Source organism: Burkholderia sp. B10, assembly GCF_004368385.1.
Classification (GTDB): domain Bacteria; phylum Pseudomonadota; class Gammaproteobacteria; order Burkholderiales; family Burkholderiaceae; genus Burkholderia; species Burkholderia vietnamiensis.
In genome coordinates this window covers 1-57,065 of sequence record NZ_PQMX01000012.1, presented here as the reverse complement: position 1 = coordinate 57,065, position 57,065 = coordinate 1, and the positions used below count along the sequence as shown (strand labels likewise).

Here is a 57,065-nt window from a genome sequence, read left to right as displayed (position 1 = left end):
GCAGCGCGTTCACGGACGCGGTGTTGACGATCGCGCCGCCGCCTTGCGCCTTCATCAGCTTGCCGGCCTCGACCGACATGAAGAAGTAGCCGCGGATGTTCACGTCGACGGTCTTCTCGTACGCGGCCAGATCGGTGTCGAGGATGTGCCCGAAATACGGATTCGCCGCCGCGTTGTTCACCAGGATGTCGAGCCGGCCGTGCCGGCCGCGGATCGTCTCGAACGTCGCGGCGATGTCCTCCATTCGTCCGACGTGGCAGGCCAGCGCTTCCGCGCGGCCGCCCGCCGCGACGATTGCGTCCGCAACGGCCCGGCAGTCGTCGAGCTTGCGGCTCGACACGATCACGTGCGCGCCCTGCTGCGCGAGCAGCTTCGCGATTTCCTCGCCGATGCCGCGGCTCGCGCCCGTCACCAGCGCGATCTTGCCCGTCAGGTCGAACAGGTTCGTTGCCATGTTGCTGTGCTCCTCCATCGATATGTTGTCGTGCGGCCGCGCGGCCGTGTTTGCGGCGTCAGCGCCGCGCGCCGATCACGTCGACGGCCAGCTCGGCCAGCCGGCCGGCCATCGCGCCGACGCGCAGCGCCTGTTCGCTCGACGCGTTGCCTTGCAGCGCGCGCGCCTTCACGCCCTGCGCGATCGCGGCGAGCCGGAAGAAGCTGAACGCGAGATAGAAATGCCAGTCGCGGATCGGCTCGATCCCGCGCAGCTCGCAGTAGCGCGCGACGATCGCCGCTTCGTCCGGGATGCCGAGTTCGGCGCGATCCTGGCCCGCGAGCCCGCGCACCTGAGTGCCGGCCGGCAGCCGCAGACACATGCAGAAGTACGCGAGGTCGGCGAGCGGATTGCCGAGCGTCGACAGCTCCCAGTCGAGCACGGCCTGCACGCGGTAGTCGTCGCGCGCGAACATCACGTTGTCGATCCGGAAGTCGCCGTGCACGAGCGCCGGGCGCCCCGCGTCGTCGGGGCACGCTTGCGGCAGCCAGTCGATCAGCGTCTCCATCGCGTCGAGGCGCTCCGTCTGCGCCGCACGATACTGCTTCGTCCACACGCCGATCTGGCGCTCGAAGTAGTTGCCGGGGCGACCGTAGTCGGCGAGGCCCACCGCATCGACGTCGACGTCGTGCAGCGCGGCCATCGTGCGAATCAGCGCGTCGTAGCAGGTCGCGCGGTCGGCCTTCGGCAGCTCCGGCAGCGCCGGATCCCAGAAGATGCGGCCGTCCTCGAAGCTCATCACGTAGAACATGCTGCCGATCACGTCGCGGTCTTCGCACAGGTGATACGGACGCGCGACCGGCACCGCAGTGCCCGACAGCGCGCTCAGCACGCGGAATTCGCGGTCGACCGCATGCGCGGACTTCAGCAGTTCGCCGGGCGGCTGGCGGCGCAGCACGTAGCGGCCGCTTTTCGCGTGCAGCAGGTACGTCGGGTTCGACTGGCCGCCGGCAAACTTCTCCAGGTCGAGCGGGCCTTCGAAGCCCGGCACGTGCGCTTCCAGATAGCGCGTCAGGCGGGCTGCGTCGAGGGGCGGGGCAGGATGGGTCATCGTCGCGATCGTTCGTTGGGTCAGCCGTAGGTGCGCCATGCGTGTCGTTCGGGATCGTCGAGATGCGGGATGCCGTTGAACGACGCCAGATGGAACGCGTCGGCGTTGAAGAAAAACTGCGAAAGACTGCTGTTGCGGATCTGCAGGTTCAGCGCGATCGCGCTCGCGGGCGGCGCGGCGAGCACCTGCTGGACGGTCACCGCGATCGGGCCGCCCGAACTCACCGCGAGCACGCGCTGGCTGCCGCCGTCGCGAATCGCCGCGCGCGCGGCGGCGACGCGCTGCTGGAAATGCGCCCAGGTTTCGGGCGCCGTGTCGCCGAGCCGGTCGTCGGCCCACAGATGCAGCACCTGCCGCAGCGCGCGGAAGTGCTCCTTCATCGAGCCGGCCGCGAGCCGCGCGATCTCCGGATAGTCGTGCGCGGCGGCCGCGAACAGCCCGTGGAAGTCATATTCGTTCAGGCCCGGATGGCGGTCGACCGTCACGCGTTCGCCGCCGATCCCGCGCAGGATCGCGTCGACCGTCTGCGCATGCCGGTTCATCGTCCCGCAGATCACCCGGTCGAAGGTCAGGCCCTGGCGCGCGAAATACTCGCCGAGCCAGACGCCCTGCTGCTCGCCGCGCGCGGACAGCCGGTCGTAGTCGTCCGTCCCGAACGACGCCTGCCCGTGCCGTACCAGAAAGAGTTCAGCCATTGCGTATCCATCGAAGCGGTGCCGAAAGACCAGCATAGCGATCGCGTATGCATTTTTGAAATTTATTTTCTGAATCTATCGGCATTCATTGCGTGAATCCCCGGTGCGTGAACACGCCCGTCAACCGTCACGCCGCTCGCCGCGGCACAGGAATTGCGACGCCAGACATCGTCTTTTCCAACAATCTCAGGAGGGATGCGATGCTCGGTACGATCCTTATCATCGTTCTGATTCTGTTGCTCATCGGCGCGTTTCCGGCGTGGCCGCACAGTCGGAGCTGGGGTTACTGGCCGTCCGGTTCGGTTGGCCTGATCGTGGTCATCGTCGTGATACTGGTGCTGCTCGGTCGCATCTGAATGGGAAAGCGCGTGCCGGCCGACCGGCGCGCGCTTTCCCGTTTCCTCGTCATCGCTTCTTTACAAACGCAAGCCATCGACGGCAACGCCGCGGCGGCGAAGTGAACGCTCGCGGCCGTCGCGCCGCCTCAAGGCGTCCAGCGATAGACGGTGATGCTGTTGCCCTTCACGTTGTTCTTCGTCACCACGTATTCGCCGTTCGCGCGGCGGTACGCGCGGACGCTGTACATCGCGTCGATCGCGCTACTCGTATCGACGGTCGCCGGGCTCGCATTGACGAGCGTCGTGTCGAGCCGGCCAGTGTCGAGATTGAACGCGTCGATGTTCGGCCACAGCGGGCCGCTGCTGCTGAACCAGTAACCCACGAACAGATGATTGCCGGCAGCGTCGATCGACTTCGCGCCGCTGTGCGGCAGCGTGATCACCGGGTTCGGCCTCGTCGTGTTGCCCGCGAGCCAGCCGTGATAGACCTCGATGCGCGTGCCGATCGAGGTCCAGTCGGTGCTGCCCGCCACACCCTGGGCGAGCACCATCGTGTCGCTGTCGGCGAGATAGACGATGCGCGTGAGCGGCTGGATGCTGGCGGGAATCGGCGTCGGCACGCCCGCGCCCCATGAAGGCTTGCCGCTCGCGTCGAAGCTCGCGAGCGGATAGTGATAGATCGCGCCGGTGTGGTCGAGGCCGGCCCATACGCCGCCCTTGCTGTCGATGCTGAAGCCGGCCGACACGCGCCGTGTCGTGTCGAATGCCGGGCCCGGAATCGATCCGTCGGGAATCGCGATGTAGCCGTTGGCCGCATCGAAATGGAAGAAGTAATAGACCGGCGGATTCTGCCCGGCCACGACGAGAATCCGGTTCGCGCCGACCGCCGTGAGCAGCCCGAAGTGCTCGTCGCGCTGCGGGTCGTTCATGTTGATGCGCGGGTCGGCCGGATACGCGAACGGATCGACGGTGTTCGCGACGAACGTGCCGCCCGCGGTGCCGCGGTACACGTGCGTGCCGCTGTAGAACAGCGCGCCGTCGGTGACCGGGTCGGGCGCGGAGATGCCCTCGAAGTTCAGCGACTGCAGCGTCCAGCGCAGGCCGCCGGTGCTGCCGTATGCGTGAAGGTCGGTCGCGCCGTTGCGGCCGAGATCCCAGCTGCCGCCCCACGGGTTGTTCAACACGTACAGGTTGCCGCCCGTATCCTTGCCGATGCCCGCGATGCGCGTGAAGCGCTGCGCGCCGACCTGCCCCTTGATGCCGGTGGTCGTGTCGAGATAGCCGCCGCGCACGCCGAACGTGCCGACCAGCGCCGGCCGGCCCGTCACCGCATAGCGCTTGATGTTCATGTCGGGGCCTTCGTCGCCGACCATCAATTGCCCGGCCGCCGCATCGAAATAGAGCGCCGACGGCTGCGACCCGGCCGGCAGCCGGATCGTGTTCAGCAGCGCGCCGGCCGGACTGTATTCGACGATCGTTCCCGCGCGCTTCTGCGCGACCCATACGTTGCCCGCGCCGTCGAGCGCGAGCGCGCCCGGCGCCGCTACGCCGATGTCGCGCTGCCATACGCCGTCGGTCGTGAACACGCGCACGCGGTTGCCGTAGAAATCGCTCGCGTAGAGCAGCGTGCCGGCCGTCGCAAGCCCGGTGACGACGTCGATGCGCGGCTGGTTCGTCGCGGCGGTGACCAGGATCAGCCGGTCGCGGTAATGCGTCGCGCGGTTGTAGCGCCCGACCGCGCCGCTGCCGTATCCGCTGCCCGGCTGCAGCGCGACGAACAACGACGTCGCGTTGCCGGTGATCGCGCTGCCCTGGAATTCGGCATGCGTGCCGATCGAGCCGATGCTTTTGCCGTTCTGGTAGATCGCGACGCCGCCCTCATACTCGTCCCACATCGATGCGGTGTAGATCACGCCTTCGGGCGCGACCCACATCGCCCGTGCGACGTTGCCGACGTGCGCGGCGAGCGTGCCGTAGGTGTTCGCGAGCCAGTCGGTGGTATTGCCCGCGTGGCCGGGCGGCGCGACCGCGGCGATCGACACGGCAAGCAGCACGGCGCGAAGCGATTTTCCGGCAACCATGGCAGACGCTCTCCTGAACGATGGAATCACTCATGTGAAGGGCGCGCCGGACGGTGCGTACCTCGGCGTTGCGTAAATACTTCCGCGGAATCGTCCGGCGCGGTCGGTATTACATCGCGCGTACATCCGATCTTCGACAACGCCGAGAATAGCGGCAGATAAATCGAAAAAAATTGCGGAGGGGGAGTTGCGGGTGGAGCGTGGCTCAACGGGGAGAGCGCGGCTCAATGGCTGGGGATCGATTCGGCAACTGGGGGAAAGTCGCCGGTCGCGGATGCAGTCGCGGCTGTGTCAGCGCGAGCGCCGCCCGACGCACGCGCAGTGCATCGCCTCACGCCACCTCACGCCGCCGGCGGCGCGACGCGCGGCATGAGGCGGCACAGCGCGAGCGGCACCACGACCAGCGCCGCGCCGGCGACGAACGTGGTCGATGCGCCGAAGTGCGTCCACAGCGCGCCGGCGATGCTGCTGGCGAGCAGCATGCAGATCCCGCTGACCAGATTGAATACGCCGAACGCGGTGCCGCGCAGCGCGGCCGGCGATGTTTCCGACACCATCGCGGCGAGGATGCCCTGCGTGAAGCCCATGTGCAGGCCCCATACGGCCACGCCGGCGAACATCGTCGGCATCGACCCGCCGAGACCGAGCAGCAGGTCGGCCGCGATCAGCAGCACCATGCCCGCCGCCAGCAGCATGCGTCGGTCCATCCGGTCCGACAGCACGCCGACCGGCCACGCGGACAGCGCATACGCGATGCTCATCACGACCATCACGCCCGGAATCCACGCGGCGTCGAGGCCCGTCTGCTGCGCGCGCAGCACGAGGAACGCCTCGCTGAAGCGCGCGAGCGTGAACGCCGCGCCGCCCGCGACGACGAACCAGTACGCGCGCGGAAACTCGCGCAACGCGCGCCAGTGCAGCGGCGAACGAAAGCCGCGCTGCGGCGCCGCATGCTCGGGCTCGCGCACGCCGAACACGATCAGGGCGATCGCGAGGAACGCGGGCACGACGGCGAACCACATCACGATCCGGATGTGGTCGGCGAACCCCAGCATCAGCACGATCGCGCACATCGGGCCGAGAAACGCGCCGACGGTGTCCATCGACTGACGCAGGCCGAAACATGCACCGCGGATCTCGGGCGGCGCGACGTCGGCCACCAGCGCATCGCGCGGCGCGCCGCGAATCCCCTTGCCGACGCGATCGAGCAGGCGCGCGACGACGACCACGGCCGGCGTGGACGCCAGCGGAAACAGCGGCTTGGTCAGCGCCGCGAGGCCGTAGCCGACGAGCAGCAGCCCCTTGCGGCGCCCGAGCCAATCGCTGATCGCGCCGGAGAACACCTTGACGATCATCGCGGTCGCTTCGGCGGCGCCTTCGAGCACGCCGAGCGCGACGACGCTCATGCCCATCGTCGTCACCAGATAGATCGGCAACAGCGCATGGATCAGTTCGGACGACAGATCCATGAACAGGCTCACGAGGCCCAGCGCCCAGACGGTACGCGGGATCGGCTGCTTGCGTCGAATCGGTGCGGGCGTGTTCATCGTGCGATCAATCGGGTGTGTCGCGCGCGAGCCTGGCATGCCGCCGCGCGCGGTCGTTGACGATCTGATGACGCCGGTGATCCGTCATCTTCTTCCAGCCGCGCGCTTCGTCGCGGGTGCGCAGGCACGCGACGCAGTAGCCGGTGCGGCCGTCGAACGAGCATACCTCGACGCACGGCGACTTGACTGCCATCGTCATTGCCCTCGCGTCACGGGCACGACTTCGACCGTCACGTGCGACAGGCTGCCGAAGCGTTGCAGCACGCGGTGGTAGTAGCGCGCATCGCGCTGCGGGTCGTCGGTCAGCACCGAGACGACCGCGCTCATGTGCCCCGGCCCGAGCCGCCACACGTGCAGATCGCGGATCCGGTCGCCGGTGCTTTCGAGCGCGGCGCGCACGCTGTCCGCCAGGCGGCGATCCGGATTCATGTCGAGCAGGATGCTGCCCGTGTCGCGCATCAGCCCGTACGACCAGTTCGCGATCACCAGCGCGCCGACGATGCCAGCGAGCGGATCCATCCACAGCCAGCCGAACGCACGCGCGAGCAGCAAGCCGGCGATCGTCAGCACGGACACCGCCGCGTCGGCGAGCACGTGGATGTAGGCCGAGCGGATGTTGTGATCGCGGGCCGCCGCCGAGGCGCCGTGCTCGTGCTCGCTCTCGGCGAACGTCAGCGCGTGCTCGCGGCCGTTCAGCCGGACGATCGCCGTGAACGCATGCGGCTCGGGGATCGTCTCGATGGACTCCAGATAGCCGTCGCGGCTTTGCATCGCGAACGTATGGCGGCTGCCGTCCGGACGCAGCGTCGTGATCGATACGGCGGCCGCGTCGACGAGCGCCGCGTCGTGCGTCGCCGGCGCGATCCGGAACACGGGCGGCACGCCGTCCTCGAACACCGACACGGCGAATGCGTGCTGCCCGTCGACGATCCGGTGCGCTTCCGCGTCGTGGTCGTGCTCATGTTCGTGGTCGTGGTCGTGATGATGTCCGTGGGCATGCCCGTGATGATGGCCATGACCGTGATGATCGCCGCTCAGCAGCCACGCGCTCGCGATGTTCACCACCAGCCCGAGCACGGCGATCGGAATCGCTTCGCCGAAGTGAATCGGCACGGGCGCCAGCATCCGGCTGACCGCCTCGTACGCGATCAGCAGCGCGATCATCGCGAGCACGATCGCGCTCGTGAAGCCGGCGAGATCGCCGAGCTTGCCGGTGCCGAACACGAATCGCGGGTCGCTCGCATGCTTGCGCGCATAGGTATACGCAAAGGCGGCGATCAGCATCGCGCCGGCGTGCGTCGACATGTGCAGCCCGTCCGCGACCAGCGCCAGCGAGCCGAAGATCGACCCGCCGACGATCTCGGCCACCATCATCGCCGCGCACAGCACGATGACGGTCCAGGTCCTGCGCTCGTTCTGCTCGTGCGCGGCGCCGAGAAAAATGTGATCGTGCCCTGCGCCGAAGGCCTCATCGCTGAAACGGCTCATTGCGCCTCCGGTCATTTGAAGTAGCTGTGAACGACTTCGATCAGCTGCTCGCTCGCGCTGCCTTCGTCGTCGTGACCTTCCGCGTCGACCAGATGGCTGCGGATGTGATCTTCCAGCACGACGGCGAGCAGGCCGTTCATCGCGCCGCGTCCGCTCGTGATGAGACGCAGGATCTCGTTGCAGCCGCGCTCGTCTTCCAGCGCGCGTTCGATCGCCTCGACCTGCCCCTTGATCCTGCGGACGCGGTTCAGCAGCTTCTGTTTTTCCTGGATGGTGTGGCTCATGGTGGTCCCTTCATATACCGGGGGGGACTATATATCAAATCGCGGGTTCGGATAGTGGGGAGGGGTATCTCGGCCATTGGTCCGACCAAACGATGCGCGCGCCCCGGAGCGTCAGGACGACATCGCAGCGAGAAACTTGTAGAACTTGCGACACAGAAGTAGCATCCCCTACATGAACTCATTCACCACTTGGTCGCTGCTCGTGCTGACGCTCCCGACCCAGAACGCGACGGCCCGCATGCGGTTCTGGCGCGCCCTGAAGGCGAAGGGCTGCGCGGTGCTGCGCGACGGCGTCTACCTGCTGCCGCACTCGGACGAGCAGCACCGAACGCTGGACGAACTGGCGGACGCGATCGCCGACAGCGGCGGCAGCGCGCATCTGCTGCGCGCGCCGAGCGCCGATGCGGCGCAGGAGCAGGCATTTCGCGCGCTGTTCGACCGCAGCGACGACTACACGGCGTTCATGCGGACGCTCGCGGACGCCCGCAAGACGCTCGCCGGCCAGCCGGCTTCGGAACTCGCGCGTCTGCTGCGGCGCGTGCGCAAGGATTTCGACGCGCTGCGGGCGAGCGACTACTTCCCGGGCGACGCGTCGACGCGCGCCGAAGCCGCGCTGCAGGACTTCGTCGCGCTGGTCGACACCGTGCTGTCGCCCGGCGAGCCGCACGCGGCCGAGCGCCCGATCCGCGTGCTTGCGCTCGGCGAATATCAAGGGCGCACGTGGGCCACCCGGCGGCGCATGTGGGTCGATCGCGTCGCGAGCGCGTGGCTGATCCGCCGCTTCATCGACGCCCGCCCGCGCTTCGTGTGGCTCGCCTCGCCGACGGATTGTCCGGCCGACGCACTGGGCTTCGACTTCGACGGCGCGGCGTTCACGCACGTCGGCGAGCGCGTGACGTTCGAGGTGCTGCTGGCCAGCTTCGGCCTCGACGGCGACCGCGCGCTCGCGCGGCTCGGCGCGATCGTGCATGCGCTCGACGTGGGCGGCCCCGCGGCGCCCGAAGCCGCCGGCCTCGAAGCCGTGATGGCCGGCGCCCGCGAGCGCGCGCAGAACGACGAGCAGTTGCTCGAGCAAATGGTCGTCGTGCTCGACGCCTTTTATGCGCATTTCACGTCGACCGGGACGACCGGGACCGGAGCCGCATCATGACCACCGCCAGCGCCGCAACCGAACCGGCCTACTCGCTCGGCGAGCTGGTCGCCTACATGCTTCGACTCGGCACGTTCGGTTTCGGCGGCCCGGTCGCGCTCGCGGGCTACATGCGGCGCGACCTGGTCGAGCGGCGCGGCTGGATCACCGAAGCCGACTACAAGGAAGGACTCACGCTGGCGCAGCTCGCGCCGGGGCCGATGGCGGCCCAGCTCGCGATCTATCTCGGCTTCGTGCACTACCGCGTGGCCGGTGCGACGCTGGTCGGCTGCGCGTTCGTCTTGCCGTCGTTCCTGATGGTGGTCGCGCTCGGCTTCGCGTATGCACATTTCGGCGGGCTGCCGTGGATGCACGCCGTGTTCTACGGCGTCGGCGCGGTGGTGGTCGGCATCATCGCGATGAGCGCGTACAAGCTCACGACCAAAACCGTCGGCCGCGACAAGCTGCTGTGGGCGATCTTCGCGACGCTTGCCGTCGTGACCTTCGTCACCGAGTCGGAGATCGCGTGGCTGTTCGTCGTCGCGGGCGTGATCGGCTGGCTGTGGCGCGCGCCGCCCCGCTGGTTGCGCGGCGGCGGGCTCGGCGCGGCGGCCGCCGCCAACCTGCCGGCGGCGAGCGGCGCGCTGAGCGGCATCGATCTGCCGCAGCTGGTGCAGCTCGGCGCGTTCTTCATGAAGGCCGGCGCGTTCGTGTTCGGGTCAGGGCTGGCGATCGTGCCGTTCCTGTATGGCGGCGTCGTCACCGAACATCACTGGCTCAACGACAAGCAGTTCGTCGATGCCGTCGCGGTCGCGATGATCACGCCGGGGCCGGTCGTCATCACGGTCGGCTTCATCGGCTATCTGGTCGCCGGCCTGCCCGGTGCGATCGTCGCGGCGCTCGGCACGTTCCTGCCGTGCTATCTGTTCACGGTCGTGCCCGCGCCGTACGTGAAGAAGTACGGCCACCTGCCGGGCGTCAAGGCGTTCGTGGACGGCATCACGGCCGCGGCCGTCGGCGCAATCACCGGCTCGGTGCTGGTGATCGCGAAGCGTTCGATCGTCGACGTGCCGACGGCCGCGCTGGCCGTTGCGACCGTCCTGCTGCTATGGCGCTTCAAGAAGCTGCAGGAGCCGGTAGTGGTCGCGGCGGCCGCGTTGATCGGGCTCGTCGCTTACCCGCTGCTCCATCGTTGAGCGCGCGCCGCTACGGCGCGCATCGCGGCCCACGGCCCATCGGCATGCGGCCGGCCGCGCGGCGTCGAATCGTGCGTTCCCTCGCCGTGCAGCGCATGCCGGCCAAGTCGCGCGAAGCGCTCAGTGATGTTCGTACAGCCCCGACGTATCGTTCGACGCGTACGACACCGCCGCGCGTTGCGCGTCGGATTGCGACGCAACGGCGTGCGACTGCGCAGGCGATGCGTCCGGTCGTTGGGCGGCGACCTTCGCTTCGGCCGCCTGGATGTCGCTGGGGTAGAACGGGTCGTTGCCGATCGGACGGTACCCTGCCCGTTCGACGCGTGCGAGGTCGGCGCGCACTTCGGCACGCGTGACGGGACCGTTCGTGTTTTGCGCAAAGGCGACGACGGGCGCGCTCAATGCGCATGAGATCAGGACGGCGCGGATCAGATTCTTCATGAGGTTCACCTATTGGAGTGGTATGACCGTATCCGGGAGCGGTTTCGGTTCTTCGCTCTCCACCCAGTGCGATGAAGAGTGAGACTCCATTCTCGGTAACGGGCACTTTCGGCAAGGTGAGCCGTCGATTACGAATTCGTTATCTCGCCGGCCGGCGCAGGTTTCGGCATCCGGCCCGACCCGCGCCGCGCACGCGCGACGCACGCAACGGCATCAGCCGATGGGATGGATCTCCGGGATCATCGCCGCCTGACCGCAATGATTGCCGTCCGGGGCCGTGAGTTGCCACACGGTCGCATGCTCGATCCAGAAGCGTGTGCCGGACTTCGTGATGCGGATGCCGCGGTATCCCGACACGAAGCCGTCCCGCGCCACCTGCTCGAGGAAGCGCTGGCGCTCGCTGCGCTCCATCGGCTCCGCCGAGAACCGCGACGGCAACGCCGTCAGTTCGTCCCAGTCGTATCCGAAGATCGCCTGCGCGCGCGCGTTGCCGTAGACGAACACCGGATCTGCCGCGACACCGTGCGCGAGAATCCCGAACGGCGCGGCTTCGTACAGCCATCGCGCGCCTTCGGCGGAGCTCATCCCCGCCGGCACCAGCGGCTTGCCGAGCAGCCGGCCGTAGCTGTCCGACAGGATGCGGAAGAAGGGAACGTCGATGTTCGGCGACATTGCGGGAAGCTCCATGGAAGGCTTGCGAATCGGTACGGGGCGGCGATTTTGCCGTGCGGGATTATAGGGCTGACAGTGGCCGGGCCGCAGCGTAGCGCAGTGCGTCAGTCGTCGAGGCCGTCGTCGTCCGGCACGCAAGGCCGCCTGCCGACAGGTTCATCTCCTCAGACGAATCAATGGTCTGAGGAGAATCCCCGCCGACTGCATTGCCTTTCGTATCAGCACGCCCGCGTCGCGGATGGAACGCGCGCATGCTGCTTGAGAAACGCCAGCGCAGCGTCGATCGTCATCACGTGCTGCTCGCCGCCCCTCATTCGCAGCGACACTTCGCCGGCCAGCGCTTCCTTGCGGCCGGCAATCGCGACGATCGGCGCGGCGAGTTCCGTTGCATCGAAGATCTTGCGGGGCAGCCGCTCGGCGCGGAAATCGCGCAGCACGCGGCAGCCGATGTCTTCGAAAGCGGATGCCGCGTGATCGGCAAATGCGCGATGATCGTCGCCGATGTTCGCGACGACGATCTGGTCGGGTGCCAGCCATGTCGGCAGCCATCCCTCGTAGTGTTCGAGCAGAATGCCGATGAACCGTTCGAGGCTTCCCAGCACGGCGTGGTGCAACATGACGGGCGTCGCTTTCGCGCCGTCCTCGCCGACATACGACGCACCGAGCCGCTCCGGCAACACGAAATCGAGCTGGATCGTCCCGCACTGCCACTTCCGTCCTTGACGGTCGACCAGATGAAATTCGAGCTTCGGGCCGTAGAACGCGCCTTCTCCGGCCAGGATCGCGAATTCCAGCCCGGCCGCCCGCGCGGCCGACGCCAGCATCGCTTCCGAGCGATCCCAGACCGCATCGTTGCCGGCACGCGCCGGCGGCCGCGTCGACAACGCCACGTCGCACTCCCCGAACCCGAAGTCTGCGTAGATCGCCTTCAGCAGCTTGCAGAACCGCGCGACTTCATCTTCGATCTGGTCGGGCAGGCAAAGTACATGAGCGTCGTCCTGCGTAAATGCACGCGCGCGCATGAGGCCGTGCAATGCACCGGACGGTTCGGCGCGATGGACCGCGCCGAATTCGCAATATCGGATCGGTAAATCGCGGTATGAACGGCTGCCCTTCTTGAATATCTGCACGTGGCATGGGCAACTCATCGGCTTGAGACAGTACGGATTACGGTCGCTCTCGAGCGAAAACATGTTCGGCCCGAACTTTTCCCAATGGCCGCTCCGTTCCCACAGATCGCGAGACAGGATCTGCGGCGTCCGCACTTCGGAAAAACCGGCCTGCCGCATTCGGACCCGAATTTATTCCTCGATGACGCGATAAAGAACCATCCCGCGCGGATGCCAAAAGATGCCGCCTGGACTTTCATCTTGCTGATGAAACAGATCCAGTTTGTTGCCTAACACTCGGTGATCGAAATCGTTCATGGTTTCTCCGTCGAACGTGGTGCCGGCCGAACGGAGCGCGAAAAAAAGCCCCGTCCGTTTCCGGCGGGGCTTCGGGATGGTTTGACGCAACGACTTACGACGTGCAACCTCCCCTCGGCCCGCCATTGGCGGTCGTGGTGGTGGTTGCGGTGGTCGTAACGAGAAGTGCGTGCATGCGGCTAATCTAGTGGACGTATCGACGTCTGTCAATGAAGTGCTCGAATCGGTATTCGGTGTCGGCGTCTTTCGGTAGGTCGAGCGTACGGAAAGAAAGTGAAGCGAAAGATGGAGCCTCGCGCAACGACTAATTCGCAGATTCGAAACCGTCGGATGACAGCAATATCGCTCCATTCGGCGACCGACGAATGGACGTTTCACAAACCATCGAGATGCGAAGTTCGCATGCAGCAATGCGTATCGACGAAACGCCGTCCATGCGATTTCCATTTCGCTAACGGCACGATTTGGATAGCGCCACGAGTTGCCTTCCGATGGCAATCGTCACCCCGCTCGCGCGGCACTCGAACACGCAGAATTACACCTTTCCCGAATGCGGCGCGACGCAACGATTCATCACGTCGCGGCATCCGTGCACGTCGAAGTCCGGCGTGCGCGAGCGGGTCGTCTGCCGGGCCGCAACTCATGTTGTTGCAACGGCCCACAACGTCCGAGATCACGCCATCAGCGCGCCGTATCTCGGCTAACGCGGCGTAACCGCGGCGTCGATCACGCATCGAATTTCTCAGAGGAATTCGTCTGCTCCTCATCCTGCGATTTTCCCACTTCCGGTTGCAAACAAAAACCACATGTGGCGTGGAACACAAAGCGAAGAGAGGTGCGGATACACGGCAAACGATTGCCACGAGCGCCGTTGATCGACATCAATTGCGCAACGAAGCGCGCCCATAGATTCGAATCATTAAAGGAGCGACACGGTCTCGCGAAACCTTGCGGTGACGGCGCGATCGCTTCGAACGGGGAAGGCTATGAACACAAAAAATAACGACGGTGCGACCGAAGTCGCACGGGGTGGAAATTTGCGGGCAGCGCGCTGCATGCGTGCGATTCGCCAACCGTCTCGCTTCGGCGGCGGGGGAACCGCACGATGACGTTGGCTCCCGCGCTTCATCCGCTGCAGGCGGCGTACTTCGATGCATTCAATGCGGTGGTCGTGGTCGTATGCACGGTCATCCTCGTGTCGTCGCTCGACGACCTGTACATCGACGCTTTCTATTGGATCCGCGCCGCGTACCGGCGCTTCGTCATCCACCGCCGCTATCCGCGGCTCACCGCTCAGGAATTGCGCGGCGAGGACGAGCGCTGGTTTGCGATCATGGTGCCCGCGTGGAAGGAGTACGCGGTGCTCGCGCAGATGATCGAGCACACCATCGCGACGCTCGAATATCGCAAGTTCGTCATCTTCGTCGGCACCTATCAGAACGATCCCGATACGACGATCGAAGCCGATCGCATGGCGCGCTGCTATCCGAACGTCGTGCGTCGGGCGATCGTCCGCAACGACGGCCCGACGTGCAAGGCCGATTGCCTGAACTGGATCGTCCAGTCGATTCTCGCCTACGAGCAAGAGAACGGCATGCGCTTTGCCGGCGTCGCGATGCACGATTGCGAGGACATCATTCATCCGCTCGAACTGAAACTCTTCAATCACCTGATCGAACGGAAGGAGTTTCTTCAACTGCCGGTGCTGTCGCTCGAACGCGACTGGAAGGACTGGGTGGGCTGCACCTATCTCGACGACTTCAGCGAGTGGCATTCCAAGGATCTGGTCGTGCGCGAAAGCCTGACGGGTTGCATACCGGGCGCGGGCGTCGCGTCGTGCTACAGCCGCCGCATCCTCGATCGCCTGCTCGAAGGCGCGAACAACCAGCCGTTCTGCACCGACAGCCTGACCGAAGACTACGACACGAGCTTCCAGATGAAGCGCATCGGCGCGCGTATGGCCTTCGTCTGGCTGCCGCTCGAATACAAGACGACACGTCGTCACATGTTCGGCGGCCAGCGTCGGCAAATCGACGCGCGCAGCATCATTGCGACTCGCGAGCTGTTTCCCGGCACGTTCCGCACCGCCTACCGGCAGCGTGCACGCTGGATCATCGGCATCGCGTTCCAGGGCGCGCAGCGCCTCGGCTGGCACGGCTCGATCGCGACGAAGTACATGTATCTGCGCGACCGGAAGGGCACCGTCACGTCGCTCGTCACCATTCTGGCTTACCTGCTGCTGGTCAATCACCTGCTGCTGCGGTTCGCGATCGCGCGCGGTTGGCTGCCGGCCGGACAGACCTTGCTCGAGGCCTCGCCGAAGTGGCTCGAGTACATGATGGCCGCGAATACTGCGCTGCTCGTGAACCGCGTGCTGCAGCGCGTGTACTTCGTCACGAGACTGAACGGATTTCATCAGGGGCTGCTGTCGATCCCGCGGCTGGTGGTCAACAACTTCATCAACTTCTTCGCAGTGTGTCGTGCGTGGCGATTGTTCATCGTGTCGACCGTGACCGGGCAACCGATCGGCTGGGACAAGACCAAGCATTCGTATCCGTCGCGCGAGGATCTTCGACTGGTGCATCGCCGCCTGGGAGAGCTGCTGCTCTCGTGGCATGCGATCAGCCAGGAGCAGCTCGACGATGCGCTCGAAATGCAGCGCACCGACGCCGGCACGCGGCTGGGCGAACTGCTGGTCAACGAAGCCGGGCTCGATCCCGAAACGCTCGCCGACGCCGTTGCATGGCAGGCGGGATTGCCGCGTGTCGAGTTGGCGCGTCGCGACTGGCGGCCGTTCGCCACCCGGTTGCCGGACTTCATCGAAGTGCGGCATCGTGCGATTCCGTTCGGTATCGGCGAAGGATCGGCGCTCAACGTCGCCGTGGCGGCGCCGCTTTCCGATACGGCGCTCGCGCAGTTGCGGGCGGCCGCCGGTGTGGACGTGCAGTGCTTCATTGCCGCCGAGCACGAGATCGTCGCGGCGTTGGACGAGCTGCGCGCGTCGGCCGAATCGCACGGCACGCTGTCGGGGGTGGCCTGACATGAAAGTCCATGCACGACCGACCTGCATCGCGATCGCACTCGGTATCGCGGCCGGCAGCGCATGCGCGCAAGGCGAGCCCGACCGGCTGCTCGAGAGCTGCTATGCGCACATTCGCGCCGGAGACGACAAAGGCGCGCTGCAATTGTTCGAGACGAGCTTCGCTCGCCGTCGGGCGACCCCGCGTCAGTATGTCGATGCCGCCTATACGGCGCACCGTCTCGGGCAGAACGACCCGGCCTACGACAAGCAGGCGCTTCGGCTGTTCGAATCGAGCTTCGCGCAGCAGCCGGGTACCGCGCGGCAATATGTCGATGCCGCGTACACGGCGTGCCGTCTCGGCAAGAACGATCCGGCCTACGACCGGCAGGCACTCCAGCTGTTCGAGGCGAGCTTCGCCAGGCACGCAGGCACGGCGCTCGAATACATCGATGCCGCCTATATCGCGCGCCGCCTGGGCGACAGCGATCCCGCTTACGACCAGCAAGCGATGCGGTTCTTCGAAGCGAGCTTCGCGCTGCAGCCCGGCACCGCGTTGCAGTACGTCGACGCCGCGTACACGGCGCGCCGGCTCGGCAAGAACGACCCGGCCTACGACAAACTCGCGCTCCGCTACTTCGACGCCAGCTTCGCGCTGCAGCCGGGCACGGCGTTGCAATACGTCGATGCGGCGTACACGGCACGTCGTCTTGGCGAGAACGATCCGGCCTACGACAAACTCGCGCTCCGCTACTTCGACGCCAGCTTCGCGCTGCAGCCGGGCACGGCGCTGCAATACGTCGATGCAGCGTACACGGCACGCCGTCTCGGCAACAGCGACCCGGCGTACGACAAGCTCGCGCTCCGCTACTTCGACGCGAGCTTCGCGCTGCAACCGGGCACGGCGCTGCAATACGTCGATGCAGCGTACACGGCACGTCGTCTCGGCCAGAACGACCCGGCCTACGACAAGCTGGCGCTCCGGTACTTCGAGGCGAGCTTCGCGCTGCAACCCGGCACCGCGCAGCAGTACCTCGACGCCGCCTATACGGCGCGCCGTCTCGGCGAGCGCGACCCGGCCTACGACAAGCTGTCGCTTCGATTCTTCGATGCGAGCTTCGCCGTGCAACCCGGCGCCGCGCATCAATACCTCGATGCGGCCTACACGGCCCGGCGCGTGGGCCGCGACTACCCGGCGTACGAGAAGGACGCGCTCCGCTATTTTGCGGCGGGCTTCACCCGCCAGCACGAGTCCGCGCTCGAATATGCGGACGCCGCGTACACGGCGCGCGGCCTGGGCGAGAACGAACTTGCCGATCGGTTCTTTCACGACAGCATCGACGCGAACGCGCAGGCGCCGCAATACGACGCCGAACAGGCTTACGCATACCGACGCGCGGTCGACGACGCGGAGCGGCGCGTCGGCGCGATCGTCAACGTCGCGTATCAATCCGGCGGGTTCAGGCCTCAGGAAACCATCGGGATTCTGCAGGGCGGCACCGAGGTCTACTGGCAGCCGCCGAAGATCGGCTACGACAACGGGCGCATTTTCCAGGTGTTCGCGCGCCAGTACTCGACGCTGTACGACCGCAGCGGCGGCATCACCGGGTTGCCGACCTTGCAGTGGTCGGTCGGCGCCCGCTACAAGCCGCTTTCGTCGCAAAACCTGGTGTTCACCGCCGAGAAACTGATGACGGGCGGACGTTACGCGTATGACGACTGGCTGTTCCGCGTCGGTTACTCGATCGACGACGGCATCGATCTGCATCCCGTCAAGCCCGACTGGACGACATGGCAGTTCTACACGGAGAGCGCGTACTTCGTGAGACAGCAACGGCTCGTTCAACCGGTCGAGCTGCGCTACGGCCATTCATGGCGGATCGATTCGATCAGCAGCCATCTGGTGATGTTCCCGCATGCGGCGATCGCCGGCGACTACGACACCCGCGCGTTGCACAAGCTCGCACTCGGCATCGGCCCCGGCATCGGCATGCGCTACTGGTTCCGCGAAAGCGCGTATCGGGCGCCGGCGAGCTGGATCGACCTCGACGTCCAGTATCGCGTGCGGTTGACCGACGCGGACCGCGCCAAAGGCTTGGTGGTTCGCGCAACGTTGTGGTTTTAAGCGTGTCGCGGACCGACGAGAAGACCGGAAATCAAATAGAGAAAATCGATATGCAACGAGTTTTGACCGTGTTCGGCACACGTCCCGAAGCGATCAAGATGGCGCCGCTCGTGCGCGCGCTGAAGCAGCACCCTGAATTCGACGTCACCGTATGTGTCACCGCCCAGCATCGGCAGATGCTCGACCAGGTGCTGTCGCTGTTCGACATCGTTCCCGACTTCGATCTGGATCTGATGCGTCAAAACCAGTCGCTGTCCGAGCTGACCGCGAACATCCTGAACGGCATCGGCCCGGTGTTCGATGCGGCCCGGCCCGACATCGTGCTGGTTCACGGCGATACGACCACCACCTTGGCGGCGAGCCTGGCCGCCTTCTATCGGCACATCCCGATCGGACACGTCGAGGCCGGGCTTCGTACCGGCAATATCTGGTCGCCGTGGCCGGAGGAACTGAACCGGCGTGTGACGGACGCCGTGTCTTCGTGGCACTTCGCGCCTTCGAAGCGCGCGGCGCAGAACCTGTACAGCGAAGGCATGACGCCGGAACAGGTGGTTCTGACGGGTAACACCGTGATCGACGCGCTGCTGCAGACACGCGAGAAGCTGGCCGCTGACCCGTGGCTCTCGGAGCGCATCGCCGCAGGATTTCCGTTTCTGGATCCGGCACGGCGGCTCATCCTCGTCACCGGTCATCGCCGCGAAAGTTTCGGCGAGCCGCTCGAACATGTGTGCCATGCGCTCCGTGAGCTCGCGACCCGCCACGACGACATCGAGCTGGTCTATCCGATGCATCTGAATCCGAACGTGACGGGACCGGTGAAAGCGATTCTTGGCGACCTCCGCAACGTCACGCTCACCGGTCCGCAAGAGTATTTGCCGTTCGTGTATCTGATGTCGAAGGCGCATCTGATCATTACCGATTCGGGCGGAATTCAAGAGGAGGCGCCAGCGCTCGGCGTGCCGGTGCTGGTGACGCGCGATACGACCGAGCGGCCCGAGGCATTGGAAGCCGGTACCGCACGTCTGGTCGGCACCGACCGCGGCCGGATCGTCGCGCAGGTCGAAGCGCTGCTCAACGATCGCCACGAATACGAGCAGATGGCACACGCGGTGAACCCGTACGGCGACGGGCATGCAAGCGAGCGCATCGTCGCCGCGCTCGAAAAGCCCGGGCACTCGCCGTGCGAGCCGCACATGGGTCACGGCGATTCGTACCCGACGTCGACACGGGACGCATTGGCCGCCGCGCCGGCCGCGATACGCGCTACGTGAGTATGGCGGGGCCGATCGGGTGATTGCGCAGCGCTGAGCGATGGAAGGGGCGGAGCGGCCGCGCGCCGCCGATTTCCTCCGCAACAGACTTTACACGTTGTTACCCGGCCGCACCGGACGCGCATCGGCCCTTTCCTTATACTCACGCCGAGTTCGCCACCCGTTCCGGCATTCGTCGGCGAACACGTAGCCGATGCAGGAAACATCATGATGCGCATGCCTTCCACGAAGACCGTTCTGTTCGCCTCGCTCGTCGCCGTGGCGGCGCTCCCGCTGACCGCGTGCGTCGCACCGGGCTACGGCCCCTACGGCACCCAACCCTATCAACAGCAGCCGTACGCGACGCCTGGCTACGCGCAGCCCGCCTATGCGCAACCGGGCTACGTGCAGCCGCAGCAGCCGGCTTATCCGGCTCAGGCGCCGCAGTACGATCAATACGGCAATCAGCAGCCGTACGGCGGCCAGTACGGCAACGGCTACGGCACGCAATACGGCACCGTCTCGAACATCCAGCCGGTCAACGGATCGGTCGGCACGTCGGGTGTGGCCGGCACCGTCGTCGGCGCGCTGGTCGGCGGCGTGCTCGGCAACCAGTTCGGCCGCGGCCACGGCCGCGAGGCGGCCACCGTGATCGGCGCCCTCGGCGGCGCCGTGGCCGGCAACCAGATCGGCCAGCAGATGGGCGCCGCGCAGCCGCCGAGCAGCTACCGGATCGACGTGCAGGTCAGCGACGGCTCGATGCGCTCGTTCGACGTGCAGTCGCCCGGCGATCTGCGTCCGGGCGATCGCGTGCAGATCAACGGCAATCAGTTGTCGCGTTATTGAGCGGGCGGCGCGCGCCCGAACGGCTCGGGCGCACTGTCTGGTTGCGTTTACGGCTCCAGGCGTCGCCGGCATGGCTCGTCAGACGGATGGGATGCCCTATCCAGCCAGCACGGCAAAACGGATTCAGGCTTCGCGCAATCAGCCCCACCTACTACTTCCGCTTGGGCGGCCCACCGATTTCCGCTGGTCTGACGAAATAGTCGCGCAGCGCGTGCATCGCGGGGCTCAGCTCGATGTTCTTGCGCCACGCAAGGCCGACGCTCATCGGCGGCACCGGGTCGCGTAACACGATCGTCTCGATGCGCCGCCCCTCGAGCGACCACGGCCGATACACCATGTCGGACAGAATCGCGACGCCGCTGCCGTTCGCGACCATGCTGCGCACGGCCTCCACGGACGACGTGCGCAGGATCACGTTGGGCCGATACGGCGTCTCGCTCCAGTAGCGCAGCGCGGTCTGGCCGGCCTCGTCCACCGTCAACATCACGAACGGTTCGTTCGCCACCTCCGCGAACGTGACGCTCTCGCGCTTGAGCAGCGGATGATGCGCGCCGACCCACAACCGACGCACCGAATGGATCACGGGCTCCAGCACGAGTTCGGGATTCGACACGTTCGACGTCAGCAGCACGGCCATGTCGTAGCGGCTCGCGATCAGCCCCTCTTCGATCGACTCGCGGTTCAGTTCGTGCAGGTTGATCGTCAGCCGCGGATAAAGTGTGCTCAGGCGCAGCACATGTTGCGGCAGAAAATAGCCGAGCACGGTGTAGCTCGCGGCGATCGCGAGCGTGCCCGTCACCGTGCTTGCGAGGTTCGGAACCCGCATCGCCTCGTCGACCGACGACAGGATGGCATACGCGTGATTGAGAAAGCGCCAGCCGGTGTCGGTGAGCGTCACGCCCGCGGACGTGCGCAGAAACAGTTGCGTGCCGAGGCTTTCCTCCAGCTCCTTGATCGCGCTCGTCACGGCCGACTGCGAGATCGTGAGCTGGATCGCGGCCTGCGAGATCTGGCCAAGCTCGGCCGTGGCGACGAAGTATTTGAGCTGTCTGAGGGTCAGGGCCATGGCCGACGGGAAGCGGAGCGGTGCGCAATAAATATCATATCGATCGCGCGACCGCCACCGGCGGGGATCCATGAAGGCCCCGAAGTCCAGCCGGGGCCGGGCTCGCGCCCGTTCTCGTCGATATCGAAAAAATCGATACGTCGCATACAAAAATAGAACTATTTTGACGTCCCGTGCGCGGCTAACCTCCTTTCGACACTGCTTCGGCTCGCGCAGCAGCGCGCATCGACCGAGAACCTGGAGGATCCCCAAGCATGAGCAAGCAAAGCGTCGACCTGAATTCGGACATGGGCGAAGGCTTCGGCCCGTGGACGATCGGCGACGGCGTCGACGAACAGATCATGCCGCTGATCAGCTCGGCCAACATCGCCACCGGCTTTCATGCCGGCGACCCGAACATCATGGCGCGCACGGTGCAGCTGGCGCGCGCCGCCGGCGTCGGCATCGGCGCGCATCCGGGCTTTCGCGATCTGGTCGGCTTCGGCCGCCGCGCGATCGCCGAAACGCCGCAGGCGCTCGTCAACGACATCGTCTACCAGCTCGGCGCGCTGCGCGAGTTCGCGCGGCTCTACGGCGTGCGCCTTCAGCATCTGAAGCCGCACGGCGCGCTTTACATGCACGCGGCGGCCGACGAGGCGTTCTCGCGGCTGCTGATCGAGACGCTGCAGCGCGTCGATCCCGGCCTGTGGCTGTACTGCATGGAAGCGTCGGCGACGTACCGCGTCGCCGCCGAATACGGTCAGCCGGTGGTGCGCGAGTTCTACGCCGATCGCGACTACGACCGCAGCGGCTCGATCGTGTTCACGCGCCGCGTCGGACGCCTGGATCCCGGCCTGGTCGCCGACAAGGTGCTGCGCGCCTGCATCGACGGCAAGGTGCATACGATCGAAGGAGACGACATCGACATCGATTTCGACTCCGTCTGCATCCATAGCGACACGCCGGGCGCGCTCGAACTCGTGCGCAGAACGCGCGACGCGCTGGTTCGCGAAGGCATTCGCACCGCCGCCCCGCTACCGCTCGCCGCACATCACTGATTCAAGGAGACGCATGATGGCATTGCACGATATCGTCAGCCCGCTGCCGGGCACCTTTTACCGCCGTCCGTCGCCCGACGCGGACTACTACGTCGCCGTCGACGCGCCCGTGATGGCGGGTGCGGTCGTCGGCCTCGTCGAAGTGATGAAGCAGTTCACCGAGATCGAAGCCGACGTGTCGGGGCGTGTTGCCGAGCTGCTCGTCGAAGACGGCGAGCCGGTGGACGCAGGCCAGGTGCTGATGCGGATCGAGGAGTGACGCGATGAGCCTCGCAACTTCCTCCGGCACGTTCTATCGCCCGTCGCGGATCCGGACCGTGCTGGTCGCGAACCGCGGCGAGATCGCGGTGCGCATCATCCGCGCCGCACACGAGCTCGGCATGCGCGCGGTCGCCGTGGTCAGCGACGCCGACCGCGACAGCCTCGCCGCGCGCATGGCCGACGAAGCGATCCACATCGGCCCGTCGCATGCGGCGAAGAGCTATCTGAATCCCGCGGCCATTCTCGATGCCGCGCGCCGCTGCGGCGCAGACGCCATTCATCCCGGCTACGGCTTTCTGTCCGAGAACGCGGCCTTCGCCGCGCAGGTCGAGGCGGCCGGCCTGATCTTCGTCGGCCCCGACGCGCACGTGATCGCGACGATGGGCGACAAGGCCCGCGCACGCGAAACCGCGCAGCGCGCCGGCGTGCCGACCGTGCCCGGCAGCGACGGCGTCGTGCACTCGCTCGAAGAAGCGCAGGCAGTCGCTGCGCGCATCGGCTATCCGCTGATGATCAAGGCGGCCGCGGGCGGCGGCGGGCGCGGCATCCGCGTCGCGCACGACGCCGCGCAACTCGAGGCCGAGCTGCCGCTCGCGCAGCGCGAGGCGCAGGCCGCGTTCGGCAACGGCGGCGTCTATCTCGAACGCTTCATCGCACGCGCGCGGCACATCGAGGTGCAGGTGCTGGGCGACGGCCGCAACGTCGTGCACCTGTTCGAGCGCGAATGTTCGCTGCAACGGCGACGCCAGAAGATTCTCGAGGAGGCGCCGTCGCCTTCGCTTACGCCGGCGCAGCGCGACGCGCTGTGCGAGTCGGCGACGCGTCTCGCGCGAGAAGTCGGCTACCGCAGCGCGGGCACGCTCGAATATCTGTACGACGACGCCCGCGGCGAGTTCTACTTCATCGAGATGAATACCCGCATCCAGGTCGAGCATCCGGTGACCGAGGCGATCACGGGCATCGATCTCGTGCGCGAGACGCTGCGCATCGCCGACGGCGAGCCGCTGCGTTTCGCGCAGCAAGACATCGCGATGCGCGGCGCGGCGATCGAATGCCGGATCAACGCGGAAGATCCGTTGCAGGATTTCCGTCCGAACCCTGGACGCATCGATACGCTCGTGTGGCCGACCGGCGCCGGCACACGCATCGACTCGCTGCTCTATCCGGGCTACGTCGTGCCGCCGTTCTACGACTCCCTGCTCGCCAAGCTGATCGTGCACGACGAGAGCCGCGCGGCCGCGCTGCAACGCCTCGCGCGCGCGCTGGGCGAGCTGCACGTCGGCGGCGTGAAGACCACCGCACCGTTGCACCTCGCGCTGCTCGCGGACGACGACGTGCGGGCCGGCCGCTACCACACCAATTTTCTCGAAGCGTGGATGCCGCAATGGCGCGAGGCCGTGACGGCCCGCGCCCGGCAACACGCGGATACGGAAGCAGACGCCACGCGCGTCGGGGAGGCACAGTGACGGCCCGTTATACCTTCGGCGGCGACGAGTTCGTGTTCGTCGAGATCAGCGAATCGATGTCGCTCGACGCCTTCTTCAAGGGCACGGCGATCACGCGCGAACTGCAGCGCCGCGCGGTGCCGGGCATCACCGAGATCTGTCCGGCGAACGCGTCCTACCAGGTGCGCTACGACCCCGACGTGATCGAGCCCGACGCGCTCGTCGCGCTGCTCCGGACGATCGAGACGGAGGCCGGCGATGCGCCGCTCGAACTCGACACGCGTATCGTCGAGGTGCCCGTGCTCTACAACGACCCGTGGACGCACGAGACGATGATGCGGTTTCGCGAGCGTCATCAGGATCCGACGTCGACCGATCTCGAGTACGCCGCGCGCATCAACGGCAAGCGCGACGTCGACGAATTCATCGCCGCGCACTCCGGTTCGCCGTGGTTCGTCTCGATGGTCGGCTTCGTCGCGGGGCTGCCGTTCATGTATCAGATGGTCGAACGCGCGCGCCAGCTCGAAGTGCCGAAATACCTGCGGCCGCGCACCGACACGCCGAAGCTCACGGTCGGGCACGGCGGCTGCTTCGGCTGCATCTACTCGGTGCGCGGCGCGGGCGGCTACCAGATGTTCGGCGTGACGCCGGCGCCGATCTTCGATCCCGCGCAGCGGCTCGACTATCTGCACGACTTCATGGTGTTCTTCCGGCCCGGCGACATCGTGAAGTTCCAGCCGATCGATCGCGCTGCGTACGACGCAGCAGTGGCGGCCGTCGACGCCGGAACCTTCTCGCTGCGGGTGCGCCCCGTGAAGTTCTCGCTCGACGCGTTCCGGCGCGATCCCGATGCGTATAACCGTTCTCTCGTCGAGGTGCTGCATGCCGACTGATCCGCACGATCTGATCGAGGTTCTGAAACCGGGCCTCGCCACCTCCGTCCAGGATATGGGCCGGCAAGGCTGCTATCACGTCGGCATTCCGCCGTCGGGCTCGCTCGACCAGTACGCGTCGCGCGCGGCGAACCTGCTGGTCGGCAATCCCGAAGAGGTGGCCGTGCTCGAATGCACGCTGCTCGGCCCCGAACTGCTGTTCCATATGGACGCGCTCATCGCCGTCACCGGCGCCGAGATGACGCCGAAGATCGACGGCATCGCGCAAAGCTGCGACGTCGCGCTCCGGATTCGCGCGGGCAGCGTGCTGTCGTTCCAGTACGTGAAGGCCGGCGCGCGTGCGTATCTGGCCGTCGCGGGCGGCATCGACGTGCCGGTCGTACTCGGCAGCCGTTCGACCTATACGCTCGGCGCGATCGGCGGCCTTGCGGGCCGGCGCCTGCAGAAAGGCGATCGGCTGCCGGTCGGCGCCGTGCACGGCGCGCCGCGCGAAGGGCGCGAACTGCCGGCATCGATGCGCCGGCCGCTCGACAGCCACGTCGCCCTGCGCGTGCTGACGGGCCTGTACCACCACCGGCTGACCGACGCGTCGGCGCAGACGTTCTTCGACGATGCGTGGACCGTCGCGCCCGAGGCGGACCGCATCGGCTACCGCTACAAGAACGGGCGGCCGCTGCAGTTTCGGCCGCGCGAACAACCGTTCGGCGCGGGCGCGGATCCGTCGAACATCGTCGACGCATGCTATCCGGTCGGCTCGATCCAGGTGCCGGCCGGGCTCGAGCCGATCATCCTGCATCGCGATGCGGTCTCCGGCGGCGGCTACGCGACCATCGGCACGGTCATCAGCGCCGACATGGACCTGATCGGACAGATGCAGCCGAACCATCGCGCGCGCTTCGTGCCCGTGACGATGGCCGACGCGCTCGCGGCACGCCGCGCGTACCGCCAGCGCCTGGCGTTGCTGCGCGCCGCGCTTCAGGGCTAGACGCCGCGCGGCCCGGCGCCGCCGGCACCTTTTCTCGCTCCGCATTCATTCCCGCGCGACCGCGTGCCGCGCGGCGGATGCGTGCGCGCCGTTTCAGCCGGACCGGTTGCCCATCCGACGTCGGGGCAACCCTGCGGAAGCAGTTGCCGCGGCCAGGACGTCGTTCGCAGCTTTGCTCATCGAGGAGCACCACCATGGCCAACCTGGCTCATGCCGACGCCGACGAGGATCTCGACCTGTCGACGCTCGCCATTCCCGATCACGCGCGCATGCCGCCCTTCTCGCTGACGATGGCGTGGTGGGCCGTGTGCAGCGCGGTGTTCTACATCGTCGTCGGCGCGACGCTCGCGCTCAGCTACGGCGCCCGCAACGCACTGATCGGCATGGCGCTGTCGGTCGTGTCGTACGGCGTGGTCAATTCGATCATCAGCCGCTACGCGATACGCACGGGCCTGTCGGTCGCGCTGTTCTCGCGCGTGCTGTTCGGCAGCGCGGGCGCGGCGCTCGCCACCCTGATCTTCTTCGCGACGGCAATCTACTACGCGGTGTTCGAGGGTTCGGTGATCGCGGTCGCCGCGCATCACCAGTTCCCCGCGCTCGACTACAAGTGGGTCGCGCTGATCGTGGTGTGCTACAGCGTGCCGCTCGTGTTCGGCAGCGTGCAGCATTGGCTCGACAAGTTCAACGGCACGCTGCTGCCGTTTTACCTGATCGGCCTGTGTGCCGCGGTCGGACTCACGACGGCGGAGTACGGCTACAACGCCGCCTGGCTCGATTTCGGACCGGCAGGCGGCGCGCCGGCCGGCGGCTGGTGGCAGTGCTTCGTCTACTACATGGGCGTGTGGGTGCTGATGATGTTCACGTTCGACTACGCGCGCTTCGGCCGCAAGGAGGACGCCAGCTATCACGGCCGCTTCAACTTCGGCATGCCGTTCTATCTCGTGACGTTCCTGTTGAACGGCGCGGTGGGCATCTACGTCGTCAGCACGACGCCGGGGCTCGGCACGCTGTCCGAAGTATCGGTCGTGCTCGCGCTGCTGAAGCTGATGGGCGTGTGGGGGCTGCTGTTCGTGTGGGTCACGCAGTCGCGCATCAACACCGCGAACTACTATCTCGCGACGGTCAACATGCAGGCGTTCTTTCAGAAAGTGGCCGGGCTGCGCGCACCGAAGTTCGTGTGGGCGGTCGTGGTGGGCGCGGTGGTGTACGGCTTGATGATGGCCGACGTCTTTTCCCGGATTCTGCAGGCGCTCGCGTATCAGGGCATCTTCGTCGTCGCGTGGGTCGCAGTCGCGCTCGCGCACATTCTCTCGGACCGTTACGGACAACTCGTGGGCGACGACATCGAATGCCGCGACGCGCACGTGCCGACCTTCAATCCGGGCGGCCTGATTGCGTGGTTCGCGGGCGCGTTCGCCGGACTCGCGCTGAACCAGGCGTCGGGATTCGCCGCGTCGCTATCGGCGCCGGCGACCTTCGTGGTGTCGTGGCTCGCGTATCGCGCGCTGCTGGGCGCGGCGAAGCGGACGTGGTTCGTGCGGAACGTGTAAGAGCGCGCATTGGCTGGTGTCCGGCGAGCGCTGTTTCAGCCGGTTTCGTTCTTCCGAAGGTGGATTGAACAGGCTGCTCGGTTCAATTTGCCCGCTGCCGACGTGACCCGACGCGGCGCGGAAATGCGGCTCGTCTCGCCTGGAAAGGACGAGCCGCGGAAAGCAAGGAGCGACCTGAACGGCACCGCTGGGTCGCCGAACGCACGCATGCCTGCTTTGCCGGCAGTTTCGGTAGACTATGCATTCGTTTCGAGCGTCATCTCGACGTTCTTGCTGCATTGCTCTCGCCGGCTACTGCCGTCATCTGCTCACGCTTCGTCGATGACCTGTGTCAGCCGGCCTTGGCATCGCAATGCGCTGCTGCGCGTCGCGCGCCGCAGCTGCCCGTTCCGCAAACCAGCGACGACCCCGACCGATGATCACGATCCGCCTGCTCGACGCCGCCGACGCGGCGCAATTCAAATCCGTCCGCCTTCGCGCTATCGACACGTCGCCGACCTCATTCCTGCCTACCCACGCCGAAGAAGTCGTGGTGCCGCTCGAAGCATTCGCAGCGCGCATCGCACCCACGCATGAGCGCGCGGTGTTCGGCGCATTCGACGGCGAGTTGCTCATCGGCACCACCGGCGTGTACCGCGATGCACGCGCGAAGGTCGCGCACAAGGGGACGATCTGGGGCGTGTTCGTCGATGCCGCCTATCGCGGGCGCGGCGTCGCGCAAACGCTGCTGGACAGCGCATCCGCGCATGCGTCGCAGGCGTGGCAATGCGCGCAACTGATGCTGTGCGTCAACGAGATCAACGGCGGCGCGCAGCGGTTGTACGAGTCGCTGGGATTCGTGCGGTTCGGCACGGAACCGCGCTCGCTGTGCGTCGACGGCCGCTTCTACGACGAACACCATATGGTCAAGATTCTCGCGTGACGCGATCGCGCGCGTACGAAACGCCGCCCACCGGGCGTATCAGCGCCGATCGGTGATCGACGTGTCGACGACTTGCCCCGCGATCGTCACGTTCGCGAGCGTCATCGCGCTCACGTTGAACGCGTAGATCGGACCCGGCGACGTGACCGTCGCCACCCCCGACGCGACCGGCGTGCCGAAGTCGCAGTTGCTGATCGTCACGCCGGAAATCGGCTGCACGGCCGGCGTCGGCGGCGCGCCGTTGTAGTCGAACGCGACGGGCCCCTGCGCGACGATCGCCTGGAAGCACGACGCGCTCACGCCGTTCAACGTCACGTTGCTCGCCTTCACGTCGGAGATCGTCACGTTCTGCACGACGGGCGGCCGCGTGCGCACCGCGTCGTTGGCCGGCTGATAGTCGCAGTCGAACGTGACGATGCCGCCCTGTGCGGCCGACGGATTGCCGGCCGCCGCCGTGACGACGCCGAGCGCGACGCTCGCGTTGATCGGGCTGCCGGCGAGCAGCGCGCTGCCGTAGCCGCCGCCCTTCAGGTTCACGCCGTTCGGCAGCACGACGCCTTTCACGTGGAAGTCCTTCACGTAACCGCCGCGGTTCATGTTGGTCTTCACGCGAATCGCGATGTTCAGCGGATTGGTCTGCCAGTTCGCGTTCAGCATCGACAGGTTGGTCGCATAGATCTGCTCGACGCCGCCGCCCATTTCGCTGCCGAGCGTAATCCCGCCGTGGCCGCTGTTCATCGTGCAGTCGCGAATCAGGTGTCGCTTCGCGGGCCCGTATTCGGTGTCCCGATCCTTGCCCGACTTGATCGCGATGCAATCGTCGCCGGTGTTGAACGTGCAGCGCTCGCACAGCACGTCGGTGCACGCGTCGGGATCGAAGCCGTCGTTGTTCGGACCGATGCTGTTGGTCGTCACGCCGCGGATCACGACGTTGCGGCTCGCGGTCGGATGATGCTGCCAGAACGGCGTGTTCTGCGTCTGGTAGTTCTCCATCAACACGTTCGTGCAGCCGATGAATTCGACCATGCACGGCCGCAGATAGTGGCCGAGCCCGAAGATGCGCCGCTCGACCGGCACGCCGGCTTCGGACAGTGCGGGCAGGTAGTTCTGGTCCTGCTGCCACGGCGTGACCGGCGAGGTGAGCAGCGCGTAGAGCGCGTCCGGAATCGCCGGTGCGACGAGCCGCAGATCCACGTTGTTCGGATTCGCGAACGCCTGGCTCGGCACGGACGCGTTCCCGCCATACGCGCCCGACGAGCCCTTGTAGGTCCACCAGCAGACGCTGCCGGCTCCGCTACCCGCGAAGGGCGTCATCGCCTGCCCGTTCAGCACCGACGTCGCGCCTTCGCCGGTCAGCGCGATGTTGGTCGCATTGCGCGCGTAGACGGGCGCGCCGTAGTTCAGACAGTCGTTCGCCTGCCAACGGCTGTAGTACAGCCGGCCGTTCGCGCCGCAGTCGACCGGGCCGTCCTTCGCGTAATCGGCCGGGTTCGGACTGAAGTAGATCGTGCAGTTCACGCTCAGATGGAAATTCACGTTGCTCTGCAGCACGATCGGCCCCGCGCAGTACCAGTTGCCGGCCGGCACGATCACACTGCCACCGCCTTCACGCGCGCATGCGTCGATCGCCGCGAGAAATGCCGGGCGCGAGTCGAACGCGCCGGGCGCGGTCGTCAGTTCGGCGCCGGGGCTCACCGGCGATTTGGCCGACGGGTACGGCGACGTCTGCGCGACGGTCGCGCACGAGCGCGCGCCATAGTGCGTCACGTCGAATTCGCGGTGGCGGAACGCGCGCCGCGACACATGCGCGAGCGATGCGGCGATACGCGCGGCCGCGCCGTGCTCGCCCCAGATCGCGTCGGGCGCAACATCGGCTGCGGCGACGTGGGCGAACGCACGGGTGGCCGCGAGTGGACCGCCGAACACTGCCCCGCCGGCGAGCGTGCCGGTCCAGCCGATGAAGTCGCGGCGCGTCAGCCGCTTCGAAGAAGGCGAACGGGCGGGCAAAGACGAACGGCGACGGCTTGCGGCCATGGGCATTTCTCCGGAAGGGGGTATCGGGTCGTGTGCGACGCGACCATATTCGTACGTCGTCGTATCACATGGGCAAGTCTAGGCGCGTTCGTGGTCGGGCATGTATTTGTCGTTTACCCTCGATTCTCGCTGCACAAATTCGGATGTGTGCGCGCACTCACGTGAGATCCGTGAGCGTCGGTGAGATATGTCGTCGTATGTTTATGCGCACAAATTGCTGCCTGCGCCCCCATCGCGTTCGATGAATCGGGACGGTTCTCGGGCACCTTCCTCATGCGAGCCGGCTTGTGAAAGACTCGAGCGCCACGTATGAACACCTTCACCGCGCCAACGGCTTCGCGTACGTCCGACATCTGGCGGTGTCGCCATGTCGCCAATCGGCCATAACTCTGCAACACCTACGCGCAGCGCCCTTCGAATCGCCTACCTGCCTCCGTGATTCCGCCTCTGTTCAACGCCCCGCCCGTCGCGCTATCGTTGCTCCACCTTCACCACCAGGAGCTGCCTTTGCCTTCCCGCCACGGAGTCGACCTGACCCGCGCCCGCGCACTGTTCGATCGCGAGCGCCATGCATTCACCGAAGCCATGCCGGTTTCCCGCGCGCTGTCCGCGGAAGCGTCCGAGCATCTGCTGTTCGGCGTGCCGTTGCACTGGATGCAGGACTGGTCGACACCGTTCTCGCTGGTCGTGAAGGAAGCGCGCGGCGCGACCTTCACCGACGTCGACGGGCATCGCTACGCAGACTTTTGCCTCGGCGACACCGGCGCGATGTTCGGCCATGCGCCCGAACCCGTCGCGCGGGCGCTCGCCGAACAGGCGACGCGCGGCTACACGACGATGCTGCCGAGCGAAGACGCCGCGTGGGTGTCGGGCGAACTCGCGCGCCGCTTCCGGCTGCCGGTCTGGCAGTTCGCGCTGAGCGCGAGCGACGCGAACCGCTTCGTGCTGCGCTGGGCGCGCGCCGCCACCGGCCGCAACACGATCATCGTGTTCAACGGCTGCTATCACGGCACGGTCGACGACGTGTTCGTCGACCTCGTCGACGGGCGCCCGGTGCAGCGCGACAGCCTGCTCGGGCAGTCCTACGACCTGCTCGCGAACACGCGCGTGGTCGAGTTCAACGATCTGCACGCGCTCGAAGCCGCGCTGAAGGACGGCGACGTCGCCTGCGTGCTCGCCGAACCGGCGATGACGAACATCGGGATGGTGTTGCCGGAGCCGGGCTTCTGGGACGCCGCGCGCGCACTGACGCGCCGTTACGGCACGCTGCTCGTGATCGACGAGACGCACACGATCAGCAGCGGGCCGGGCGGCTACGCGGCCGCGCACGGGCTGGAACCCGACGCGCTGGTGGTCGGCAAGCCGATCGCCGGCGGCGTGCCGTGCGCGGTGTACGGCTTCAGCGCCGAATTCGCGGAGCGCGCGAAGCAGGCGAAGCTGAACGCGCCGCCCGGCCATTCGGGGATCGGCACGACGCTCACCGCCAACATGCTCGCGATGCACGCGATGCGCGCGACGCTCGCGGAGGTCGCGACCGAAGCCGCGTACGCGCACATGTTCGAACTGGCCGCGCGACTCGCGACCGGGCTCGAGCAGACCATCGCGAAGCACGGGCTGCCGTGGTGCGTGACGCGCATCGGCGCGCGCACCGAATTCCAGTTCACGCCGGTGCCGCCGCGCAACGGCACGCTGGCGGGCGAACAGCTCGACAGCGAACTCGAGCACATCGTCCATCTGTACCTGCTGAACCGCGGCGTGCTGATCACGCCGTTCCACAACATGATGCTGGTGTGCCCGCAGACGACTGCCGACGACGTCGACAAGCTGGTCGCGCAGTTCGACGCGTGCCTGGGCGAACTCGTGTGATGCGGTGACGCGCGCTCGACGTCGCGGGAAGGTGCCGGCCGCGTCGAAGCGGCCGCACGTCGCGAGACGCGCGTGCGGCGTTCGGTGAGATCGACGAAGTCATGCGCTCAGTAGCGCGATGGACGTGACGCACGAGAATGCGCGCGAGAATGCGCATGAACGTTCGGCTGGCGGCGCTGGCGAGCTAACGTGAGCGGACCCACTCCACCGCGCTCCCCCCACCCGCAAGCAGAATCACCGCCCCGCCGCCGACAACGAACCGAAGAACGTCGCAACCTTCGCCTTGCTCGTCGTCTGCAGACGCGACATGAGCCTGTGATCGACGTGCCGCAGCCCGTAAGTTTCGCCGATGTCGCGCTGCATCCGGCACCACAGATGGCTCGCGATCTCCGCGTCGACCATCGCGCGGTGCGCGCGGCCGGCCTGCGGCAAGCGCAGCAGGTCGGCGAGGCTCGACAGCCGGTGGCTGCGCGCATGCGGGTAGAGGCGCCGCGCCACCAGCATCGTGCATGCAAACGGATGGTCGGCCGCGACGCCGAGCGAGCCGAGTTCGGCCTGCCAGAATCGCTTGTCGAACCCCGCGTTGTGCGCGACGACCGGATGGCTGCCGACGAACGCGGCGGCTTCCTTCATCACCTTCGACACCGGCGGCGCCGTCGCGATCATCTCGTTCGTGATCCCGGTGAGCGCGACGACGTCGGACGGAATGCGGCGTCCCGCGTTCATCAGGCTCTGATAGCGGTCGACGATCTCGCCGTCGCGCAGCAGGATCACGGCGATCTCGGTCGCCCTGTCGCCCAGGTTCGGGGAAAGCCCGGTTGTTTCGAAGTCGAGTACCGCTACGGTTTGCATGCGCGAATCAACGGAAAGATACGTGGCGTGTCGGTCGCGACGCGTCGCGCCGACGGAAAGGCGCCATAGTATCCCGGGACACGGCCACCGGCCGCAACTGCCGCGCGCATACGCAGGCGCGGAGCCGCCGCCGTCGCCAGCGCGCACCCACAAGCAACCGCGGCGATGCGCACGCCCATCGACCCGAGCACCGCATCGCCGCTCGCCGCTGCGTCAACGACAACTGAAGCTCGCCGCCGAATTCACGTCGCCCGAGCCGTTGTAGCGCGCGACCTGCGGATACGGACACAACGGACGCGTGCGGCCCGCGCCCCACGACGTCGGCACCTCCGCATTCGGCAGCACGTTGCTCGCGTCGCGCGCAGTCGCGACGATCGCGGCCGGCGCCTGTCCCTGCTCGACCCACGCGACGAGCGGCGTCAGCATGTCGAACTGGTCGGCGGCCGGCCCGCCCGAGCAGTGATTCATCCCCGGCACCGGATAGAAGCGCGCGAAGCCCGACGCGTCGCCGCCGTTCGCCTGCGCGAGCCGCGCGTACCAGTCGCTCGTGTCGTTGAACGAGAACACCGGGTCGCCCGTGCCGTGATAGACGAGCAGCTTCGCGCCGCGCGACTTCAGCGCCGCCAGGTTCGTCTCGTCGGGCGGCGTCATGAACGCCCACGACGACTGCGTGTACACGCCGTTCGACGCGAAAATCGCCGGCGCGTCGCGGTCCATGTCGAAGCCGAGCGCGAAGCCGGCGAGATTCGCGAGCGTCGCGGCGGTCTGCGGCGGCGTCATGAACGTGAACGCCATCGCGGCCGGGTCGAGCACCACCGAATTCGACTGCTTCCACGCGGCCCATCCGCCGCCCGCGATGCCCGGATCGTACGGGAAGCTCGCGTAGAGCGCCGCGCCCGCGCTGTTTCGCGCGCCCGCGAACACGTTCCCGATCGCACGCTTCTGCGCGCTCGTCAGGCACGCGCCGGTGCGCGTGTCGTTCGCGCAGGTCGGGACGTCCGTGTCGATGCTGAAATGCGCCTGGCACGCGGCGACGTCCTGCACCATCCCGTCGGCCGCGCCATCGAGCGCGTCGCACTTGTCGAGAATCTTCTGGCCGACGAGCCGTCGCTCCGCGTCGGTAAAGCCGCTGCGGATATCGGGCAAGCCATTCGCGCCGGTCGCCGACGCGATCTGCGCGAACTGCTGCGCGCCGTACATCTCGCCGATCGCCGCCTTCGGCAGATGGAAGCCCGGATCGCCGGCGATGATCCCGTCGTAGTCGCCTGCGTTGCGCGCGGCGGTCACCATCGCGTGCCGCCCGCCGTTCGAGCAGCCGCCGAAATAGCTGCGATCGGGCGCCTTGCCGTACGCGAGCCGGATCACCTGCTTGGCCATCGGCGTGAGCGCGTCGACCGCGCCGTAGCCGTAGTCGAGCCGCGCCTGCGGATCGAGCCCGAACAGCGGGTTCTGCGCGGCGCTGTGCCCCGAATCGGAGCTGATCACCGCGAAGCCCTGGTTCAGCGCATTGGTCAGCGGCCCGCCGCCGCCCACCTCGCCCGTCGCGGTCACGACGTTGCCGTCGAGCCCGCCGTTCGCCTGGTAGAAGAAGCGACCGTTCCACGCCTTCGGCAAGCGCATCTCGAAGCCGATCGCATAGGTTTTGCCGTCCACCGCGCTCACGCGCTCGTTCATCTTCCCTTCGATCACGCAATGCTCGGCGATCGGCTTGCCGGCCACGGCGAGCGCGCCGGCGGCCGCGGTCGTCACCGACGTGAACGACGTGTTCGCATACGACAGCTTCGCGGCGAGCGCGTCGCAGGTCTGCGTCATCGCGGCCGGCGTCGCGGCGCTCAGGTGCGTCGGCGCGGCGTTGACGGAATCGTCGCCGCCGCAGCCGGCGAGCAGGGCCGCTACGGACAGCGGCGCAATGCACAACAGTGCAGATTTGCTGTTCAAGATGGCTCCCATTCGTCAGGATCGCTGATCAGAACATGTGGCGCACGCCGACCATCGCGCCGAGCTGCCCCATCCCCGCGCCGGGCGTCGTGCCGGCGCCGCCGCCGCTGACCGCGTAGCGCGCATGCGCGCTGTTCCACAGATACGACGATTGCGCATAGACGGCCGTGCGCTTGCTCAGCAGGTAGGTCGCGCGCAGCGTGGCCATCGTCGCGCGCGTGTCGTGCGCGCTGTTGACGATCCGGTAGCCCTCGCCGTCGACGATGAACGCCGGCTTCACCGCATACGACGCGCCGACGAAGAACAGGTCCGAATGCGCACCCGGCGCCGCCGGCGAACCGGTCGACACGCGCCGCCCGATCCAGCCCGCGCCGAGCCGCGCGCCGGCCGCCTGCGCATAGGCGCTCACGTGCGTGCGCGCATCCTTGCCGCCGCTGCTCGTGAACGGCACCGGCGCGACGCCGTCGAAGAAGTTCGCGGCCGCGCCCGTGCCGCCGCGCTGCTCCTCGTACGACGCCGCCGCGCCGAAATACGCGCTGTCGTACTTGAGCATCACCGACCAGTTGCGGCACTGGACGGCGTCGCCCGGCACCTGTCCCGCGCACGTGCCCTGCCCCGGCGAGTTGCCGGTGCCGGCGCCGTCGCGCCCGAACGAGTAGGCGGCGCCGAGCGTCACGCCGCGATACGTGCCGACGTAGGTCACGGCGTTGTCCGCGCGGCCGTTCGGCACGTAGGCGTCGAACGAGCCGAGCCCGTAGATGTCGGGGCCGATGATGTCGGCGCCCTGCAGCGCGAGATAGGTCATCGTGTACTGACGGCCGAAGGCCAGCGTGCCGAAGCCGCTCTTCAGCCCGACGAACGCCTGGCGCCCGAACAGCCGGCCGCCCTGGCCGAGATCGCCGCCGCGCACGTTGAAGCCGCTTTCCAGCGTGAACACCGCCTGATAGCCGCCGCCGAGATCCTCCGTGCCGCGCAGCCCCCAGCGCGACGGCAGTTCGCCGGTCACGCCCGGCATGCGCACGACGTGATCGCCGGCCGCGTTCGCGTGCGACACGAACTCGACGCCCGTATCGATGATTCCGTACAGCGTCACGCTCGACTGCGCGTGGGCGCCGGACGCGGCGAGCGCGCATGCGCCGGCCGCCAGCAAGGCTTTGGTGTGCTTCATGTCGATTGTCTCCATACCTGCGTCGAATTCGCGCTCTGACGGCGCTCGTGGTTGAAAGTGGAAAGCCTCAGTCCTGCGCGGCCGGGCGCCGGATCAGCACCAGCGCGGCGATGGCGGCCACCAGCGTGACCGGGATGCTCGCGCCGATCACGACCGACGCGCTGCGGCCCATCGCGAGCAGCTGGGCGGCGGCGAGCGGCCCGACGACCGAACCGAGCCGCCCGACGGCCACCGCGGAGCCGACGCCGGTGCCGCGCATCGCGGTCGGGTAGTAGATCGCGGCGAGCGCATAGAGCACCGACTGGCCGCCGACGACGAACATCCCGGCGGCAAACGCGGCCACGGACAGCCACAGCAGCCCCGGCGCGATCGCCAGCGCCGCGAGCGACAGCACGATTCCCGCATACATGCCGCCGACCACGCGCGACGGGCGCAGCCGATCCATCGACATGCCGATGCCGAGCACGCCGAGGCCGCTGCCGATGTTGAAGAAGATCTGCACGATGCCGGCCTGACTGCGCGCGAGGCCCTTCGCGGCCATCAGCGACGGCAGCCAGTTCAGCAGGAAATACAGCACGATCAGCGTGCAGAAGTAGCTGAGCCACAGCGCGAGCGTCGTGCCGGTGCGCGCGCCGCCGAACAGCGTGTGCCCGACCGTCGGACGCGCGGCGCCCGAGGCGCTGACGTCGAGGAACGCGCGCGATTCCGGCAGCAGCGCGATCAGCACCGGCGCGAGCAGCAGCGGCCCGACGCCGCCGACGTAGAAGATGTGCCGCCATTCGGCGTCGCCGGCGAGCAGCACGCCGATCAGCGACGCGATCACGCCGCCGAACGGAATCCCGCAGTACATCACGGCGACCGCGCTGCTGCGCGAGCGCGGCTCGACCGATTCGGACGACAAAGCGATCAGGTTCGGCATCGCGCCGCCGAGGCCGAGACCCGTGAGCGCACGCACCGCGACCAGCATCGCAAAGCCCGACACCTGCGCGGTCGCGATCGACAGCAGCCCGAACAGGCACACCGACGCGATCAGCACCTGCTTGCGGCCGATGCGGTCGGCGAGCCAGCCGCCGAGCATCGCGCCCGGCAGCAGGCCGAACGTGCCCGCGCTGAACGCGAGCCCCATCTGCGAAACCGACAACCCGAATTCGTGGGCCATGCGCGGCGCGGCGACGCCGACCGACTGCAGGTCGAGCCCTTCGAGCAACGCGATCGCGAAACACAGGCCGAGCGTCGTCGCGACGGCCGGCCTTGCGGCAACGGAAGTGTCCATGTCGTCTCCAAACCGCGCGGCATGCCGGAAGGCAGCCGCGGCGTCCTTGCTTGTTATGGTGGTCGGGCCGCGCCAATTTATCAGGTAGCCTGATTAACAGCCCGAAATAAAATCCCGTCTGGGACGCGATGATTTAATAACAGGTAACCTGATATTTCAAGTGCAGCGAGCGCGGTGTTAACCCGCAACGCAGCGGGAATCAAAGCCGCGTTGCATCGTGTTGCGGTGCGATGTGGGCAGCGGTGGGGTTGCGGGACGGGAAACTGCGAGGGGCAGGGGTAACGCGAGGGCGAGGGCGAGGGAAGCGGAGGCGGAGGCGGAGGCGGAGGCGATAGCGGTAGCGGCAGCGGCAGCGGTAAGAACAAGCGCCACGCCGCGGCACGACTCGACACGGCAACGGCGTCGGCGGCCACGGCCGCCGCAGCCGCCGCGATACTCAGTCGCGCAAATTACGCACGAACAGTTCGAGCGTGCGCTGCACCTGCGCGACGTCGTCGCTGCTCACGTCGTCGCCGAGCATCCGGCGTTCGAGCGGCCGCAGCACCTGTTCGCATTCGCGCAGGATCGCCGAGCCGGCGTCGGTGAGGCGCAGCAGGATCACGCGACCATGGCTCGGATCGGCCTCGCGCGTCACGAAGCCGCGCGCGGCCATCGCGACCATCACCTCGTTCGCGGATTGCGGCGTGATGAACGAGCGCACCGCGAGCTGCGCATTGGACAGCGCGCCGCGCACCTCCAGCACCGACAACGCCGTGTACTGCGCGAGCGTCACGCCGAGCGGCGCGAGTGCATCGCTCATCTGGCGGCGCAGCAGCCGGTCGAGATTGCCGATCAGATAGGTGAGCCGCTGCTGCGCACGCATGCGCGGCCTGGCTTCGGTGGCGCGGGCCGTGCGCTTCGCGCCGGCCGGTTTGACGGGTGTCGAACTCATGAACGTGTCGGTAGGAGAATCGCGGGCCATCTTACCTCACCGGGGCGGCGTGACGGTCCGAGGATGCGCGGCTCGTCGATGCGCTGCGCGACGACCCGGCGCTCGCACGCTATCACTGGCTGCCGACGGTACGCGGCGACCTGCGCGCGAAGCTCGGCCGCGCCGCGGAGGCGACGCGCAACGCGCGCGAAAGGGCATTGCCGCTCGGACGCGTGGCCGATGCATGACCTGCGGTGGCGGATGCGGCACGTCGCGCGCGCGGGCCGCCTGCGCATGGCTGCGGCCAGCGGGCAACAGTCCGTGACAGGTGAAGCAGCGCGCCAGATTCAGACGCTCCACCCGGGACGTCCGAACGCGACGGCAACGACAACGGCGACTGCACCATGCCGCTGCGTGCGCCGTGCGGATGGCCCCGAAGCTCACCCACGAATCCCCCGCGCACCGACCCACAGGCACCCCGTCCCCGCCGCCGCCTCGCTCACCTTGGGCACACGGCAACGCAACGAGCCCCTACCCCGCCATAGCCGCCACACGCGGCAGCCCCGCGCGCAAGCCGGCATCGACCAACGCGAGCCGGTGCGTGAATGCCGCGAGCGGATAGTCGAAGAAGTACCCACCGACCTCGCGCTTGTCCGCACGAAACGGATCGTCCGCCGCCCCCACACCGACGATGCGCAGCGTGCGCGCCCACGCGAACGCGAGCAGCAGCCAGCCGAGCAGCGCGAGATAGTCGTCCGCGACGCGGTACGGCAGCTCGGGATCGCCGTCGCTCGCGTCGAGCAGCGCCGCGCTCACGCGCTCGACCTCCGTGCACAACGCGGCCACCCGCGTTCCGGCGGCGCGCGTGAGCGGGTCCGCCCGCGCGTCGCCGCACGCGGCCGCTTCCGCGCGAATTCGCGCCAGCAACGCGCCGAGCGCGTCGCCGCGATCGCCGAGCACCTTGCGCACCAGCAGATCGATCGCCTGGATCTCGTTGGTGCCCTCATACAGCATCGACACGCGGCAATCGCGCAGCGTTTGCTCGATCCCGTATTCGTGCACGTAGCCGTAGCCGCCGAACACCTGCAGCGCATTCGACGCGGTCGCGAAGCCGTTCGCCGTGAAGAACGCCTTCGCGACCGGCGTGAGCAACGACGCGAGCTTCGTCGCCGCGTCTCGCGCCGACGCGTCCGGGTCGTGCGCGGCGACGTCGAGCCAGTGCGCGATCCAGTAGCCGATCGCACGCTCGCCTTCGACCGTCGCACGCGCATCGAGCAGGATGCGGCGGATCGCCGGGTGTTGCGCGATCGACGCCGCGCGGCCCTGCACGCGTTCGCCCGCATACGCGGACGCAGCCTGCCACGCGCTGTGCGCGTGCCCGACGCCCTGCATCGCGACCTGCAGGCGCGCCGCGTTCATCATCACGAACATCGCGGCCAGCCCGCGATGCGCGTCGCCGACGAGCCAGCCGAGCGCCGCGTCGAAGCGCATCGTGCAGGTCGGGCTCGCCTTCAGCCCCATCTTGTGCTCGATGCCGTCGCACCAGATGCCGTTGCGCACGCGCCCGCCCGCCGCGTCGAGCCACTTCGGCACGACGAACAGCGACAGCCCCTTCGTGCCGGCCGGCGCATCGGGCAGCCGCGCGAGCACCAGATGCACGATGTTCTCGGTCAGATCGTGGTCGCCGCCGGTGATGAACAGCTTGCTGCCGCTGATGCGGTAGCCGTCGCCGGTCGGGTCCGGCGCCGCGCGCGTGCGCAGCAGCCCGAGATCGCTGCCCGCCTGAGGCTCGGTGATGCACATCGTCGTCAGCCATGCGCCGCTGGCGATCTTCGGCAGGATGTCGCGCTTCACGCGCGCGCAGCCGTGCGCGCTCACGCAGGCCACCGCGCCGTGCGTGAGCCCCGGCGACATCAGCCACGCGTGGTTCGCGCCCGCGAGCATTTCCTGCAGCGCGACGTCGAGCAGATGCGGCAGCCCCTGGCCGCCGCACGCCGGATCGAGCGCGAGCGTCGGCCAGCCGGCCGCGACGTAGTCGCGATACGCGTCGCGAAAGCCGGCCGGCATCGTCACGTCGGCGCCGTCGAAACGGCAGCCTTCGACGTCGCCGCTCGCATCGAGCGGCGCGATCCGCTCGGCGACGAAACGCGCGGCTTCGTCGAGCACCTGCTCGGCGACGCTTACGTCGAGATCGGCCCAGTCCGGCACGCGGCGCCACAGCGCCGGCGCATCGAGCCATTCGCCGATCACGAACAGCATGTCGCGCAGCGGCGCGCGATAGGTGGCGCTCATCGTGCGCCCCTCATGCGCGGCGCGGCGCGCTGGCGACGATCACGCCCGCGTCGGCCGCATCCGGCCCGTACATCGCGTCGACCACCGCCGCGCGATGCGCGAGCACCGCGCGCTGGTTGATCGAACCCTTGTCGGTGATCTCGCCGAGATCGAGCGACGGCGGCGTGTCGAGCACGCACAGCCGCGTGACGAAGCTCGCGCTGCCGGTCGCATCGCGGTTCAGCCGCACGAGCAGTTCCGCGAAGAACGCGCGCACGGCGCTCGCCTGCAGCACGGCGCGAACGTCGGCGTCCGCCGCCGCGCCGGCCAGGCGACGGCAATCGTCGATGCGCGGGAAGATCATCACGCCAACGTCGTCGCGGTTCATTCCGGTGATCACCGCGTCCTGCACGTACGGCGCGCCGTTCGACACGATGCGCGTGCGCATCGGCCCGACGCTCACGAACGTGCCCGACGACAGCTTGAAGTCCTCCGCGATGCGCCCGTCGAACATCAGGCCGATCTCCGGGCGCGCGGGATCGACAAAGCGGACCGCGTCGCCGCTGCGGTAATAGCCTTCGTCGTCGAACACTTCGCGCGCGTCGTCGCCGCTCGCGCGCCAGTAGCCGGCCATCACGTTCGGCCCGCGAAAGCGCGCTTCGAGCTTGCCGTCGACCGGCACCAGCTTCGCGTCGCAGCCGGGCGCGGGCAGGCCGATGTAGCCGGCGCCCGACATCGGCCCGGTCGTGAACATGCACGACGGTGCGGCTTCGGTCATCCCGAGGCCCGCCATGATGCGGATACGCTCGCCGCAGTGCGCGAGCGTCACGCGCTCGAGCCGGTCCCACGCCGCCTGCGACAGCCCCGCGCCCGCGAAGAAGTACATCCGGACGCGCGAGAAGAACGTGTCGCGCAGCGCGGCGTCGGTCTCGAGCGCGGCCGCGAGCTCCTCCCAGCCTTTCGGCACGTTGAAGTACACGGTCGGCGCGATCTCGCGCAGGTTGCGCAGCGTCTCGGCGAACTTGCCGGCCACCGGCTTGCCGTCGTCGATGTACAGCGTGCCGCCGTTGTACAGCGCGATGCCGACGTTGTGGCTGCCGCCGAACGTGTGATTCCACGGCAGCCAGTCGACCAGCACCGGCGGCTCCAGCCCGAATTGCGGGAAGGTTTCGAGCAGCATCTGCTGGTTGCTGCACAGCATCCGGTGCGTGGTGGGCACCGCCTTCGGCAGCCGCGTCGATCCCGACGTGAAGAGGAATTTCGCGATCGTGTCGCCGGTGACCGCGTCGTGTGCGGCATCGACGCCCGCCGGCCGCGTGTCGAGCAGCGTCGAGAACCGCGTGACGCCGTCCATCCCATCGGGCGCGGTCACGACCACGCGCTCCACGTCGCTCGGCACCGCGGCGTCGAGCGCGGCGCGGAAGGCCGCGCCGTCCGACGCGAACACGAGCCCCGGCGTCAGCAGCGCGAGCGCATGGCGCAGCTTGCCGTAATCGCTCGACACGAGCGAATACGCCGGCGACAGCGGCGCATGCGGAATGCCGGCCCACATCGCGCCGAACGCGAGCTGCAGATGCTCGAGGTCGTTGCCGGACAGGATCGCAATCGGCCGCTCGGCCGACAGCCCGCGATCGAGCAGCGCCTGGCCGATCGCGCGGGCGCGCTCGAGCATCTGCGCATAGCTGATGCCGATCCACGCGCCGTCGGGGCCGCGCCGCGCGACCAGCCAGCGGTCCGGGTGCGCCTGCGCGCCGCTGACGAGCCGGTCGGTGAGCCGGCGCGGATACGCGCCGAGCGCGCTCGCCGCGCGCAAGGTCCAGCAGCCGTCGCGTTGCGCGATCTCCGGCGGCGCCGTGCCGATCGCCACGGGGCGATAGCCGGCGGGGACGGGCTGCACGACGGCCGCGTCGCGCAGTTGGGGTCGTTCCGCATCCACGTTCTGTCTCCGTTCGACTCCGCCCGGCGCGCTCGCGCATGCGGGCGGAGACTTCGTTGTGTCGTTATAGAGTGGCGGCGCCGCGGCGCCGGGTGCTGCTCAAATCGGGTAATGGCGCGGCGTGGTCTGGACGGTGATCCAGCGCAGGTCGGTGAACTCGGCGATCGACGCCTTGCTGCCGAACCGGCCGTAGCCGCTCGCCTTCACGCCGCCGAACGGCATCTGCGCCTCGTCGTGCACGGTCGGCCCGTTGATGTGGCAGATGCCCGATTCGATCCGCTTCGCGAGCTGCATCGCGCGCGCGATGTCGCGGCTGAACACCGCGGCCGACAAACCGTATTCGCTGTCGTTGGCGGCCGCGAGCGCCGCTTCGTCGCCGTCGACGCGCTGCACGGTCACCACCGGCCCGAACGATTCGTCGGCGTAGAGCTGCATCTCGCGCGTGACGCCGTCGACGATGGTCGGCTGCATCACCGCGCCGTCGACCTCGCAGCCGAGCGGCAGCGCGGCGCCGTGCGCGTGCGCATCGGCGACCATCGCGGCGATCCGCTGCGCGGCCGCCGCGCTTTCCAGCGTGCCGAGCACGACGCCCGGCGCGGCCGGGTTGCCGGCCTTCAGCGTGCGCGCCTTGGCGACCAGCCGTGCGACGAACGCATCGGCGACCTTGCGATCGACGATCACGCGCTCGGTCGACATGCAGATCTGCCCCTGGTTGAAGAACGCGCCGAACGCGACCGCATCGACCGCCGCGTCGAGATCGGCGTCGTCGAGCACGAGCACGGGCGCCTTGCCGCCGAGTTCGAGCAGCGCCGGCTTCAGGTGCTGCGCGGCGAGCGTCGCGACGATCCGGCCCACGCGCGTCGAGCCAGTGAAGTTCACGCGCCGCACGGCCGGGTTCGCGATCAGCCGCTCGACGATCGCCGGCGCATCCTGCGGCGCGTGCGTGATCACGTTGACGACGCCGTCGCCGAGCCCCGCGTCGTGCAGCACGCTGCCGATCAGCCGGTGCACGCCCGGACATCCTTCGGAGGCCTTCAGCACGACCGTATTGCCGCACGCGAGCGGCATCGCGAGAGCACGCGTCGCGAGGATCACCGGCGCATTCCACGGCGCGATCCCGAGCACCACGCCGCACGGCTGGCGCACGGCCATCGCGATGCTGCCCGGCACGTCGGACGGAATCACCGCGCCGTCGATCTGCGTCGTCATCGCGGCGGCCTCGCGCAGCATGTTGGCGGCGAGCATCACGTTGAAGCCGTACCAGTTCGCCATCGCGCCGGTTTCCGCGCGGCCGGTCTCGATGAATTCGCCGGCGCGCGCGTCCATCCGGTCGGCCGCTGCCAGCAGCCGGCGGCGGCGCTCGGTCGGCGCCAGCGCCGCCCACGCCGGGAACGCGCGCGCGGCGGCCGCGACGGCGGCGTCCGCATCGGCGAGCGTCGCCGCGGCCGCGCGCGACGCGACCTGCCCGGTCGCCGGATCGATGCGGTCGAACGTCCCGCCGTCCGACGCGCCGCGCGACACGCCGTCGATCAACAAACTCACTTCGTGCATTTCGGTGTCTCCTCTCAGGTCTGGCCGCGCGCGTCAGCGCTTGTACGCCTGCAGGCCCGGCTTGATGCTCTTGTCGTCGAGGAACTGCTTGAGGCCCTGCTCGCGTCCGCCTTCCGGATCGCGATAGTTGGCCTGGTCGAGCTTCGCGTACAGGTAGTCCTCGTTCTGCTCCCAGGTCAGCTCGCGGCAGCGCTTGAAGCCGTGCTTCGCGTTGCGGATCACGACCGGATTCTTGTCGAGCAGCTTCGCCGCGAGCGCGCGCACTTCGTCACGCAGCTGCGCGCGCGGCACGCTCTTGTTGACGAGCCCCATCCGCGCGGCCTGCTGGCCGGTGAACGTATCGCCGGTCATGATGTAGTAGAGCGCCTCGCGATGCCCGACGGTGTCCGCCATCGCCTTGCTGACGAGGTTGCCCGGCGGGATGCCCCAGTTGATTTCCGACAGCCCGAACACCGCCTCGTCGGCCGCGATCGCGAGGTCGCAGGCGACCAGCGGCGAGAATCCGCCGCCGAAGCACCAGCCGTTGACCATCGCGATCGTCGGCTTCGCGTACATGCGCAGCAATTGCCACTGCCAGCGGCTCGCGTCGCGGCGAATCTTCTCCTGCAGGATTTCCGGGCCCGCGTCGATCTCGCGGAAGTACTCCTTCAGGTCCATCCCGGCCGTCCATGCATCGCCTTCGCCGGTCAGCACCAGCACCTGCGCGTCGGCGTCGAGCTCGATCGCCTCGAGCACGTCGATCATCTCCGTGTTCAGCGTCGGGCTCATCGCGTTGCGCTTTTCCGGACGGTTCAGCGTCACCCATGCGATGCCGCCCGCGACCTCGACCTTCACCGTTTTCCAGCGCCCTTCGTAACCCATCTTCGTTCTCCAATGACAGTGCCGCCCCGTGCGACTCGCAACCAATTTACTATCAGGTAACCTGATATGTAAAGTAGAATGGAAGCGGCTCGGGACAAACCCCTAAACGGGCGCGCAAGGCGGTTTTGGCGCGGCGCCGGCCGGCCGCTCACGACATGAGGAGACACGCTTGGACATCGACAACCTGATCGCCATCGACACGCACGTGCACGCCGAAGTGTCGTGCTGCCAGCCGCCGGACCTGTTCGCGAAGGCGTTCGACGACGCGGCCGACAAGTATTTCGGCACGGTGCTGAAGCAGGGCCGCCGGCCGACGATTCCGGAGACGATCGCGTATTACCGCGAGCGCCGGATCGGCTTCGTGATGTTCACCGTCGATTGCGAGAGCAACATCGGGCGGCGGCGCATTCCGAACGAGGAGATCGCGCAATTCGCGCAGGACAACGCGGACGTGATGATCGCGTTCGCGAGCATCGACCCGCACAAGGGCCGCCTCGGCGCGCGCGAGGCGCGCCGGCTGATCGAGGAACACGGCGTGCGCGGCTTCAAGTTCCATCCGACGATGCAGGGATGCTTTCCGAACGACCGGCTCGCGTATCCGGTCTACGAGGTGATCGCCGAATACGGGCTGCCGGCCGTGTTCCACAGCGGGCATTCGGGAATGGGGTCGGGGATGCGCGGCGGCGGCGGGCTGCGTCTGAAGTATTCCGAACCGATCCATCTCGACGACGTCGCCGCCGACTTCCCCGACATGAAGATCGTGATCGCGCACCCGTCGTGGCCGTGGCAGGAACAGGCGCTGTCGATCGCGCTGCACAAGCCGAACGTGTACATCGACCTGTCCGGCTGGTCGCCGAAGTATTTCTCGCCGGAACTCGTCAAATACGCGAACACGTTGCTCAGGCACAAGGTGCTGTTCGCGTCCGATTTCCCGCTGATCCGGCCGGACCGCTGGCTGGAAGACTTTCACGGCGCCGGGTTCCGGCCCGACGTGCATCCGCTGATCCTGAAGGACAACGCGGTCGCGCTGCTGGCGCTGCGTCAGGAAGCGGCGCAGGCGTGACGCGGCACGCCGCGCCCGGCCGCGCTCAGCGCGCGCGCTTGCCCGCGAAGCGCGCGGTCGGCAGCCCCGCGTAGCGGGTCACGGCGACGAACACGCCGCCGGCTGCGGCATCGTCGGCGAGCGCCGCGTCGTCGAGCCCGACGCGCGCGCTGGTCACGTACAGCCGGCCTTCGCCGTCGAGCGCCGCACAGCTCGGCTGCGCGGTCGGCACGGCGACGCGGTCGGTCTCGACGCCGTCCGGCCCGTAGCGCACCACGCGCCTGCCGCCCCACTGCGCGTTCCACAGCCCGCCGTCGCGGTCGACCGTCGAGCCGTCAGGATCGCCGTGCGCATCGGTCAGCCGCGCGAACCCGCGCACGTTGGCCACGTCGCCGCCCGCGCGGTAATCGCAGACGAAGATCTCGCGCACCAGCGAATCGCAGAAGTACATCTTCGCGCCGTCCGGCGAGAACGCGATGCTGTTCGCGATCGCCGCGGGCGGCAACGCGAGCCGCTCAAGCGTGAGATCGGCATCGAGCCGGTAGAACCCGCCGAGCGCGCGCGGCGGCTCGCCGCCCTCGTCCTTCATGCCGAACACGAACGCACCGAACGGATCGCAGCGGCCGTCGTTCAGCCGCGTCGGCAGATCGGGCTCGACGTCGACGATCCGCGTGAACGTGCCGCTGCGCAGATCGAAGAACGCGAGATGGGTCGCGAGCCCGACCAGCAGCACGTCGGACTCCTGCGTGAGCGCGAAGCACGCGAGCCGTTCGGGCATCGGCCACTGCGCGAGTTCGGAGCCGTCCGCGCGGCAGCGCCACAGCCGCGCGCCTTCGATGTCCGTCCAGTACAGCGTGTGCGTCGCGTCGCACCACGTCGCGCCTTCGCCGAGCGTATTGCGGCTGTCCACCAGCAGCTGGGCCGCCGCGCCCGGATGAGTCTGTTGCATGCCGTCTCCCGATATCTGTCTCGTTCGCAGGCGGCCGCGCGTTCGCGTCGGTCACATCTTCATCGCGCGCCGCTGGTTGCGACGATACTGGTCGAACAGCACCGCGAGCAACAGAATTCCGCCGCGTATCAGATATTGGTAAAAGGTCGGCACGTTCAGCAGGCTCATCGCGTCCTGCACCGAGCCCATGATCAGCACGCCGACCAGCACGCCGGAGATCGTCGCGACGCCGCCCGTCAGCGACACGCCGCCGAGCACGCACGCGGAGATCACGCCCAGTTCGAGGCCGACCGACGTTTTCGGGTCGCCGAGGCTCATCCGCGACGCGAGCATCACGCCGGCGAAGCCGGTCACGAGCCCCTGCAGCACGAACACCATGATCTTGATGCGCATCACCGGCAGCCCGGCGAGCAGCGCGGCCTCGCCGTTGCCGCCGACGGCCAGCACGTTCTTGCCGAACACCGTCTTGCGCAGCAGGAAGCCGAACGCGACGAAGCCGACGATGTTGCTCCAGATCGGATACGAGATGCCGAGGAACGAGCCGCCGCCGAGATCGAAGAAGCGCTCCTCGGAGATCATCACCGCATCGCCGTTCGACGTGATGAACGCGAGGCCGCGCACGACCTCCATCATCGCGAGCGTGACGATCAGCGAGTTGATGCGCCAGCGCGCGATCAGCACGCCGTTGACGAGCCCGACCGCGCCGCCTGCGAGCACGCCGGCCACGACGCCGAGCACGACGCTGTGCGTCGCGGTGATGAGCGTCGAGGCGACGACGCCCGAGAACGCGACGATCGACGCGACCGACAGGTCGACTTCGCCGAGCGCGAGCACGAACATCATCGTCACCGCGATCGAGCCGATCAGCGTGACCGACAGCAGCAGGCCCTGGATGTTGCGCGGCGTGAGGAAGTCCGGCACGGTCGCGGACAGCACCGCGAACAGCATGATGAACACCATCACGATGCCGGAGCGGTTGATCAATTGCCACGCGCCGCCGCGCGCGCGCGGCGGTACGGCCGCGGCCCCGGAATCGGGGGACGGAGAACTACGTTGGGGTTGCATTGCCTGGCTCATATCGATTGCTTCCGGTTGACTGCGGGCTAGGGCCTGTTCACGCCAATAACGGGCTTGCGCCGGCCCCACGACCGAATTTTTTCCAAGCAGGCCCTAGCGCGGCAGCGCGAGCTTGATCAGCGTGTCGGGCGTGGCCTGCGCCTTCGCGACCTCGCCCGCGATGCGCCCTTCCTTCATCACGATGATGCGGTCCGCCACGCCGATCACTTCGGCGAGATCGCTCGACACGATGATCACGGTGCGGCCCGCTTCCGCGAGTTCGTAAAACAGGTTGTAGATTTCGGCGCGCGCGCCGACGTCGATGCCGCGCGTCGGCTCGTCCATCAGGAACACGTCGATGCGCTCGGCCAGCCAGCGCGCGAGCACGACCTTCTGCTGGTTGCCGCCCGACAGCGCGCCGATCGGCGTGTCGCCGTCGCGCGTCTTGATCGCGAGCCGCTCGATGTACTTCTGCGCGAGCTCGCGCTCGCGCCGCCCGTCGAGCAGCATGCGCGCCGGGCTGAAGTGGCGGCGCGCGCTGATGTTCAGGTTGTCGGCCACCGACGCGATCGCGACGATGCCCTCGTGCTTGCGGTCCTCCGGGCACAGCGCGATGCCGGCGCGCACCGCGTCGCGCGGGCTCCTGAACGCGACGCGCGCGCCGCCCAGCTCGACGTGCCCGCCGGTCGGACGCACGGCGCCGTACAGCAGCTTCATCAGCTCCGAGCGGCCTGCGCCGACCAGCCCGAAGAAGCCGACGATCTCGCCGCGCCGCGCGGCGAACGACACCGGCTCGGACAGGCCGGGGCCGGTCAAGGCCTTCGCCTCGATCATCACGTCGCCGGCCGCGCGCGGCCGGTAGCCGTAGACGTCCTCGATCGAGCGGCCGACCATGCAGCCGATCAGCCGGTCGCGGTCGAGATCGGCGACCGACTCGAACGTCTCGATCCGCCGGCCGTCGCGGAACACCGTCACGCGATCGCACAGCGCGTCGACCTCCTCCATCCGGTGCGTCACGTAGATGATCGCGCGGCCCTGTTCGCGCAGCGAGCGGATGATGCGGAACAGCTGCGTCGTCTCGCGCGCCGACAGCGAGCTGGTCGGTTCGTCGAATGCGATCACGCGCGCGTCGCGCATCAGCGCCTTGCCGATCTCGATCATCTGGCGCTGGCCGATCGACAGGTACTTCACCGGGATGTCGGGATCGATGTGCTCGCCGAGCCGCTCCAGCGCGTCGAGCGCGCGGACGGCGAGCGCGCGTTCGTCGACCACGCCGAGCCGGCTCGGCAGCTGGCCGAGCATCAGGTTTTCCGCGACCGTCAGCTCCGGCACCAGGTGCAGTTCCTGATAGATGATCGCGATGCCGGCCTCGAGCGCCGCGCGCGTCGACGCGAAACGCTGCTCGGTGCCGTTCAGCGTCAACGTGCCGGCCTGCGGCTGGTTCACGCCGGACAGCACCTTCAGCAGCGTCGACTTGCCGGCGCCGTTCTCGCCCATCAGCCCGTGCACCTCGCCCGCGCGCACCGCCAGCGACACGCCGTCGAGCGCGCGCACGCCCGGGAACGTCACCGTGATGCCGTCGAGCGCGAGCAGCGCGCCGCCGGCAGGCGGCGTCGCGGCGCCGGGCGTGGCCGCCGCGCCGTTGCCGGGCGCGGCCGTGATCGTCTGCATCGTCATCGCGTCGTCGCCCCGCACGTTCAGATGCCCAGCTCGGCGCGCACCGCCTGCCAGTTCGCGCGCGTCATCAGCTTGCCGCTCGTCTGCGTGTCGGCCGGCGGCATCTTGCCGTTGCGGATCCAGTCGACGAGGTTCTGCGTGCTGTCCTTGCCGTGGTTCGTCGAGCTGACCGCGATCGTCCCGTAGAAGCCGGTCGGCTCCTTCTTCTGGAACTCGGCGAACGCCTCGCCCGCACCGTTGATGCCGACGCCGATCACGTCCGCGGCCGGGATGTGCAGCTGTTCGGTCGCGCGCACCGCGCCGAGCACGGTCTCCTCGTTGAGCGCGTAGACGACCCATTTCTTCACGTTCGGATGGCGCGCGAGCACCGGCGCGGCCGCGCTGAAGCCGCCTTCGTCGTCGGTCGTCTTCTGCGGCGCGTCGAAGATGTTCTCCTTGCGGAAGCCGTTCGCGAGCAGCGCCTGCGTCGCGCCGTCGGTGCGCAGCTTGGCGGTCGGCAGCTCGTAGTTGGTGATGCGCAGCGCGCCGACTTCCTCGGGCTTCCAGCCGCGCCGCTTCATCTCGTCGGCGATCGCCTGGCCGACCTGGTTGCCGATCTTGGTCGCCGACATGCCGAGGTGCGGCACGTTCGGCAGCGGCTTGCCGGTCGAGTCGACCAGCTGGTCGTCGACCGTCACGAACTTCATGTTGTAGCGCTTCGCGCGCGCGGCGATCGCCGGCCCGAGACGCACGTCCGGCGCGCAGATCACGAAGCCCTGCGCGCCCTGCGAGCCGAGGTTGTCGATCGCGGCCAGCACCTTCTCGCCGTCCGGCGTGCCGATCTTCACGACCGAGAAGTTCTCCTTCTGGCCGAGCGCGGCGGCCGCGTTCTGCTCGTTGATGAACCATGCCTGCTCGGGCATCTTCACCAGGAAGCCGATCTTCAACGGCGCGTCGGCGTGGGCGGCGCCCTGCATCCCGAGCGGCGCGATGCAAAGCGCGGCGAGCAGCGCGCGCAGGGTGTGTCGGCGAATCGTGCGGTTCATGCGTGTCTCCTTGTATTGGCTTGGGTCTTCAAGTTGCTTCGTGCGCGGCCGCGCGCAGGATGGCGCGCGCCGGCACGGGTTCAGCGGCCGAACGCGTCGGTGCCGACGCGTCGCCCGAACAGGAACGCGTCGGCGACGAGCCGCAACGGCCGCGCGTCGACGTCGCTTGCACCGCGGGCGATCAGCGCGTGGAACTGCGCATACAGCGCCGCATATTCACGCTGCGGCCCGAGCTCGACCGGCTCGCCGGCGATCGACAGTTGCGCGCCGCCGCGGCTGATCGCGAGCACGCCGTCGGACGTGTCGACCGCGATCTCCCACTGCTCGACGGGGCCGTGCCGCCAGTCGAATTCGGCGTGGACGGGCACGCCGTCCGTATCGGCGCAATCGAGCTCGGCCGCGATCGGCATCTGCGCGTCGCTCGGCACGTACAGCGTCGCCTCGCGCAGCACCAGCTCGCGCGGCAGGATCCGCGTGACGATCGACAGCGCGTTGATGCCGGGGTCGAACACGCCGAGGCCGCCCGGCTCCCAGATCCATTGCTGGCCCGGATGCCAGCGCCGCACGTCCTCCTTCCAGCGCACCTGCACCGCGCGGATCGTGCGCGTCGCGAGCCACGCGCGCGCCGGTTCGACGGCGCTCGCGCAGCGCGAGTGCCAGGTCGCGAACAGCGTGAGGCCCCGCTCGCGTGCGAGCGCGTCGAGTGCGGCCACTTCGCCGAGCGTCGCGCCCGGCGGCTTCTCGAGCATCACGTGCTTGCCGGCTTCGAGCGCCGCGCGCGCCTGCCCGTAGCGCACCTGCGGCGGCGCGCACAGCGACACCGCGTCGAGTTCCGGCTCGGCGGCCAGCAACGCGGGCAGGTCCTGATAGTTGCGCACGCCGTTGACTTCCGCATGACGGCTCGCGCAGGCGGTCAGCGCGAACCCCGGCTCGGCGGCGATCGCCGGCAGATGCTGGTCGCGTGCGATCTTGCCGATCCCGACGACGCCCAGCGAAATCACCTTGCTCATCTGCGCTTCTCCTTTGCGGTTCGGTCAGTGCGCCCAGCGCAGCACGAGCGGATCGAGCCGGCGCGCGATCGCGATCAGTTCCGCGCGGGTGTCCGGATGCAGCTCGGGCATCGGATGCCGCGGCCGCTCGCATGCGATCACGCCGCCTTCCTTCATCAGCGCCTTGGCGGTCAGGATTCCGGACTGGCGGTTCTCGTGGTTGATCAGCGGCAGCCACGTCTGGTAATGCGCGAACGCTTCGTCGTGGCGGCCGTCGCGGAACGCTTCGAGGATCGGCCGGATGCCGTCCGGAAAGCCGCCGCCGGTCATCGCGCCGGTCGCGCCCGCGTGCAGGTCGGCGAGCAGCGTGATCGCCTCCTCGCCGTCCCACGGACCCTCGATCGCGTCGCCGCCGAGCCGGATCAGTTCGCGCAGCTTGTTCGCGGCGCCCGGCGTTTCGATCTTGAAGTACGCGACCTGCTCGATCTCGCGCGCCATCCGCGCGAGCAACGGCGCGGACAGCACGGTGCCGCTCGCGGGGGCGTCCTGGATCATGATCGGGATGTCGATCGCATCGGACACGCGCGCGTAGAAGTCGAAGATCTGCGCTTCGGGCACGCGAAACGTCGCGCCGTGATACGGCGGCATCGCCATCACCATCGCCGCGCCGAGCTGCTGCGCGCGCAGGCTGCGTGCCGCACAGACCTGCGTGCCGTAGTGCGACGTCGTGACGATCACCGGCACGCGGCCGGCCACGTGTTCGAGGATGGTGCGCGTGAGCACGTCGCGCTCGTCGTCGGTGATCGCGAACTGCTCGGAGAAGTTCGCGAGGATGCACAGCCCGTCCGAGCCGGCGTCGATCATGAAATCGACCGCGCGCTTCTGGCTCGCGAGGTCGAGTTCGCCGGTGTCGGTAAACGTCGTCGGGACGACGGGGAAAATGCCGCGATAGCGCGGCGTGCTGCTCGATGTCATGGTTCGGTCCTGCGTCGGTCGAAGCGGCGGTCAGCCGCAAAACAATCCATTCATGATTCGCGGGCGAAGGCGCGCGCGGCCGGTTCGGGCGTGCGCAGCGCCGCGCGCACGACGAACGTCATCAGCACCGCGAACAGCAGCGTCGCCGCGAGAAAGTACAGGCCGGCCGCGAGGCTGCCGGTCGCCGCCTTGATCAGGCCGATGCCGTACGGCCCCGCGTAGCCGCCGAGATTCGCGAGCGAGTTGATCGCGGCGATACCGACCGCCGCGCTGGTGCCGCTCAGGAATTCGCCGGGCAGCGCCCACACGACCGCCTGGATCGAGTAGAGCGAGAACGCGGTCAGGCAGATGAACGCCAGCTGCAGCGCGGGCTGCCGCACCCATGCGCTCGCGGCCATCGTCAGCGCGGCCGCCGCCGATACGACGACGATGTGTCCGTAGCGCTCGCGCTTGCGGTCCGAATGGCGCGGCACGATCAGCAGGCCGAGCACCGCGAACAGGTACGGCACCGCGGACAGCAGCCCGGTGGCCGCATCGCCTGCGCCGAATGCGTGGATGATCGTCGGCAGCCACAGCGACAGCCCGTAGATGCACAGCGGAAACGGCAGGAACAGCGCGGCGAGCAGCAGCACGCGGCGATCGCGCAATGCGGCGAGCGGGTTGCGGTGCGAATCGGGGCGATACGTGTCGCGGTCGGCGGCGAGCTGGTTCGCGATCCAGCGGCGCTCGACGTCGTTCAGCCAGCGCGCGTGCGCGGGCGACTCCGGCAGCAGCCGCAGCGTCGGCCACGTGAGCAGCACGGCCGGCAGGCCGCTGACGACGAACAGCGTCTGCCAGTCGGACAGGCCGAACAGCCCGTGCGTCGACAGCAGCCAGCCGGCCAGCGGGCCCGTGACGATGCCGGCGAGCGGCTGCGCGAGGACGAGCAGGCCGATCACGCGCGCCCGGTCGCGCATCGGGAACCATTGCGTGAGGAAGTACAGGATGCCGGGATAGAGGCCGGCTTCGGCCGCGCCGAGCAGGAAGCGCAGCACGTAGAAGCTGGTGGGGCCTTGCACGAGCGCCATCGCCATCGTGATCACGCCCCACGTCGCGAGGATGCGCGCGAACCACACGCGTGCGCCGAAGCGGCCGAGTGCGAGGTTGCTCGGCACTTCGCAGAGGAAGTAGCCGATGAAGAAGAGTCCGGCGCCGAGGCCGTACGCGGCGTCGCCGATGCCGACCGCCGCGTTCATGTGCAGCTTCGCGAAGCCGACGACCGTACGGTCGACGTACGCGACCACGTAGATCAGCGCGAGAAACGGCACCAGCTTGCGCGTGAGCAGGCGGGTCAGCTGCCGCTCGTCGACGGCTGCCGGCGAGTCGGACTGTTCCGCCGCGGGGTGCACGGGCGTGTACTGCGTCGTCATCTTGTCTCCTGTCGGTCCACGTTGGCGCTTTAGCGCCTACGTGGACCCCATGCTTCGCGGTCGACGTGCGTTAGCGCTTTAGCGCTTACGCACGTCCCATGCTTCGCGGTCGGTCCGCATTGGCGCTTTTGCTCGCACCCGGCGCATATCCCGATCTCCACCCGACCGCACCGCGCTCCTCATCCCTACGCCGCCACCCGCCGTTCAATGCGAATGGCTCGGCACGTCCGCGCCGCGCGTGCCGACCAGGAAGTCGAGGTCGCAGCCCTCGTCGGCCTGCATCACGTGATCGATGTAAAGCCGCGCATACCCGCCCTTGCCGAGCTGCGCGGATACACCGGGCGCCGCCGTCGGATCGACGTCGGACAGCCGCCGCTGCAGTTCGTCATCCGTAATGTCTAGATGCAGCGTGCCGGCCTCGCAGTCGAGTTCGATCCAGTCGCCGTTGCGCACCGCCGCCAGCGGGCCGCCGGCCGCCGCTTCCGGCGCGACGTGCAGCACGACCGTGCCGTACGCGGTGCCGCTCATCCGCGCGTCCGAGATCCGCACCATGTCCTTCACGCCCTGACGCAGCAGCTTCGGCGGCAGCCCCATGTTGCCGACCTCGGCCATCCCCGGATACCCGCGCGGCCCGCAGTTCTTCAGCACCATCACCGAGCTGGCGTCCACGTCGAGCGATTCGTCGTTGATCGTCGCCTTGTAGTGCTCGAGGTTCTCGAACACCACCGCGCGACCGCGATGCTTGAGCAGCTCGGGGCTCGCCGCCGACGGCTTCAGCACCGCGCCGCGCGGCGCGAGATTGCCGCGCAGGATGCAGATGCCGCCGTCCGCGATCAGCGGCCGGTCGAGCGGACGGATCACCTCGTCGTCGTAGTTCGGCGCTTCGCGCACGTTGTCCCACAGCGACTTGCCGTTGACCGTCAGCGCGTCCGGATGCGGCAGCAGCCCGCCTTCGCCGAGCCGGCGCAGCACGGCCGGCAGGCCGCCCGCGTAATAGAACTCCTCCATCAGGAAGCGCCCGGACGGCATCAGGTCGACGATCGTCGGCGTGTCGCGGCCGATGCGCATCCAGTCCTCGAGCTCCAGCGGCACGCCGATGCGGCCCGCGATCGCCTTCAGGTGGATCACCGCATTGGTCGAGCCGCCGATCGCCGCGTTGGCGCGGATCGCGTTCTCGAACGCGGCGCGCGTCAGCACCTTCGACAGCACGAGCCCTTCGAGCGCCATCTCGACGATGCGGATGCCCGACATGTGCGCGAGCACGTAGCGGCGCGAATCGACGGCCGGAATCGCCGCGTTGTGCGGCAGCGCGACGCCGAGCGCCTCGGCCATGCACGCCATCGTCGACGCGGTGCCCATCGTGTTGCAGGTGCCGGCCGAGCGCGACATCCCGGCTTCGGCCGACAGGAAGTGATGGAGGTCGATCTCGCCGGCCTTCAGCGCTTCGTGCAGTTGCCACACGGCCGTGCCCGAGCCGATGTTCTTGCCTTCCAGCTTGCCGTTCAGCATCGGGCCGCCCGACACGACGATCGCCGGCACGTCGCAGCTCGCCGCGCCCATCAGGAGCGCCGGCGTGGTCTTGTCGCAGCCGGCGAGCAGCACGACCGCGTCGATCGGGTTGCCGCGGATGGCCTCTTCGACGTCCATCGATGCAAGATTGCGCGTGAGCATCGCGGACGGCCGCAGGTTCGATTCGCCGTTCGAGAACACCGGGAACTCGACCGGAAAGCCGCCCGCTTCGAAGACGCCGCGCTTCACGTGCTCGGCCAGCTTGCGGAAATGGGCGTTGCAGGGCGTCAGTTCGGACCACGTATTGCAGATGCCGATGATCGGCCGGCCGTCGAACTCGTGATCGGGGATGCCCTGGTTCTTCATCCAGCTTCGATACATGAAGCCGTTCTTGTCATTGGTGCCGAACCATTCGGTGGAGCGCAGCCTGGGTTTTGTTGCCGACATCGTCAGTCCTGTGGTGACGGGATACCGGCGCAGTCTAGGCAGAATTTTGATAACTCGCTAATGACGTTTTAGGCGATTACGATATCGATTCCGATATCGATATAAACCCGTACGATGACCGAAGCCAGCCCGTGGGGAAACCGCAATCGCCTGAAGACGCGCCAGTTGCTGCTGGTCGTCGCGCTCGCCGACGAAGGCAGCATTCACCGCGCGGCGGCCGCGCTGAGCATGACGCAGCCGGCCGCGTCGAAGCTGCTGCGCGAGCTCGAGGAGTCGATCGGCGCGGTGCTGTTCGAGCGGCTGCCGCGCGGGATGCGGCCGACGCTGTACGGCGACGCGCTGATCCGCCACGCGCGCGCCGCGCTCGGCAGCCTCGATCAGGCGCGCGAGGAGCTGGCCGCGCTGAAGGCCGGGCATCTCGGGCATGTCGCGGTGGGCGCGATCACGTCGCCGGGCCTGCGGCTGGTGCCGCCGGCCGTCGCGGCCGTGAAGGGCACGCACGCGAACGTGCGCGTGTCGGTCGCGATCGACACCAGCAACGCGCTGCTCGAGCACCTCGCGCAGGACAAGCTGGACATCGTGCTTGGCCGGCTGTCGGCCGAGCACGACAAGCTGCATCTGCGGTACGAGCCGCTGACCGGCGAGCCCGTCGCCGCGGTCGTGCGGCCGGGCCATCCGCTGCTCGCGCAGGCGCCGCTGTCGCTCGCCGATGTGCAGCGCGCCGCGTGGGTCATGCCGCCGGCCGGCAGCGTGCTGCGCCATCGCTTCGAACTGGTGTTCCAGCGCGCGAGCCTCGCGCCGCCCGTGAACGTGGTCGAGACGGCCGCACTGCTGTTCATCACGCAGCTGATCGAGCAGAGCGACATGATCGCGGTGCTCGCCGAGGATGTCGCCACGTACTACGCGCGCCACGGGATCGTGTCGGTGCTGCCGCTGCAGATGGATTGCCGGATGGACGATTTCGGGATCATCACGCGCACCGACCGGCTGCCTTCGCCGGCCGTCGAGGTGATGGCCGATGCGCTTCGGGCAGCGGCGCGCGACGTGTATGGTGTCGCGCTCTGAGGTGGGGGAGCGGGTTGGCGG

At 68.0% G+C, this 57,065-nt stretch carries 48 protein-coding genes and 2 pseudogenes (1 of these 50 running past the window's edge); 19 read left to right on the top strand and 31 right to left on the bottom strand.

Features of this window, described 5'->3' with window-relative positions; genetic code table 11:
- The 3 genes in view from C3Y15_RS08855 to C3Y15_RS08845 are tightly spaced (at most 58 nt apart) and all read right to left on the bottom strand, a layout consistent with a single transcriptional unit that may run on beyond the window.
- A protein-coding gene (locus C3Y15_RS08855) for an SDR family oxidoreductase (RefSeq protein ID WP_011881219.1) crosses the window boundary here: on the bottom strand, positions 1 to 454 show its 5' portion. The gene continues 311 nt to the left of window position 1, outside the view; the window shows 454 of its 765 coding nt (coding positions 1-454); it begins with the start codon at positions 452 to 454; the stop codon falls past the left edge of the window.
- Between the two features lie 58 nt (positions 455 to 512).
- On the bottom strand, positions 513 to 1,544 hold the full coding sequence (locus tag C3Y15_RS08850) for a phosphotransferase (RefSeq protein WP_034193721.1): 1,032 nt from the start codon (positions 1,542 to 1,544) through the stop codon (positions 513 to 515).
- Positions 1,545 to 1,564: 20 nt separating this feature from the next.
- Positions 1,565 to 2,239: a histidine phosphatase family protein gene (locus tag C3Y15_RS08845; protein WP_011881217.1), complete on the bottom strand. Its 675-nt coding sequence runs from the start codon at positions 2,237 to 2,239 to the stop codon at positions 1,565 to 1,567.
- Between the two features lie 200 nt (positions 2,240 to 2,439).
- On the opposite strand from C3Y15_RS08845, the gene C3Y15_RS08840 reads away from it, so the two are divergent.
- A complete protein-coding gene (locus C3Y15_RS08840) occupies positions 2,440 to 2,595 on the top strand; it encodes a DUF3309 family protein (RefSeq protein ID WP_011881216.1) in 156 nt (51 codons plus the stop codon).
- A gap of 128 nt (positions 2,596 to 2,723) precedes the next feature.
- Here the strand turns inward: C3Y15_RS08840 and C3Y15_RS08835 are convergent, their stop codons facing one another.
- The 5 genes from C3Y15_RS08835 to C3Y15_RS08815 form a co-directional block, all read right to left on the bottom strand.
- Positions 2,724 to 4,658 carry an SMP-30/gluconolactonase/LRE family protein gene (locus C3Y15_RS08835; protein WP_059888845.1) on the bottom strand — a complete coding sequence of 645 codons (1,935 nt, stop codon included), beginning with the start codon at positions 4,656 to 4,658 and terminating at the stop codon, positions 2,724 to 2,726.
- Between the two features lie 341 nt (positions 4,659 to 4,999).
- Positions 5,000 to 6,205: an MFS transporter gene (locus C3Y15_RS08830; protein WP_069246574.1), complete on the bottom strand. Its 1,206-nt coding sequence runs from the start codon at positions 6,203 to 6,205 to the stop codon at positions 5,000 to 5,002.
- 7 nt (positions 6,206 to 6,212) lie between these two features.
- Positions 6,213 to 6,398 carry a DUF1289 domain-containing protein gene (locus tag C3Y15_RS08825; RefSeq protein ID WP_011881213.1) on the bottom strand — a complete coding sequence of 62 codons (186 nt, stop codon included), beginning with the start codon at positions 6,396 to 6,398 and terminating at the stop codon, positions 6,213 to 6,215.
- Between the two features lie 2 nt (positions 6,399 to 6,400).
- Positions 6,401 to 7,693: a CDF family Co(II)/Ni(II) efflux transporter DmeF gene (dmeF, locus tag C3Y15_RS08820; RefSeq protein ID WP_069246575.1), complete on the bottom strand. Its 1,293-nt coding sequence runs from the start codon at positions 7,691 to 7,693 to the stop codon at positions 6,401 to 6,403.
- 11 nt (positions 7,694 to 7,704) lie between these two features.
- Positions 7,705 to 7,977, bottom strand: a complete 273-nt coding sequence (locus C3Y15_RS08815; RefSeq protein ID WP_011881211.1) for a metal/formaldehyde-sensitive transcriptional repressor — start codon at positions 7,975 to 7,977, stop codon at positions 7,705 to 7,707.
- A 172-nt stretch (positions 7,978 to 8,149) separates the two neighbouring features.
- On the opposite strand from C3Y15_RS08815, the gene C3Y15_RS08810 reads away from it, so the two are divergent.
- Together C3Y15_RS08810 and C3Y15_RS08805 are read left to right on the top strand one after the other, a co-directional pair.
- Positions 8,150 to 9,127: a chromate resistance protein ChrB domain-containing protein gene (locus C3Y15_RS08810; RefSeq protein WP_034193725.1), complete on the top strand. Its 978-nt coding sequence runs from the start codon at positions 8,150 to 8,152 to the stop codon at positions 9,125 to 9,127.
- Entirely contained in the window at positions 9,124 to 10,302 is a 1,179-nt protein-coding gene (locus C3Y15_RS08805) for a chromate transporter (RefSeq protein WP_034193726.1), read from the top strand. Before C3Y15_RS08810 ends, C3Y15_RS08805 begins: the two co-directional genes overlap by 4 nt.
- A 120-nt stretch (positions 10,303 to 10,422) precedes the next feature.
- Here the strand turns inward: C3Y15_RS08805 and C3Y15_RS08800 are convergent, their stop codons facing one another.
- From C3Y15_RS08800 to C3Y15_RS32530, 4 genes are all read right to left on the bottom strand, one after another.
- Positions 10,423 to 10,743: a DUF4148 domain-containing protein gene (locus C3Y15_RS08800; RefSeq protein WP_011881208.1), complete on the bottom strand. Its 321-nt coding sequence runs from the start codon at positions 10,741 to 10,743 to the stop codon at positions 10,423 to 10,425.
- A gap of 213 nt (positions 10,744 to 10,956) precedes the next feature.
- On the bottom strand, positions 10,957 to 11,415 hold the full coding sequence (locus C3Y15_RS08795; RefSeq protein WP_124259663.1) for an MEKHLA domain-containing protein: 459 nt from the start codon (positions 11,413 to 11,415) through the stop codon (positions 10,957 to 10,959).
- A 218-nt stretch (positions 11,416 to 11,633) separates the two neighbouring features.
- Positions 11,634 to 12,704, bottom strand: a complete 1,071-nt coding sequence (gene thrS / locus C3Y15_RS08790) for a threonine--tRNA ligase (protein WP_069246576.1) — start codon at positions 12,702 to 12,704, stop codon at positions 11,634 to 11,636.
- A gap of 12 nt (positions 12,705 to 12,716) precedes the next feature.
- Positions 12,717 to 12,842 (bottom strand): hypothetical protein, encoded by a 126-nt coding sequence (locus C3Y15_RS32530; protein ID WP_257786157.1) that lies wholly within the window; start codon positions 12,840 to 12,842, stop codon positions 12,717 to 12,719.
- Between the two features lie 1,105 nt (positions 12,843 to 13,947).
- Between C3Y15_RS32530 and C3Y15_RS08785 the strand changes: the two genes are divergently transcribed.
- The 4 genes from C3Y15_RS08785 (at position 13,948) to C3Y15_RS08770 (ending at position 20,082) form a co-directional block, all read left to right on the top strand.
- A complete protein-coding gene (locus C3Y15_RS08785) occupies positions 13,948 to 15,882 on the top strand; it encodes a glycosyl transferase family protein (RefSeq protein WP_014724309.1) in 1,935 nt (644 codons plus the stop codon).
- Position 15,883: 1 nt separating this feature from the next.
- Positions 15,884 to 17,986 (top strand): bacteriophage N4 adsorption protein A, encoded by a 2,103-nt coding sequence (locus C3Y15_RS08780; protein ID WP_124259662.1) that lies wholly within the window; start codon positions 15,884 to 15,886, stop codon positions 17,984 to 17,986.
- A gap of 50 nt (positions 17,987 to 18,036) precedes the next feature.
- Positions 18,037 to 19,257, top strand: a complete 1,221-nt coding sequence (gene wecB / locus C3Y15_RS08775) for a UDP-N-acetylglucosamine 2-epimerase (non-hydrolyzing) (protein WP_185499731.1) — start codon at positions 18,037 to 18,039, stop codon at positions 19,255 to 19,257.
- Positions 19,258 to 19,464: 207 nt separating this feature from the next.
- Positions 19,465 to 20,082 carry a glycine zipper 2TM domain-containing protein gene (locus C3Y15_RS08770; RefSeq protein WP_046428291.1) on the top strand — a complete coding sequence of 206 codons (618 nt, stop codon included), beginning with the start codon at positions 19,465 to 19,467 and terminating at the stop codon, positions 20,080 to 20,082.
- A gap of 151 nt (positions 20,083 to 20,233) precedes the next feature.
- Here C3Y15_RS08770 and C3Y15_RS08765 read toward each other — a convergent pair whose 3' ends face one another.
- Complete coding sequence (locus C3Y15_RS08765) at positions 20,234 to 21,148, bottom strand: LysR family transcriptional regulator (RefSeq protein WP_069239849.1); 915 nt, start codon at positions 21,146 to 21,148, stop codon at positions 20,234 to 20,236.
- A gap of 254 nt (positions 21,149 to 21,402) precedes the next feature.
- Between C3Y15_RS08765 and C3Y15_RS08760 the strand changes: the two genes are divergently transcribed.
- The 8 genes and pseudogenes from C3Y15_RS08760 (at position 21,403) to C3Y15_RS08730 (ending at position 28,241) form a co-directional block, all read left to right on the top strand.
- A complete protein-coding gene (locus C3Y15_RS08760) occupies positions 21,403 to 22,185 on the top strand; it encodes a 5-oxoprolinase subunit PxpA (RefSeq protein WP_059888833.1) in 783 nt (260 codons plus the stop codon).
- 16 nt (positions 22,186 to 22,201) lie between these two features.
- Positions 22,202 to 22,444, top strand: a complete 243-nt coding sequence (locus tag C3Y15_RS08755; protein WP_034193784.1) for an acetyl-CoA carboxylase — start codon at positions 22,202 to 22,204, stop codon at positions 22,442 to 22,444.
- A gap of 4 nt (positions 22,445 to 22,448) precedes the next feature.
- Positions 22,449 to 23,912, top strand: a complete 1,464-nt coding sequence (locus tag C3Y15_RS08750) for an acetyl-CoA carboxylase biotin carboxylase subunit (protein WP_059561701.1) — start codon at positions 22,449 to 22,451, stop codon at positions 23,910 to 23,912.
- Complete coding sequence (locus C3Y15_RS08745; protein WP_059461523.1) at positions 23,909 to 24,784, top strand: allophanate hydrolase subunit 1; 876 nt, start codon at positions 23,909 to 23,911, stop codon at positions 24,782 to 24,784. Before C3Y15_RS08750 ends, C3Y15_RS08745 begins: the two co-directional genes overlap by 4 nt.
- The gene (locus C3Y15_RS08740; protein WP_059561697.1) at positions 24,774 to 25,769 is read left to right on the top strand and encodes a biotin-dependent carboxyltransferase family protein; all 996 of its coding nucleotides are present in this window, start codon (positions 24,774 to 24,776) and stop codon (positions 25,767 to 25,769) included. Before C3Y15_RS08745 ends, C3Y15_RS08740 begins: the two co-directional genes overlap by 11 nt.
- A gap of 194 nt (positions 25,770 to 25,963) precedes the next feature.
- Positions 25,964 to 27,319, top strand: coding sequence for a hypothetical protein (locus tag C3Y15_RS08735; RefSeq protein WP_059462809.1), 1,356 nt, complete (start codon positions 25,964 to 25,966; stop codon positions 27,317 to 27,319).
- A 113-nt stretch (positions 27,320 to 27,432) separates the two neighbouring features.
- A pseudogene (locus tag C3Y15_RS32210) lies at positions 27,433 to 27,651 on the top strand (IS5/IS1182 family transposase); the annotation flags it as partial.
- An 83-nt stretch (positions 27,652 to 27,734) separates the two neighbouring features.
- The gene (locus C3Y15_RS08730) at positions 27,735 to 28,241 is read left to right on the top strand and encodes an N-acetyltransferase (RefSeq protein ID WP_069246577.1); all 507 of its coding nucleotides are present in this window, start codon (positions 27,735 to 27,737) and stop codon (positions 28,239 to 28,241) included.
- A 39-nt stretch (positions 28,242 to 28,280) separates the two neighbouring features.
- On the opposite strand, the gene C3Y15_RS08725 is transcribed toward C3Y15_RS08730, so the two are convergent.
- A complete protein-coding gene (locus tag C3Y15_RS08725) occupies positions 28,281 to 30,275 on the bottom strand; it encodes a glycoside hydrolase family 28 protein (protein WP_069239847.1) in 1,995 nt (664 codons plus the stop codon).
- Between the two features lie 507 nt (positions 30,276 to 30,782).
- On the opposite strand from C3Y15_RS08725, the gene C3Y15_RS08720 reads away from it, so the two are divergent.
- Positions 30,783 to 32,141 (top strand): aspartate aminotransferase family protein, encoded by a 1,359-nt coding sequence (locus C3Y15_RS08720; protein WP_014724297.1) that lies wholly within the window; start codon positions 30,783 to 30,785, stop codon positions 32,139 to 32,141.
- A gap of 234 nt (positions 32,142 to 32,375) precedes the next feature.
- Here the strand turns inward: C3Y15_RS08720 and C3Y15_RS08715 are convergent, their stop codons facing one another.
- From C3Y15_RS08715 to C3Y15_RS08695, 5 genes are all read right to left on the bottom strand, one after another.
- Complete coding sequence (locus C3Y15_RS08715) at positions 32,376 to 32,993, bottom strand: 3'-5' exonuclease (RefSeq protein WP_014724296.1); 618 nt, start codon at positions 32,991 to 32,993, stop codon at positions 32,376 to 32,378.
- A gap of 213 nt (positions 32,994 to 33,206) precedes the next feature.
- The gene (locus tag C3Y15_RS08710) at positions 33,207 to 34,931 is read right to left on the bottom strand and encodes a tannase/feruloyl esterase family alpha/beta hydrolase (RefSeq protein ID WP_124259661.1); all 1,725 of its coding nucleotides are present in this window, start codon (positions 34,929 to 34,931) and stop codon (positions 33,207 to 33,209) included.
- Between the two features lie 28 nt (positions 34,932 to 34,959).
- Positions 34,960 to 36,099: a porin gene (locus C3Y15_RS08705; RefSeq protein ID WP_011881189.1), complete on the bottom strand. Its 1,140-nt coding sequence runs from the start codon at positions 36,097 to 36,099 to the stop codon at positions 34,960 to 34,962.
- Positions 36,100 to 36,166: 67 nt separating this feature from the next.
- Entirely contained in the window at positions 36,167 to 37,372 is a 1,206-nt protein-coding gene (mhpT, locus tag C3Y15_RS08700; protein ID WP_011881188.1) for a 3-(3-hydroxy-phenyl)propionate transporter MhpT, read from the bottom strand.
- Positions 37,373 to 37,808: 436 nt separating this feature from the next.
- On the bottom strand, positions 37,809 to 38,303 hold the full coding sequence (locus C3Y15_RS08695) for a MarR family transcriptional regulator (RefSeq protein WP_011881187.1): 495 nt from the start codon (positions 38,301 to 38,303) through the stop codon (positions 37,809 to 37,811).
- A gap of 71 nt (positions 38,304 to 38,374) precedes the next feature.
- Here C3Y15_RS08695 and C3Y15_RS32205 point away from each other — a divergent pair.
- Positions 38,375 to 38,530: pseudogene (locus C3Y15_RS32205) on the top strand (RNA polymerase subunit sigma-24); the annotation flags it as partial.
- Between the two features lie 283 nt (positions 38,531 to 38,813).
- Here the strand turns inward: C3Y15_RS32205 and C3Y15_RS08685 are convergent.
- The 4 genes from C3Y15_RS08685 to C3Y15_RS08670 form a co-directional block, all read right to left on the bottom strand.
- Positions 38,814 to 40,574: an acyl-CoA dehydrogenase family protein gene (locus C3Y15_RS08685; protein WP_059462807.1), complete on the bottom strand. Its 1,761-nt coding sequence runs from the start codon at positions 40,572 to 40,574 to the stop codon at positions 38,814 to 38,816.
- 10 nt (positions 40,575 to 40,584) lie between these two features.
- Positions 40,585 to 42,489, bottom strand: a complete 1,905-nt coding sequence (locus C3Y15_RS08680) for a feruloyl-CoA synthase (RefSeq protein WP_069246579.1) — start codon at positions 42,487 to 42,489, stop codon at positions 40,585 to 40,587.
- 99 nt (positions 42,490 to 42,588) lie between these two features.
- The gene (locus C3Y15_RS08675; RefSeq protein WP_034193741.1) at positions 42,589 to 44,040 is read right to left on the bottom strand and encodes an aldehyde dehydrogenase; all 1,452 of its coding nucleotides are present in this window, start codon (positions 44,038 to 44,040) and stop codon (positions 42,589 to 42,591) included.
- A 33-nt stretch (positions 44,041 to 44,073) separates the two neighbouring features.
- Positions 44,074 to 44,901, bottom strand: a complete 828-nt coding sequence (locus tag C3Y15_RS08670; protein WP_011881183.1) for a p-hydroxycinnamoyl CoA hydratase/lyase — start codon at positions 44,899 to 44,901, stop codon at positions 44,074 to 44,076.
- Positions 44,902 to 45,070: 169 nt separating this feature from the next.
- On the opposite strand from C3Y15_RS08670, the gene C3Y15_RS08665 reads away from it, so the two are divergent.
- Positions 45,071 to 45,964, top strand: coding sequence for a 4-hydroxyphenyl-beta-ketoacyl-CoA hydrolase (locus tag C3Y15_RS08665; protein WP_011881182.1), 894 nt, complete (start codon positions 45,071 to 45,073; stop codon positions 45,962 to 45,964).
- Positions 45,965 to 45,989: 25 nt separating this feature from the next.
- Here the strand turns inward: C3Y15_RS08665 and C3Y15_RS08660 are convergent, their stop codons facing one another.
- The 8 genes from C3Y15_RS08660 to C3Y15_RS08625 form a co-directional block, all read right to left on the bottom strand.
- Entirely contained in the window at positions 45,990 to 46,892 is a 903-nt protein-coding gene (locus C3Y15_RS08660; protein WP_046428258.1) for an SMP-30/gluconolactonase/LRE family protein, read from the bottom strand.
- A 51-nt stretch (positions 46,893 to 46,943) separates the two neighbouring features.
- Positions 46,944 to 47,969, bottom strand: coding sequence for an L-arabinose ABC transporter permease AraH (araH, locus tag C3Y15_RS08655; protein ID WP_069246581.1), 1,026 nt, complete (start codon positions 47,967 to 47,969; stop codon positions 46,944 to 46,946).
- Positions 47,970 to 48,062: 93 nt separating this feature from the next.
- Positions 48,063 to 49,625, bottom strand: a complete 1,563-nt coding sequence (araG, locus tag C3Y15_RS08650; protein WP_041494252.1) for an L-arabinose ABC transporter ATP-binding protein AraG — start codon at positions 49,623 to 49,625, stop codon at positions 48,063 to 48,065.
- 20 nt (positions 49,626 to 49,645) lie between these two features.
- A complete protein-coding gene (locus C3Y15_RS08645; RefSeq protein ID WP_014724284.1) occupies positions 49,646 to 50,650 on the bottom strand; it encodes an arabinose ABC transporter substrate-binding protein in 1,005 nt (334 codons plus the stop codon).
- 80 nt (positions 50,651 to 50,730) lie between these two features.
- Entirely contained in the window at positions 50,731 to 51,660 is a 930-nt protein-coding gene (locus C3Y15_RS08640) for a Gfo/Idh/MocA family oxidoreductase (RefSeq protein WP_011881177.1), read from the bottom strand.
- Positions 51,661 to 51,684: 24 nt separating this feature from the next.
- Entirely contained in the window at positions 51,685 to 52,614 is a 930-nt protein-coding gene (locus C3Y15_RS08635; protein WP_014724283.1) for a dihydrodipicolinate synthase family protein, read from the bottom strand.
- A gap of 50 nt (positions 52,615 to 52,664) precedes the next feature.
- Positions 52,665 to 54,023: an MFS transporter gene (locus C3Y15_RS08630; RefSeq protein ID WP_124259660.1), complete on the bottom strand. Its 1,359-nt coding sequence runs from the start codon at positions 54,021 to 54,023 to the stop codon at positions 52,665 to 52,667.
- A gap of 204 nt (positions 54,024 to 54,227) precedes the next feature.
- Entirely contained in the window at positions 54,228 to 55,979 is a 1,752-nt protein-coding gene (locus C3Y15_RS08625; RefSeq protein WP_045578345.1) for an IlvD/Edd family dehydratase, read from the bottom strand.
- A gap of 114 nt (positions 55,980 to 56,093) precedes the next feature.
- On the opposite strand from C3Y15_RS08625, the gene C3Y15_RS08620 reads away from it, so the two are divergent.
- Positions 56,094 to 57,044, top strand: coding sequence for a LysR family transcriptional regulator (locus tag C3Y15_RS08620; RefSeq protein ID WP_014724281.1), 951 nt, complete (start codon positions 56,094 to 56,096; stop codon positions 57,042 to 57,044).
- Positions 57,045 to 57,065 lie beyond the last annotated feature (21 nt).

Coding starts and splice junctions, on each gene's coding strand:
- C3Y15_RS08850 (WP_034193721.1), bottom strand. CDS start 1,544: ATGACCCATCCTGCCCCGCCCCTCGACGCAGCCCGCCTGACGCGCTAT.
- C3Y15_RS08845 (WP_011881217.1), bottom strand. CDS start 2,239: ATGGCTGAACTCTTTCTGGTACGGCACGGGCAGGCGTCGTTCGGGACG.
- C3Y15_RS08840 (WP_011881216.1), top strand. CDS start 2,440: ATGCTCGGTACGATCCTTATCATCGTTCTGATTCTGTTGCTCATCGGC.
- C3Y15_RS08835 (WP_059888845.1), bottom strand. CDS start 4,658: ATGGTTGCCGGAAAATCGCTTCGCGCCGTGCTGCTTGCCGTGTCGATC.
- C3Y15_RS08830 (WP_069246574.1), bottom strand. CDS start 6,205: ATGAACACGCCCGCACCGATTCGACGCAAGCAGCCGATCCCGCGTACC.
- C3Y15_RS08825 (WP_011881213.1), bottom strand. CDS start 6,398: ATGGCAGTCAAGTCGCCGTGCGTCGAGGTATGCTCGTTCGACGGCCGC.
- dmeF (WP_069246575.1), bottom strand. CDS start 7,693: ATGAGCCGTTTCAGCGATGAGGCCTTCGGCGCAGGGCACGATCACATT.
- C3Y15_RS08815 (WP_011881211.1), bottom strand. CDS start 7,977: ATGAGCCACACCATCCAGGAAAAACAGAAGCTGCTGAACCGCGTCCGC.
- C3Y15_RS08810 (WP_034193725.1), top strand. CDS start 8,150: ATGAACTCATTCACCACTTGGTCGCTGCTCGTGCTGACGCTCCCGACC.
- C3Y15_RS08805 (WP_034193726.1), top strand. CDS start 9,124: ATGACCACCGCCAGCGCCGCAACCGAACCGGCCTACTCGCTCGGCGAG.
- C3Y15_RS08800 (WP_011881208.1), bottom strand. CDS start 10,743: ATGAAGAATCTGATCCGCGCCGTCCTGATCTCATGCGCATTGAGCGCG.
- C3Y15_RS08795 (WP_124259663.1), bottom strand. CDS start 11,415: ATGTCGCCGAACATCGACGTTCCCTTCTTCCGCATCCTGTCGGACAGC.
- thrS (WP_069246576.1), bottom strand. CDS start 12,704: ATGCGGCAGGCCGGTTTTTCCGAAGTGCGGACGCCGCAGATCCTGTCT.
- C3Y15_RS32530 (WP_257786157.1), bottom strand. CDS start 12,842: ATGAACGATTTCGATCACCGAGTGTTAGGCAACAAACTGGATCTGTTT.
- C3Y15_RS08785 (WP_014724309.1), top strand. CDS start 13,948: ATGACGTTGGCTCCCGCGCTTCATCCGCTGCAGGCGGCGTACTTCGAT.
- C3Y15_RS08780 (WP_124259662.1), top strand. CDS start 15,884: ATGAAAGTCCATGCACGACCGACCTGCATCGCGATCGCACTCGGTATC.
- wecB (WP_185499731.1), top strand. CDS start 18,037: ATGCAACGAGTTTTGACCGTGTTCGGCACACGTCCCGAAGCGATCAAG.
- C3Y15_RS08770 (WP_046428291.1), top strand. CDS start 19,465: ATGATGCGCATGCCTTCCACGAAGACCGTTCTGTTCGCCTCGCTCGTC.
- C3Y15_RS08765 (WP_069239849.1), bottom strand. CDS start 21,148: ATGGCCCTGACCCTCAGACAGCTCAAATACTTCGTCGCCACGGCCGAG.
- C3Y15_RS08760 (WP_059888833.1), top strand. CDS start 21,403: ATGAGCAAGCAAAGCGTCGACCTGAATTCGGACATGGGCGAAGGCTTC.
- C3Y15_RS08755 (WP_034193784.1), top strand. CDS start 22,202: ATGGCATTGCACGATATCGTCAGCCCGCTGCCGGGCACCTTTTACCGC.
- C3Y15_RS08750 (WP_059561701.1), top strand. CDS start 22,449: ATGAGCCTCGCAACTTCCTCCGGCACGTTCTATCGCCCGTCGCGGATC.
- C3Y15_RS08740 (WP_059561697.1), top strand. CDS start 24,774: ATGCCGACTGATCCGCACGATCTGATCGAGGTTCTGAAACCGGGCCTC.
- C3Y15_RS08735 (WP_059462809.1), top strand. CDS start 25,964: ATGGCCAACCTGGCTCATGCCGACGCCGACGAGGATCTCGACCTGTCG.
- C3Y15_RS08730 (WP_069246577.1), top strand. CDS start 27,735: ATGATCACGATCCGCCTGCTCGACGCCGCCGACGCGGCGCAATTCAAA.
- C3Y15_RS08725 (WP_069239847.1), bottom strand. CDS start 30,275: ATGGCCGCAAGCCGTCGCCGTTCGTCTTTGCCCGCCCGTTCGCCTTCT.
- C3Y15_RS08715 (WP_014724296.1), bottom strand. CDS start 32,993: ATGCAAACCGTAGCGGTACTCGACTTCGAAACAACCGGGCTTTCCCCG.
- C3Y15_RS08705 (WP_011881189.1), bottom strand. CDS start 36,099: ATGAAGCACACCAAAGCCTTGCTGGCGGCCGGCGCATGCGCGCTCGCC.
- mhpT (WP_011881188.1), bottom strand. CDS start 37,372: ATGGACACTTCCGTTGCCGCAAGGCCGGCCGTCGCGACGACGCTCGGC.
- C3Y15_RS08695 (WP_011881187.1), bottom strand. CDS start 38,303: ATGAGTTCGACACCCGTCAAACCGGCCGGCGCGAAGCGCACGGCCCGC.
- C3Y15_RS08685 (WP_059462807.1), bottom strand. CDS start 40,574: ATGAGCGCCACCTATCGCGCGCCGCTGCGCGACATGCTGTTCGTGATC.
- C3Y15_RS08675 (WP_034193741.1), bottom strand. CDS start 44,040: ATGCACGAAGTGAGTTTGTTGATCGACGGCGTGTCGCGCGGCGCGTCG.
- C3Y15_RS08670 (WP_011881183.1), bottom strand. CDS start 44,901: ATGGGTTACGAAGGGCGCTGGAAAACGGTGAAGGTCGAGGTCGCGGGC.
- C3Y15_RS08660 (WP_046428258.1), bottom strand. CDS start 46,892: ATGCAACAGACTCATCCGGGCGCGGCGGCCCAGCTGCTGGTGGACAGC.
- araH (WP_069246581.1), bottom strand. CDS start 47,969: ATGAGCCAGGCAATGCAACCCCAACGTAGTTCTCCGTCCCCCGATTCC.
- araG (WP_041494252.1), bottom strand. CDS start 49,625: ATGACGATGCAGACGATCACGGCCGCGCCCGGCAACGGCGCGGCGGCC.
- C3Y15_RS08645 (WP_014724284.1), bottom strand. CDS start 50,650: ATGAACCGCACGATTCGCCGACACACCCTGCGCGCGCTGCTCGCCGCG.
- C3Y15_RS08640 (WP_011881177.1), bottom strand. CDS start 51,660: ATGAGCAAGGTGATTTCGCTGGGCGTCGTCGGGATCGGCAAGATCGCA.
- C3Y15_RS08635 (WP_014724283.1), bottom strand. CDS start 52,614: ATGACATCGAGCAGCACGCCGCGCTATCGCGGCATTTTCCCCGTCGTC.
- C3Y15_RS08630 (WP_124259660.1), bottom strand. CDS start 54,023: ATGACGACGCAGTACACGCCCGTGCACCCCGCGGCGGAACAGTCCGAC.
- C3Y15_RS08625 (WP_045578345.1), bottom strand. CDS start 55,979: ATGTCGGCAACAAAACCCAGGCTGCGCTCCACCGAATGGTTCGGCACC.
- C3Y15_RS08620 (WP_014724281.1), top strand. CDS start 56,094: ATGACCGAAGCCAGCCCGTGGGGAAACCGCAATCGCCTGAAGACGCGC.